Below are 57100 nucleotides of genomic sequence, written 5' to 3' on the forward strand. Positions count from 1 at the left end.
TGACGGAACGGTCGGCCATTCGCGGCCCGATGACCTGGACCGCCACGGGCAGACCGTCCGCGGATGCGCCGACCGGAACGGCGGCGGCCGGGAGGTACAGCGAACTGGCGATCCCGGTCCACACGGTGAGCGAGGAGCCGAGGCGGACGGATCCGTCCGGCGCCACGATCTCGCGTTCCCTCGATGCGCCACGCTGATCGTGCGGAAACGCCACCACGGGCGTCACAGGGCAGAGCAGCAGATCGACGGTGTCGAACCATTCGGTCCAAAGTGCGCGCTGGCGGGCGCGGGCGCGCAAGGCGCGAAGCCAGTCACGGGTGTCCACGGGCGGACCTTCCGGATGGCTCAACGCGGTTTCCGCGCGCAAGCACGTCAGGAAAGCGTCGTGAACCGGACCGAGCGCGGGATGACCTTCGACGAGCCGCGCACCGGCGCTGTCCAGCAGCCCGGCCACGCGGTCGAGAGCCGCGGCGATGTCCCGGTCCGGCGGCGCGAGCCGATCGCCGGGCCACACCGCGACCCGCAGTTCGGACAGGTTCGTCCACCGGGGTTCCGGGAGTTCGAGCCGCCAGGCCGCATCCGCCGGAGTCCCGGCCAGCACCTCCAGCACCAGCCGGAGATCGGCCGCGCTTCGCGTGATCGGGCCGAAGACGTTCATGTCGAGCTGGTACTCACCACCGCCGGCCGTGTCGAGGTAGCCGTCCGCCGGCACGATCCCGAACGTCGGCTTCAGCGCGAAAGTGCCGCAGAACGCCGACGGGATCCGCAGCGAGCCACCGATGTCGGTGGCGAGGTCGAAGGCGCTGAGGTTCGTGGCGACGGCGGCCGCGGAGCCGCCGGAGGAGCCGCCACTCGTGCGTTCGGGCGCCCACGGGTTTCGCGTGGTACCGAACAGTTCGTTGTGGGTTTCGACATCTCCGCACCACGCCGGGGTGTTCGTCTTCCCCAGCAGGATGCCACCCGCCCGCCGCAATTTCGCCACGGCGGTCGCGTCCCGCGCGGGCACGTGGTCCCGCAGCTCGGCCGCACCACTGGTCGTGCGGACATCCGCGGTGGCGATGGCGTCTTTGACCGTGAAGGGCAGGCCGTGCAACGGACCTTGCCAGTCACCGCGGAATGCGGCGTCGTCGAGTTCGGCCGCGCGGTCGCGAGCGCGTCCGGCGTCCAGCGTCACCACCGCGTTCACCGCGGATTCCCCGATCCTGGCAAGGAAATCCTCGACGAGCTCCTTCGACGACAGCTCCTTGCGCCGGATTGCCGCGGCGGCCTCGCTCGCGGTCAACTCCGCTGGGGCCGTCACGCCTGCTCCGCAACCCGCGCGGGGGCGGATCGCCCTGCCGTGACGTTCGTGCGCACGGCAGCCAGCCCGATGATCGCGAGCGCGGTGATCAAAGCGAGGGCCAGGTACAGCACGCTGTCGGCGTGGACCGCGCCGAGCAGCGAACCACCGAGATACGGGCCGAGCACCGCACCCCAGCGGCCGACCCCGATCATCATCCCCTGGCCGGTTCCGCGCGCCTGGACCGGATAGGTCTGCGCGCACACGTTGTACAGGACGTACAGACCGCCGTGCACGAACATCCCGGTGGCGCCGACCGCGACGGCGGTCAGCCACCCCGTCCCGGCAACCCCGATCCCGGCGATCGACACCGCACCGAGCGCGCACCACAGGACCATCAGGTTCCGCGCGCCCAGCCGGCGGTCCGCGATCGCCGCACCCAGCAGACCGCCCACAATGGACACTCCCTGCAATGTCGCGCCGAGCGCGAACCCCGACGAAACCGCGAAACCCCGCTCGATCAGCAAGGTGGGTGTCCACGCCGTGATCCCGTATGCCGCGAACAGCAACAGGAAAGCGGAGTACCAGAGCGCGACGGTGCGGCCGCGGAAACCCCGGCTCAGCGGGAGACGCCAGCCGCCACCGGAGGCCGGCGTCTCGACCGTCAACCGCGCCGCCCGGAAAGCCTGGGCACGACCGGGGTTCATCCTCGACAGCACGGCCGCCGCCCGGTCGTGCCTGCCATGCGCCACGAGCCATTCCGGCGACTCCGGGAGGACGAACGGCACGATCAGCGCGAGCAGGATCGTGCCGCCGCCGAGCAGAAACAGCGAATGCCAGCCGAGCGTGGGTGCGACGAAGATGCCGAAGAAGCCCGCCAGGATGCCGCCGACCGAGAACCCCGAAGCGCCCAGCACCGAAAGCCGGTTGCGGACCAGCCGGGGCAGGCATTCGTTCAGGTAGGCGACGCCGAGCGGCAGCAGGATGCCGAGCCCGAGCCCGGTGCACAACCGCAGCGCCAGGAACAGCCCGAACGAGTTCGCCGACAGCCCGGTCACCACGCTGAACACCCCGGACAGCAGCAGCCCGGCGATCAGCACCGGGCGCCGCCCGAACCTGTCGGCCACCGGCCCGTGCAGCAGCGCGCCGATCGCGAACCCGACCAGCCCGGCCGAAACGAGCAAGCCGCTATCAGCCCCTGACAGTCCCCAAGGCTGTTTCACGAAGGGGATGACGTACGACGGGACGAGCGTGTCGATCCCGTCGAAAACGATCGCGATGGCGATCACGGTCACCAGCGCCCAGTGGAAGGGGCGCACCGGTGCTTCGGCGATTTCCCGCCGGACATCAAGGACTTCGTCGGCCATGGGGGGTTCCTCGGCTCGGTGGACTCGGACCGGAGCAGCGGGCGAGGAGGCCCGGAGGGATCGCGTGGCACGCGGCGTCACTGCCGGGCTGCCACTCCCGGTCCGGGTCCTCACCGGACAGCGAAATACTACATTCAAACGTAGTTACGTCAAGTTTTCGTCGCAAGATCGTCATCGCGGGCGAGCGTGACATCGGCCTTCGTGCACCGGCCGGACCCCAGGAACAGCCAGGTCGCGACCGCCGCGTACCCGGGCGCCGTCGCCACGACCAGATGTGCTCCGGCCTCGCCCGAGTCGAGACGGTACCGGCCGTCGGAGTCACCGTGCCCGACCCGGGAGGCGCCACTGCCCAGGCGCACCGCGGTCACCGTCGCGGCGACAACGGGCGCGCCGTCCGGTCCGGCGACCCGGCCCGAGAGCACGGCCTTGGTGTGTCTCCCGGCCGTTTCCGCCAGATCGTCCAGGAGCTCCCGCACTCGCGCGACGCCACGGTCGCCAGGATCGGCCCGGCTCCATTCGTGCCAGGGGAACTCGCGGCGCTCCGACAGCGTGTGGCTCAACTGGGTCGCGCGCACTGGGTGCGGCGAATCGTGCGCGAGCACGGCGAGCCGGCGGGTGTGCGCCACGAGCGCCACGTAACCGCCTGACCGAACGGAAACCTTGCGGGTCCACAATGGACGCGCGGCGGCCGCGAGTGCGAACTGCCGCCGGTGCTCGTCGACCGCACGGGACAACGTGGGGAGACACCCGTCACCGGCCGCGGGACGGACCTCCTCCAGTAGTTCCCCGAGCGCCTGGAAAAGCCGCCGCCGGGCGAGCGATTCCGCGTCCCTGGCCCGCACCGGCAGCACCACCCAGGCCACCAGAACCGCGATCGCGGCGCCGAGCGCGGTCTCCGCGAGCCGGATGGGCAGCAGCCCCGGATGGTAGCTGTGCATCAGGTCGTAGAGCTGGAACACGCAGAGGGTGATGAAGAAGACCAGCACCGCGTAGGAAACCGGCATCAGGTAGTAGCCGAGCAGGCAGCTGAGGAGCACGGCGGGGATCACCAGCGCCGGGTTCCCGTGCAGCAGCGCGGTGACCGGGATCGCGACCAGGCAGCCGAGTACCGTGCCGGCCACCCGGTGCAGGCCACGGGACACCGTCTCGGCCACCGTCGCGGGCCCGAGCAGCACGATGAACACCGCGATCAGCGACCAGTAGTACTGCGTCGGCGACACCGGCATGCCCAGCACGATCGCCAGCGCCGCCGCGACGGTCGTCTGCACCGCCTGCCGCACGGGCAGCGCACCCCCGGCCACCGCCGCCGCGACTCCCGCCATCCCGGGCAGGGCACCGCCGGGCCCGACCGCGACCACCGGCGTGAACCCGGCAGCCGGATCGTGTCCGTCCGCTTCGTGCCAGCCACGGCCGGCCCGCACGCAGGCCAGCACGGCCACCGCCGTCTGCCAAGCCGGGTCCTCCGGGCCGGCGAGCAAGGATTCCAGCCGGTGTCGCGCCTCTTCGGCGGCTTCCTCGTCCGAGCCCCGGGCGAGCAGGCGCAGCACCGGAACCCAGTGTCCGGCCGTGCCGGGCGAACCGCCCAGCCGGCGGACCGACTCGACGATCACATCAACCGCCGCTTCGCTGCGCAGCAAACGTTCACGGACGAATGCGGCGTGACCGGTGTTCCTGGAGGACGCCGGATCGGCGAGCCAGCCCTCGACAGTCAGGGCGACACTGGACAGCCGTGCGTAGCGGCGGTCCAGCCGGGTGCGCCGGACCCGGCCCGGGCGCTCGAGCAAACCCGCGGCTGCCGCGAAAACCAGTTCGGTTCGCCTGTGCCAGCCGCGCAACGCGTGCCGCAGAGAAGCGTGCGGCCGGTGCCGGAACAACGTCAGGGACAGCACCACGATGCACAGTCCGGCGACCACCTCCGCGCACACCAGCGACGGCAGCCGTGACACCGGCGGCCGGACGATCATGGAGACGTAGCACCCGGTCCAGCCCACCAGGCCCAGCACCGCGAACGCCGGCCCGTAGCGGCGGACGAGCACCGCGCCGAAAGTGATCGCGACGAACCCGAGGAGTTCCGCGACCGTGCCCGCCTCCTCGCGCAGCAGCACCGCCACCGAGATCCCCGCGGTCGCGGCGACCGGCACGGCCAGCCCGAACCGGATCCGGGCGCTCGCGGTGCGCTGAAGCACCGCGGCGGAGCCCTGCATCGCCGCCACCCCACCGGCCAGCATCGCCGTCAGCGCGCCTTGACCGGGGAACACCAGGGACGACACCAGGAACTCGGCGAGGAGTGCCACCCCGAGGCACAGGGTCGCGGCCCAGGCGCTCCGCCACCGCGCGAGCCCCGGATCGAGCGCCGCGAACCACCCGGCGACACGTCCACTCCAGCCAGCCCGCACCGCACGACTCCCGTATGCTCGGATCACGATATAGATGTATCGTACATGTATTGCCGGAACGGCCCGGCGGAATCGAGGAACCATGCGCGCGATCCAGTACCAGGGGGTCAGCACCGTCGAACTGACCGAGGTGAAGCGGCCGGTTCCGCCGCCGGGGCACGCGCTGGTGCGCGTGCGGGCCGCGGGGATCTGCCAGACCGACGTCCACGTGCGCGCGTCGCCGGTGGAGATGATCCCGGCGGGCACGGTGCTCGGGCACGAGATCGCCGGCACCGTCGAGGAGATCAACGGCCCGGCCGCCGGGCTCGGCATCGGCGGCCAGGTGGTGATCCATCCCGTGTGGTCCTGCGGCGTCTGCCGGATGTGTGTCGCGGGCAGGGAAAACGCGTGCCGGAACACGGCGGGCCGGATGTCCCCGGCGCCGACACCCGGTGTTTCGGTCGACGGCGGCTTGGCCGAGTATGTCTCGGCGCCGGTGTCCGCGCTCGTCCCCGCGGACGGGCTTGATCCCGCGTTCGCGGCCGTGCTGCCGGACGCGGGCCTGGTGCCGTTCCATTCGATCAACGCCGCGCGGGACCTGCTTCGCCCGGGCTCGACGGCGGTCGTGATCGGGATCGGCGGGCTCGGCCAGTTCGCAGTGCAGCTGCTGCGTGAGCTCACCGGCGCCCGCGTCATCGCGATGGACGTCCGGCCCGAACCGCTGGAAGTCGTCGCCGAGCAGGTGGACCAGACGCTGTTGAGCACCGATCCCGGCGCCGCTGGCGAAGTGCTGGCCGCGACCGGGGGTTACGGCGCCGACTTCGTGCTCGACCTCGTCGGCAACAGCGCCACGCTCGCCTTGTCCGGCGCGATCGTCGCCCCCTACGGCGCGATCCGGGTGCCCGGCCTGTCCGACGGCGTGTTCGAGTTCCAGACCTCGCAGCTGCAGACCGCGCTCCCCTGGGGCGCGTCGCTCACCCGTCCCTACAGCGGCACGCACCAGGAACTGCACGACCTGGTCGCGCTCGCACAGACGGGCCGTCTCACCGCGAATCTCGTGCGGTACGGCTTCGGCGACGCGCTGCGGGCGATCGACGATCTGGAGGCGGGAAAGGTGCGCGGGCGCGCGGTCGTGGTCTTCGACAGCTGAGTCAGGGAACCGCGAGCGGGCTGAGCGGGTCCTCATAGCGGGTTTCCGGGACTGTGTAAAGGAGATCGGTGTTGTACCGCACCATCGGCAAGGCCGCGGCGACGGCACCGCGCTCCTCCTCCGGCACGGTCAGGCCCGCCATCCGCAGGAGCGAGTCCGCCGTCGGATCCGGTCGCGGCGCGCTTTCCGGTGCGGCGGCAGGAGCCGGGGCCTGCGACGGTTTCACCTCCCCCGGGCGTCGCAGATGCCATTCCGTGCGCGACTGGAACGCGTCGCCGGCGCGAAGTACTGTCGCTTCGGCGAAATGCGGCCCTACGATCTGCGCTGCAAGCGGCAGGTTTCCCTCGCCGAAGCCGATCGGCACGCTCAACGCCGGGTTTCCGAGACTGTTCCAGTACGCGGTGTGATAGGCGAAATCCTGGCCCGCGAACAAAGTCGCCGTGTAGGCCGCGGCGTCGCCGACGTAGGGCGCGGGCCGCGTCACGAGCGGGGTGACGATCAGATCCACGTCCTCGAACACGGCGCCTACGAGCTTCCGGCCCGCGGCCCGCACCCGTTGTGCCTGGACGTAATCGGCTCCCGAGACGAACGCACCGAACCCCAGCGCGGCCCGGGTGGAGGCACCGTAGTCGGACCACCGCGTGCGGATGTCGGGAGCGTGGTAGGTCAGGGCCTCGGTCACGATCGACACGACCGCGGCGGCCGTGACCTCCCGGTACCGCGGCAGTTCGACCGGGCGCACGATGGCACCCGCCTTTTCCAGTGTGGCCACGAAATCCGCGAACAACCCCGCCAGCGCGGGATCGGCGCTGGAGTAGCGGGTGAGGTCGTCGACGCCGATCTGCAGCCCGGACAGGTCCCCGTCGAGTCCGGCGGTGAAGTCCGGCACCGCGCGCTCCGCCGACCACGGGCAGGACCCGTGCCCGGCCATCACGGCGAGCAGTGCGGCACAGTCCCGTGCGCTCGGCGCGAGCGGGCCGACGCAGTCCAATGTGTACCCGAGCGGGACACAGCCCGATTTGGGCACCCGGCCGAAAGTCGGTTTCAAGCCGGTCACCCCGCACAGCGCGGCCGGCATTCGCACGCTCGCGCCGGTGTCGGTGCCCAGCGCGCCCAGGAACATCCCGGCCGCGACGCCCGCGCCGGAGCCGGAACTGGAACCACCCGACCACCGGCCGGGATCCCACGGGTTCCGCGGGAGCGGGAACGGTTTCTCCGGATCCGGGGCGCCGAGAGCGAACTCCATGGTCGTGGTCTTGCCGACCACCAGCGCTCCCGCGGCCCGGAGGCGTTGGACCACCGTCGCGTCACCGGAGCCCCAGGCACGGTCGAGCACCAGGCTCTGTCCCGTGGTCTCGCCGTCCTGGGTGGTGATGATGTCCTTGACCCCCAAGGGAATACCGAGCAGCGGCCGGTCACTGACGCCCCCGGCGCGCGCCTTGTCCGCCTCTTGGGCGGCGGCGAGCGCGCTGTCGGGGAACCGCGACACGAACACGCCCAACGCGGCGTCCAGGCGATCGGCGGCCTCGAGTGCCTGTTCAGTCAGTTCGACGCTGGTCACCCGGCCGGATTCCAGTCCAGCCAGTGCGCCGGTGATGGTGAGGTATTCGATCATCGGTGGTCTCCGTTCAGGTCCGGTCGGTTCAACGCTTGACCGCGGCGACGCGGATCTCCGTGCTGAACTCGTATCCGGCGAACGCGGCGCGCAGCGCACGCGGAACGTCGTCGTCCGGGTCGTCCAGCGTGAGAACCGCTACCGGTCGCAAGCCGGAATGGTCGACGGTGATGTGGAACCGTGAAGAATCCCCAAGCACCTCGGCGGCGACCCGGCCCGCCACACGCTCGATGACGTCCCGGCGCAGCGCGGGCTTCGAGATCTTCCCGACGGGCGTCAGCGGCAGCTGATCGAGCACGATGATCTCGACCGGCACCGAGGCTCGTTCCTGGATGCGGGATCGGCAGAAATCGAGGAGCTCGGCCGGATCGGCGGTCTTCCCTTCGAGGAGTTGCACGTACGCGATCGGCAGCTCGCCCTTGAGCGGGTCGGGGCGGCCGATCGCCGCGGCCAGGTGTACCGCGGGATGAGCGGCGATGGCCTCCTCGACCGGCGCCGGGTCGATGTTGTGCCCGCCGCGGATGATCAGGTCCTTGGCGCGCCCGAAAATCCAGACGTACCCGTCTTCGTCGACGGTGCCGAGATCCCCGGTGCTCGCCCAGCGCCTGCCCTCGTCGAGCCCCTGCACGAACAACTCGTTCTGCGGGGCCGGATCGAGGTAGCCGGGCGTGACGGTGTCGGTGCCGAACACCAGGAGCCCCCGCTCCCCTGGCACGCATTCCCTGACGACCACGTTGTTCTCGTCGACTTCGACGGCCTTGACCCGGATGTGGGGCAACGGCAGTCCGGCGGAGCCGACCCGCGGTTCGCGGTCGTGTCCGGGATGGCCGGTCATCGTCCCGTGTACCTCGGTCATCCCCCAGTTCTCGCGCAGCCAGATGCCGAACCGGTCGTGGAACGCGCGCACCAGGGCGAGCGGCACCGTGCTGCCGCCGCAGTGGAAGTCGGTGATGCTGTGCCCTTCCGACGACGTACCGGGAACGGCGAGGAGCGCGGCCGCGGTCGTGGGCGTGGCCAGCAGCGAGGTCATCCGGTAGCGCCGGGCGATGTCCCAGAAGTTCGCCACGACGCCCTTGTCCCGGAACCCGTCCGGGGTCAGCGTCAGCAGCGTCTGTCCATAAAGGAATGTCCGAAGTCCGAGCGAAAGCGTTCCGCCGCAATGGAAGTTCGGCATTCCGTGCCCGACCACGCCGTCCTGCCGGGCGCCCATCAGCGCCCCGACGTTCCAGGCGACGGTCAGCTGGCCGCGATGGGTCATCCGCACCAGCTTCGGCGCACCGGTGGTGCCGCCGGTGGGCATCCGCATGACTTCGGCGTCCGGATCGGCGGACGGCGTGAACGTCAACCTGCCCGCCGGATGCGCCGCGAGCGCGGCGGCGAAGTCGTCGGGCGAGTCCGCGGCGTCCACGAGCAGGATCCGCCGCAGCGTCGGCACCGCCGCCCGGACCCCGGCCAGCTGTGCGTCGTCGAACTGCCCCGGCGTGGTGACGAGCGCGGTCGCGCCGGTGGCGTTGAGAATGGCGGCCACCGCGTCCGCTTCCAGGTAGGGGTTGACCGGGATCGCGATGCCCGCAGTGACGGATCCCCAGGTGGCGATCATTCCTTCCGGCACCATCGGCAGCAGGACACCGACCGCGCCCGGGGCTCCGGCCGCCGTCTCGTGGAACAGGTTCGCCGCGCGTTCGATCGCCTCGGCCAGCTCCCGGTAGGTGACCGTCCGGGGCGGATCGTCCACGCGGTGCGAACGCAGCTGGATGATCGCGGCCTTGTCCGGATGCTCGGCCGCCGCCGCCCGGATGGCCTCGTACACGGTGGCGCCTTCGCGCAGCGCCTCCGGCGGATGCTCTTCGACGCGCCGGATGTCGGCCGGTGACCGCAGCCGCGCCCTGGCTATCCGCCCCTCCCCCGGCGCCGCTCCCGGCAGCCAGAGCGGGTCACCGGAATCCGCCCGATCCTGCGAGCCCGGCGGGGATTCTGGTCGTGCCATGGGGATTCGCGCCTCCTCGATCACCTGCGCTGGCGTCGGATATACGACAGGATCATGCCCCAAGTGTTCATCTTCGTACAGCCTCAGCCTGCCCAAGCACGCCAGCCGGGCACAAGATGCCCACGCGCTTCATCTCAATAGTGGACAGATCTCGTGTCTGAGTATTGTGTGACGTAATATTTCCTCGTAGGATGCGGGGAACCGACCAGGAGGGACGCGCACCATGACCAGCTCCATTCCCCGCGCCGACGAGGGATTCGACTTCTCCGGCAGCGGGGTGCTGATCGCGGGTGGCACGTCGGGGGTCGGCCTCGCCACCGCGGTGGCCTTCGCACAGGCAGGGTGCCGCCGGCTGATGATGCTGGGCCGCGACGAAGAACGCGGCAAGCGCGCGCTCGACCACGTGCTGTCGGCCGTCCCGGGAGCACACGCGGAGTTCCTGTCCGCGGACGCGAACGACCCCGCGTCGGCGGCCGAGGCCGCCACGGAAGCACACCGCCGGCTGGGCGGGATCGACGTCCTGGTCAACTCCGTGGTCGCGCCCTACCAGCCGACGCCCCTGCACGAGATACCGCTGGACGAGGTGCGCGACATCCTTACGCGGCAAGCGTTGGGGCCGCTGGTGATGAGCCGCGCCGTGCTGCCTTTCCTGCGCGAGCAGGGATCGGGCTCGATCGTCAACATCGCCTCCGACGCCGCGAAAGTGCCCACCCCGGGCGAAACCGTACTGGGCGCGGCGATGTCGGCCATCGTCACGTTCTCGCGCACGCTGGCACTGGAAGCGAAGCGCTACGGCGTGCGGGTCAACGCGATCACACCGTCGCTGATCGCCAACACCGGCTCCTACGACCGCGCGATGTCCCAGCCCTTCAGCAAGAAGATCTTCGAGAAGATCACGAGCCAGGCACACCTCGGCCTCACCGAACCCGAGGACCTCGCCAACCTGACCCTGTTCTTCGCCTCACCGCTGTCCCGGCTCATCACCGGGCAGGTCATCAGCGTCAACGGCGGGATCTCCGTCGCCTGATCGCGTTGGGGTTCCGTTGGGGCGGCTGGTTGCGTTGGGGCAGCAACGGACGCGCGTAGCGCGCGCTGTGTGACACCCCACCACCGCCCCGATCTGTGAGTGTTCGCGATCGCAAGAGCAGGCTGGGGATCGGGGCGGTGGAGGGGTGTGGTCGGTGGGACGACTCGCTTCGCGTTGCCGGGTGGCGGTTGGTGCCGTAGTCGGTGGGGTGGGACGGGCCGTCGGGTGGCGATGTTTGTCCCGTCGGGTCGTCGGCCACACCTAGGTCATGCTGTTACCACTCCCTTAAGGGGTGTTCCGCTCCCCCTTTGGAGAGCAATCCCGCGCAGCGGTGTATCCCCGGCGCCACCGCGCGGTGACAATCGGCCGGACAGGGCAGTGCCGCTCTGGGGTCGAACGAGGAGACGGTTGTGGACAGTGCTGCCGAACCGGCGGGTGAACTGATCCGGCGTGCCCGTGAAGTGCTCCGCGAGATCGCCCCGCTCGCGGGCTTCGATATCTCCCCTGCCGTCGTCCGCGACCTCCGCTCTGCCGACAACTCCCTGCGGGCCCTGGAAAACGTCCTCCTGCGCGAACTGTCCACATTCGACGGACAGGGCACCGCCGGCGCCCGGGTCGCCGCGGCACTGGCCCGCGTGAGCGCCTTGCGCACGGCGATCCGGGACAGCAGCCTCGTCACCCGCACGGCCGCGATGTCCGATCTGCATCGCTGTCTGTCCCGCCTTCGCTCGGCGTCGTCACTGCGGGACCTCGCCGAGCGCGTCCCGGCGGAGGTCAACCGGCTCGGGTACCGGCGGGCGCTGTTCTCCAACCTGTCCGGGCCGGCGTGGAGCGCGCGGTCGGCGTACGCCTACGCCGATCCCGAGCTGAGCTCCGAACTCGTGCGGGTGGGCACGGCGGTCCCCGGCAGGCTCGGCCGGGAACTGCCGGAGACCGAGGTGGTGCGCCATCGCGCGCCGGTGCTCGTCGACGACGCGCAGCACAACCCGCGCGTGCACCACCGCCTCATCAATCTGGCGCGCACCAAGGACTACGTGGTCGCGCCCCTGATCGGGCACGGCCGGGTGATCGGCCTGCTGCACGCCGACCAGCACGTGGAGCACGACCGCGTGGACGAGTTCGACCAGCAGCTGCTCGGGCTGTTCGCCGAGGGGCTGGGCTGCGTGTTCGAGCGGGTCGTCTTCCACGAGCGGCTCAGCGCGATGCGCCATCGGCTGCGCGAGCAGGCCGACGCCGTCGAGGACGTCCTGGGCGGGGCCGGAATCGTCGAAGAGGCCCCGCGCCCGCCGGACCCGCTGGAACGCCTCGACGGCCCGCTCGCCGAGCTGACCCGGCGGGAGCTCGATGTGCTGCGGTACCTCGTGCGCGGCGAGAGCAACAGCCGGATCGCCGAGGAGTTGTACGTCTCCCCCGGCACCGTGAAAACGCACGTCAAGAACGTGCTGCGCAAGCTCGGCGCCACCAACCGCGCCGAGGCGGCGGCCCGCTACCACGCGCTCGCCCGCGGGATCTAGGGAGAAATGCAGGGGGAGAAATCTCTTCCTCCGGGGTGATGCACGACACGTCAGGTTGGCCCAAAGATTGGACCACAACGTGCACCGACGCCGTCATCCTGGAGGACCTTCATGACCACCACGCCCGAGCTGACCACCCGCCCGATCCCCGAGGAGATCGCGAAGCAGGTCGTGCTGCCGGAGGGCCACCGCGAAGACGGGCCGCTGTTCGAGGCCTACCGGTGGCTGCGCGAAAACCACCCGCTGGGCCAGGTCCACGTCGAGGGCTACGACCCCGTCTGGCTGGTGACCAAGCACGCCGACATCATGGAGATCGAGCGGCAGCCGCACGTTTTCACCAGCGGCGGCGGCGACGAACCCGGCTCGCACAACCCGATCCTGCAGAACCAGGCCGGCGACGAGTTCACCAGGCAGCTCACCGGAGGCAGCCTGCGCATCCTGGAGACCCTGACCTACCTCGACCCGCCGGAGCACACCGAGATCAAGGACATCGTCAACGACTGGTTCCGCCCCGCGAACCTCAAGAAGTGGGAGGACCGGATCCGCGCGCTGGCGAAAGAAGCGATCGCCAAGTACCTGCGCAGTGGCACCAACGAACTCGACTTCGTGCAGGAGTTCGCGCTGTACTACCCGCTGCACGTGATCATGAGCCTGTTCGGCGTCCCGGAAGAGGACGAGCCGCGCATGATGACGCTGACGCAGGAGTTCTTCGGCACCGCGGACCCGGACGCCCAGCGCGAGGACGTCGAGCCGCTCACTCCGGAAGCCGCCGCGCAGCAGTGGTCCGCCGCGATCAACGACTTCTACGCCTACTTCGACAAACTCGTCGAAGACCGGCGCGCGAACCCGCGCGACGACGTTGCCACCACCATCGCCAACGCGCGCGGCGCCGACGGTGAGTACCGGCCGAAGGAGGTCGCCTACGGCTGGTTCATCGCGATCGCCACGGCAGGGCACGACACGACGTCGAGCACGATGGCCGGCGCGATCGAAGCGCTCGCGCTGTTCCCCGATCAGCTGGCCAAGGTGCAGCACCGGCCGGAGCTGATCCCGGACCTGGTCAACGAAGCCCTGCGGTGGGTTTCGCCGGTCAAGCAGTTCACCCGGCGCGCGCAGGAGGACTACGTGCTGCGTGGGCAGCAGATCCGCAAGGGCGACCGGTTCATGCTGCTCTACCAGTCGGCCAACCGGGACGCCGACGTGTTCGACGAGCCGGACACCTTCCGCCTGGATCGCAAGCCCAACAAGCACATCGCCTTCGGTTACGGCCCGCACATGTGCATCGGCCAGCACCTGGCGAAGCTGGAACTTCGGATCATGTTCGAGGAGCTGCTGCCGCTGATCCAGAACGTGGAGGTGGCGGGCGAGCGCAAGCCGGTGATGACCAACTTCGTCGGCGGGCTGCGCAGGCTCCCGGTGCGCCTGGACCTGGCGTGACCGAGCGGGTGCTCGTCGTCGGCGCGGGTCACGCCGGCGCGGGAGTGGCCGGTCTGCTGCGGCAGGCCGGGCACACCGGCCCGGTGGAGCTGTTCGGCGACGAGCTCGATCTGCCCTACCACCGGCCGCCGCTGTCGAAGAAGTTCGCCGAGGGCGAGCTGGAGCAGTGGCTGCGGCCGGCGGAGTTCTACCGCGAGCAGGACATCACCGTCCGGCTCGGCGAGCACGTGACGGCGGTCGAGCCCGCGAAACGGCTGGTGCGCACCGATTCCGGCGCGGTCCACGGCTACGACCACCTCGTGCTCGCCACCGGCGCCCGGCCACGCCCGTTGCCGGTCCCCGGCGCGGAACTGGCCGGAGTGATGTCGCTCCGGACCCTGGCCGACGCCCGGATCCTGCGCAAATGCGTCGAGGAACGACGGCGGCTGGTCATCATCGGCGGCGGCTACATCGGGCTCGAAGTGGCCGCGGTCGCGCGGGCGAACGACATCGAGGTGACCGTGGTCGAGCGCGAGGAGCGGGTGCTGGCCCGCGTCGCGAGCGCCCGGTTGTCGGCGATTCTCGCCGGATACCACCGGAATCGCGGCACCCGGATCCTCACCGGCGCCGGGGTCGGACGACTCGCCGGGGAGGACGGCCAGGTTCGCGCGGTCGTGCTCGACGACGGCTCCGCGCTTCCGTGTGAGGCGGTACTCGTCGGGGTCGGGGCGATTCCCCGGGACGAACTGGCGGCCGCGGCGGGCCTCCGGTGCGCGCAGGGCGTCGTCGTCGATTCGCACGCCCGCACGAGCGACCCGCGCATCCTGGCTATCGGCGACGTGACCCGCCGTCCGCTGCGCACGGGTTCCCTGGCACGGCTGGAAAGCATCCCGAGCGCGACCGAACAGGCCAGGCAGGCCGTGGCCACGATCCTCGGCACCGCACCGGTTCCGGCCGAGGTGCCGTGGTTCTGGTCGGACCAGTTCGGGCTGAAGCTCAAGATCGCCGGGCTCGTGCCGCCCGATCCGGGCACGGTCGTCCGCGGCGATCCCGCGACCGGCCGGTTCGCCCTGTTCCACCACCTCGGCGGCGCCGTGACCGCCGTCGAATCGGCCAACTCCCCCGCCGAGTTCATGGCGGGCAGGAAGTTCATCGCGGCCGGCACGCGGATCGACCCGGTCCGGCTGGCCGACCCGTCGGTCCCGCTGCGCGACGCGACCCTCTGAAAACGGAGTACCCCCATGCCGAAAGTCACCTACGAACTGCCCGACGGATCCGTGCACGACGTCGAAGTCCCTTGTGGACAGAGCGTGATGGACGGTTCGGTCCGCAACAACCTGCCGGGCATCGTGGCCGAATGCGGCGGCAGCTGTTCGTGCGCGACCTGCCACGTGTTCCTCGACGAGGGCGAGTTCGACGAGCCCACCGACGAGGAGCGCGAGCTGCTCGAGTTCGCCGAGGGCGCGCGGCCGGAGTCCCGGCTGTCCTGCCAGCTGATCCTCGACGACTCCTGCGCGGGCGTGCGCGTGACGGTCCCCGGCACCAACGGCTAGCACAAAGGAGTTCGCATGGACATCACCGCTGCGGTGGCCACCGAGATCGGTGGCACCTTCGAGTTGCGGCGGCTCACGCTCGCCGATCCGGCACCCGGCGAGGTGCTGGTGAAGATCGCCGGGGTCGGGCTGTGCCACACCGACCTCGCGGCCAAGGACGGTCACCTGCCGTTCCCGCTGCCCGGCGTGTTCGGCCACGAAGGAAGTGGCGTCGTCGAGGCTGTGGGCGCGGACGTCACGAAGGTCGCCCCTGGCGACAAGGTGGCGCTCAGCTTCGACAGCTGCGGGGACTGCACGCAGTGCCGCGGCGGGGAACCGTCGTACTGCCGGGACTTCATGGCCTACAACTTCGGCGGCGCCAGGCAGGACGGCACCAGCCCACTGACGGACGGGGAAAACCCCGTGGGATCGGCGTTTTTCGGGCAGTCCTCCTTCGCCACCCACGCACTGGCCCGCGAACGCAACGTGGTCAAAGTCCCCGGCGACGCGCCGCTGGCCGTGCTCGGGCCGCTCGGCTGCGGAGTGCAGACCGGTGCGGGCGCGGTGCTGAACTCGCTGGACTGCCAACCGGGCGGGACGCTGCTCGTGCTGGGCGGGGGTTCGGTCGGGCTGTCGGCCGTGCTGGCCGGAGTCGTGCGGGAACTGAGCCGTATCATCGTCGTGGAGCCGCATGCGGCGCGGCGCGATCTCGCCCTGTCGCTGGGCGCCACCAACGTGATCGACCCCGCGGCGGGCCCACTGGCCGAGCAGGTGCGCGCGATCGAGCCCGATGGCGCGGGCTATGCCATCGACACCACGGGGATCGCCGCGGTTCTGCAGGACGCGATGCAGGCGCTCGCGCACCGCGCCAAGGTCGGCATCATCGGGGTGCCGGCGGACCCGGAGGCGTCGCTCGCGCTCAACCTCATCCAGGCCCAGGTGCTGGGGGTGCGGGTGATGGGCATCGTCGAGGGCGACAGCGATCCGGACACGTTCATCCCGGAGCTGCTCGAACTGCACCGCACCGGCCGGTTCCCGTTCGACAAGCTCGTCACCACCATGCCGTTCACCCAGATCAACGAGGCCGTCGCCGCGCAGCACCGCGGGGACGCCGTGAAAATCGTGCTCGTGCACGGGGAGCTGTGATGACCCTCGACTACGACCGGCTCTACCTGGCGGGCGGCTGGGCCGAACCCGCTGCCACGCAACGGATCCCGGTGCATTCGGCCACCACCGAGGAAAATCTCGGCAGCGTGCCGGAAGCCGCGGAGGCGGACGTCGACCTCGCTGTCACGGCGGCGCGGCGGGCTTTCGACGATCCCTCCGGCTGGTCCCGGAATCCGCGGCTGCGGGCCGAAGCACTGGAACGGTTCGCGGTGGCGCTGGAAAACCGTGCCGCCGAAACCTCGCGCCGCGTGACCGTCCAGAACGGGATGCCGATCAGCCTCGCCCAGCAGTTCGAAGGCGGGTTCCCGCCCGTACTCCTGCGGTACTTCTCCGAGCTGGCAACAGGTTCGCCGCAGGAGGAGATCCGGCCCGGCATGCTGGGCGGCAGCTCGCGGGTGCTCCGCGAGCCGGTCGGCGTCGTCGCCGCGATCGTGCCGTGGAACGTGCCGCAGGCGATCACCTTCCTCAAGCTCGCGCCCGCGCTCGCCGCAGGCTGCACGGTGGTGCTGAAGCCGGCGCCGGAAACGGTGCTCGACGCGATGCTGATGTGCGAGGCCGCCGCCGAAGCGGGACTGCCCGAAGGCGTGCTGAACGTGGTGCCGGGCGGCCGGGAGCTGGGCGCCTACCTGATCGCGCATCCGGGCGTGGACAAGGTTTCCTTCACCGGCTCCACGGCCGCGGGCCGGTCGATCGCCGAGACCTGCGGGCGGCTGCTGCGGCCGGTCACGCTGGAGCTGGGCGGGAAATCGGCGGCGATCGTGCTCGACGACGCCGACCTCGCGTCCACCATCGAAAGCTTCTTCGCCGCGACGTTGCTCAACAACGGGCAGATCTGCTGGCTGGGCACCCGGGTGCTGGCTCCCCGGTCCCGCTACGGCGAGGTCGTGGACACCGTCACGGATCTCGCCCGCTCGCTGGCGGTCGGCGACCCGCTGGAGCAGACGACCCAGCTCGGGCCGCTGGTCTCCGCGCGGCAACGCGATCGCGTGGAGTCCTACATCGCCAAGGGCCTCGGCGAGGGCGCGCGGCTGACCACGGGCGGCGGCAGGCCCGCCGCGCTGGACCAGGGCTGGTTCGTGGAGCCCACCGTGTTCGCCGACGTGGACAACAACCACACCATCGCCCAGGAGGAGATCTTCGGTCCGGTGCTGTCGGTGATCCCCTACGCCGACGAGAGCGAGGCGGTGGCCATCGCGAACGCCAGCGAGTACGGGCTCGGTGGCAGTGTGTGGACGAGCGACCCGGACCGGGGCGAGGCGGTGGCCCGCCGGGTGGCCTCGGGAACGATCGGTATCAACGGCTACAGCAACGATCCGACAGCCCCTTTCGGCGGGATCAAGTCCAGCGGCCTCGGCCGCGAGCTGGGCCCAGAGGGTCTGCATTCCTATCAGGTGTTCAAGACGATTTACCGGGACCCCAGCAAGGGGTAGGCAGCCTCTCCCCAAAGGGGTAAATCCGCGTTCCCCCGCGCTTCACCGGCGGCGGCACTCTTGATAACGCTCGTTCACAGACCTAGATTCGGTCTGACACGGCGAGCGCCAGAGCGCCGCCGCTGGCCTGTTCTTCCAACGCCGAAAGGAACGCGGATTCCATGGACGAGTTCACCGACATCAGCTACAAGGTCGAGGACGGCCTGGCCTGGATCACCATCAACCGGCCGGAGCGGTACAACTCGTTCCGCGCCCGCACCGTCGACGAGCTGGTGAAGGCGTTCAAGAAGGCGTGGGGCAGCGGCGAGGTCGGCGTGATCTGCCTGACCGGCGCCGGGGACAAGGCCTTCTGCACCGGCGGCGACCAGAAGCAGCGCGCCGAGACCGGCGACTACGGCCCGTCGGACTCCGGGCTGTTCGAGATCGACGCGCTGCACCACGTCATCCGCGACGTGCCCAAGCCGGTGATCGCCGCGGTCAACGGCTTCGCCATCGGCGGCGGCCACGTCCTGCACGTGCTGTGCGACCTCACGATCGCCGCCGACACCGCGAAGTTCGGCCAGAACGGGCCGCGCGTCGGCTCCTTCGACGCCGGGTTCGGCACCGGCTACCTCGCCCGCATCCTCGGCGAGAAGCGCGCCCGCGAAGTGTGGTTCCTCTGCCGCCGCTACACCGCCGCCCAGATGGAGAACTGGGGCCTGGTCAACAGCGTCGTGCCGCAGGAGGACCTGTACAAGGAGGTGCGCGCCTGGGCCGACGAGATCCTCTCCCTGTCCCCCACGGCGCTCAAGGTGCTCAAGCAGTCGTTCAACACCGACACCGAGCAGTTCGCGAGCACCGGGCAGCTGGCGTACTCCTACCTGCACTCGTTCGGCGAATCCGCGGAGGCCGCCGAGGGTATCAACGCGTTCAACGAAAAGCGCAAGCCCGACTTCTCGCCGTTCCGCGGCCACTGAGCGGGAACGAGCGTTATCAGGATGCGGTTCACGAAGGAACAGGAAGGCTTCGCCGCCGCGGTGCGCGCGTTCTGCGCGGCCGAATGCGGGACACTCGCCCAGCGGGACGAGCTCACCGACGGCGGGAAGCTGTCGAACAGCCCGGAGATCCTGCGCAAGCTCGCCGCGCAGGGCTGGCTCGGCGTCTCGATTCCCGAGGCGTACGGCGGCGGTGGGGCCGGCATGGTCGACGAGTGCCTCTTCCTCGAAGAGACCTCGCGCGGGCTGGCCCCGATCACCGCTTACTCGACCGGGCTGACCGCGGCGCAGACGTATCTGCGGTACGGCACCGAGGATCAGAAGAAGGACATCCTCGGCGGGATCTGCGCGGGCGAGCTGGAGGCGATCGCGCTCTCGGAGCCGGGAGCGGGATCGGACCTCGGCTCGGTGCGGATCAAGGCCACGCTCGACGGCGACCACTACGTCATCGACGGGCAGAAGACGTGGACTTCGGCGGCGCACGTGGCCAAGCACCTCCTGCTGCTGGCCCGCACGGACTCGAGCGGCCCGAAGCACCAGGGCCTGACGCTGCTGATCGTGCCGACCGACGTGCCGGGGCTGGAGATCCGGCCCATCGAGACGATGGAAGCGCATACGGTCAACGACCTGTTCTTCACCGGCGTGCGGATCCCCGTCGCGAACGTCGTCGGCGAGGCCGGTCAGGCGTGGAAGCACCTGATGCGCGGGCTGAGCGTGGAACGGCTGATCATCGCCGCGATGTCGCTGGGCGCCGCCGAACGGTCGCTCGACGACGTGCTGGGCTACGTCAAGCAGCGGGAGCAGTTCGGCCGCGCCATCGGCAGTTTCCAGGCGGTGCGGCACCGGATCGCCGAGCTGGCCACCGAAATCGCCTACGCCAAGGCGTTCGTCTACGACGTGGCGGCCCGCATCGACGCGGGCGAGGAGGACCAGCTGACGCGCGAGGGCTCGATGGCCAAGCTCAAGTGCACCGAGATCGCCAAGCACACCGCGCTGGAAGCCATGCAGCTGATGGGCGGCTACGGCTATGCCCGCGAATACGGCATGGAGGGCCAGGTCCGCAAGGCGCTGGCGCCGCCGATCTACGGCGGGACCAACGAAATCCAGCGCGAGATCATCAGCAAGAGCCTCGGGCTCTGACCACGGAGGACCACCGCATGACGAAGTCCGTATTCGCCCCCGATCTGCTGGCGGGCCACCGCGTCCTGATCACCGGTGGCGGCACCGGGCTCGGCCGGGGTGTCGCCCAGTACCTCACCGCGCACGGCGCGCAGGTGCACCTCTGGGGCCGCCGCGAGGCGGTGCTGGCCGAGGCCGCGGCGGAAGCGGGCGCCGCGCACTTCCAGACGGTCGACGTGCGGCGGGCCGACCTCGTCGACGCCGCGATGGACGAGATCTGGTCCGCGCACGGGCCGCTGACCGGGGTGGTCAACAACGCCGCCGCGAACTTCATCTCGCCCACGAAGTCCTTGAGCGCACGGGGTTTCGAGGCGGTCAGCTCCACGGTGATGAACGGTTCGTTCAACACCACGCACGCGGCCGGGCGCCGGTGGATCGAGCAGGGGCTGCCCGGGGTGGTGCTGTCCACGCTGACGACGTGGGTGTGGAGCGGTTCGGCGTTCGTGGTGCCCTCGGCGATGGCCAAGGCGGCCGTGCACGCCATGACGATGTCGCTCGCGGTGGAGTGGGCGAAGTACGGGATCCGGCTCAACGCGCTGGCGCCCGGGCCGATCCCGACCGACTACGCGTGGGAGATGCTGAACCCGACCGACAAGAGCGCGGTCGGGGCGACGCAGGCCGACCAGGTCCCGATGGGGCGGATGGGGACCGTCGAGGAACTGGCGAACCTGACGATGTTCCTGCTCTCGGATGCCTGCCCGTACCTGACCGGCGACACGATCGCCATGGACGGCGGCCAGCGCCTCGCCGGCCCGGGCACGTTCGCGGGCCTGACCTCACTGTCCGATGAGGACTGGGCGGAGATCAGGGAACAGAGCCAAAAAGCCAGCGCCGCGGCGAAAGCACAGCGCAGCGTCTGAAGGTACTGGGGGCCACCGCAAGGCGGCCCCCAGCCAGGCGGCTCCGCCAGCGCGGCCGACGATCCTGGAGACTGCCTCGTGCTCGACGCGGCATCGGACGCGAGAGGTGGGACAGCGAGAGTGACCCGCCGAACGCAGCGGCTGAAACAGCTGGGAGCCACGGCGACGGCGGCTCCCTTTCAGCGGCTCCGCCAGCGCGACCAACACCTCGGCGGTCGCCTTCGTCCTCGGCGCGCTGGGAGGCGACCGGCATCGGCGACGCCGGAACCGGGAGCGGGCGGGGCAGCGAGAGGGACCCGCCGCACCGCCGCGCCAAGCTGGGCACGTTCGCGGGGCCCGCCATCACTGTCCGATGGGGACTGAACGACTGGCAGCCACCGCACCGGTCGCCCCGGTCAACGCCCGCAGTCGAAACCTCCGCTGGGAGCGGCATACCGTGCCTCACCGACGTCGGCCAGCGACTCACCCAACTCCGCCAGCGCGGCCGAGATCCCGGCGATCACCGCGTCCTCCGCGCCTTCGGGCACCCGCATCGGAGCGCCGCGCCCAGGAGCGGGCGGGATCTCCAGGTGGAACCCGCTGCGCTGCTGCACCGCGTCCCCGGCTCGCAGCACCAGCGCCTCCTCGAATCGGCGACCGGCCAAGGACAACGCCAGTGGCAACCCATCCGAGGCCAGGCCCATCGGCACGACGAGCACCGGGTTCCCCAAGGGATTCCAGTAAGCCGTGTGCAGCGAGGTCATCACGCCCGTCGGGTCGAGGCCGGTGATCTCCGCGAGCGACGGGGCGCCGAGGTGCCCCATCGGGGTGGCGACCACGTCCACGGTCCCCAGCAGCGCATCCATCCGCGCCTGCCCGACCCGCCGCACGCGCATCGCCTGCAGATAGTGCGTCGCGGTGATCGCCCGCGCGCTGCTCAACAGCACGCGGGTCGCCTGCCCGTAGTCACTGCCCCGGGAACGCAGATCCCCCGCGTGATAACTGAGCGCCTCGGCGAGCATCACGAGGGAATCGATCGCCTGCAACTCCGGGTACATCGGCAACTCGACCGGAACCAGCTCGGCGCCCGCGTCTTCGAGAAGCGCCAGCATCGCGGCGAAGCGGCGGGAGGCGTCCGGATCGGCAAGAGCCGCGAAGCGGTCGAGATCATCGAACCCGACCCGCACGCCGCGAAGGTCGCCGGTGAGCCCACCCGGATAATCCCCCGGCTCCACGAAAGACGCGTACGGATCAGCCGGATCATGACCGGCCAGCACCGACAACAGCAGCGCGCAGTCCTCCGCGCTCCGGGCGAGCGGGCCCGCGTGGTCGAGCGTGTAGCTCAACGGCACCATGCCCGCCTTCGGCACCCGGCCGAACGTCGGCTTCAGTCCCGTGACGCCGTTGAACCCGGCCGGCATCCGGATGCTGCCCGCGGTGTCGGAACCCAGCGCCCCCAGCACCATCCCGGAAGCCACCCCGCTCCCACAGCCCGAGCTGGAACCCCCGGCGTAATGGTCGGCGTTCCAGGCGTTGCGCGGCACCGGGAACGGCTTCCCGGGATCGGGCACCCCCAGCGCGAACTCCATCGTCGACAGTTTCCCCAGCACGATCCCACCCGCCGCCCGCAACCGCGCGACGGCCGGCGCGTCCCCGATGCCCTCGGCCCACGCACTGTCCAGTACCAGGCTCTGCGCGGTCGTGGGACCGCCTTCGCAGGCGAAGATGTCCTTGACACCCAAGGGAATCCCGTCGAGCGGGCCCACGGGCTCACCACGCGCGAACCGTTCGTCGGCCGCCTGAGCGGCCTGGCGGGCGGCGTCATCGTCGCGGTGCAGGAACACCCCCAGCACGGCGTCGTCGGCCTCAGCCCGCGCGATCGCCTCCTCCACCAGCTCTGCCGCGGTGACCCTCCCGGCTCGCAGGTCCGCCGCGGCGCCGGTGATCGTCCTGGTCATGACGCGACCGCCTCCGCCGCGGCCAGGAAGGACTTCACGAGCCCGGCGTCGGCGTAGTACTCGTCGCCGATGCCCTGCACCGCGCGACGCCGGCCGTATTCGTAGAGCACGGCCAGTTTCCACAACGCCAGCGCGGTGTACCAGTCCAGAGTGGACAGATCGCGCCCGGTGCTCGCGGCATACCGCGCGGCGAGCTCGTCCCGGGTGGGATACCCCTCCTCCAGCGCCGCCGTGCCCAGCTCCTCGGTCGGCGTCCTGGGCTGCCCGGCCGCTGGCCACGACGCCAGGAAGTAGCCGACGTCGAACAGCGGGTCACCGAGGGTGGCCAGTTCCCAGTCGAGCACGGCCAGGACCCGGCCCGGCGAATCCGGTGCCACGATCACGTTTCCCAGCCGGTAGTCGTTGTGCACGATGGTGGCGCCGGACTCGGGCGGGACGTGCGCGGCGAGCCAGGCGTCGATCCCGGCGAACTCCGCCGGCGGTTTGCCGTCGGAATCGGCGATCAGCCTGCCCATGCGGCGGAAGTGCCGGGCGTTGAACCCCTCCGGACGCCCGAGACCCGCCAGCCCGCGCCCCGCCCAGTCCACCGAATGCAGCGCGACCAGAGTGTCCACAAGGGACTCCCCGATCCGCCGCCGGTCCTCCGGGGCGCTCAGCGCGTCCGGAGTGCGCTCGGTGATCACGGGGCCCTCGACGTAACTCATGACGTAGAACGGGACATCGAGGACCTCGCCCGCCTGCGCCACCGCCAGCACGTCGGCGACCGGCACGTCGGTCCCGGCCAGCGCGTCGATCAGCTTCGCCTCGCGGAGCATGTCGTGGGCTCCCGGCGGGATCGGCGGGGGCGGGGGCCGCCGCACGACCGCCCGATGTTTGCCGTCGCCGACCAGGAACGTCAGGTTGGAGTGCCCGTCCCCGATCCGCGACGTCGTGACCGGGCCGCTGCAGATCCCCTTCCTGGCGAGGAAATCCGCCAGCAGGTTGCGCTGCTCGTCGCTCCAGTCCCAGCTCATCGACCGCTCTCGATCAGGTGCCGCAGGTACTGGCCGGGCCAGTGCGTCTCGAACTGCCCGGCGCCCGCTTCCCCGTCGATGGTGACGTCGCAGGCGGCCTCGGTGATCACCGTGCCCATCGGGTCGCGGGTGGGGAGCTTGATGGTCCCGTAGGAGTCCATCACCAGCCGGGTGGTCTCGCCGGTGATGTCCACGACGTCGGCTTCGAGCCGCTTCTGCGTCATGTCGTCGTGGTATTCGGCGTGGTGCTTGATGTGCGACACCGGCACGGTCACGCCGTCCTTGACGACGTAGCCGGCGAAACCCCATTCGCCGCGCGCGATCCAGATCCAGCCGTTCACCACGCGGCCGGATTCGGTGTAGGCGATGAACCACTTCCAGTGGTGCGGCACGCCCCAGTTCCGGGTCCCCCAGGAATGGTCGCGATGTCCCTTGCGGTCCCAGGTGATCCGCCGGTCGCCGACCTCCAGGAAGCCGGTCACGTGGCCGGTCTGTTCCAGCCGGTTCGCGGCGAACCACGACGGCAGCCCGTCGGGGTTGCTCCGGTAGCTGAAAGCGTCGTGCAGCGCGGTGAAGTCGAACTGCAGCCTGACCTCGTCGCTGGTGTAGCCGACCTGCGCGGTGCGGCGCAGCTCCGGCTGCTTCACCGTGAGGCCACGGAACTCGAAGTTGTCCAGGTCCATGTCGTCGCCGACGGTGCCCTGCTCGAGCTTCAGCGCGAGCGGTTCGGCGTCCGGGCCCCAGACCGACACGTTGTAGCCGGTCTTGCCGCGGTCGGTCAGGTACAGATACACCTGCATGCCGAGCCGCTCGTCCGGCATGATCAGCTCCCAGAACAGGGAGTCCCGCATCCGGCCGCCCGGTTCCGGCCGGTGCCGCAGATCGTCGTCCGGCCCGAAGCCGGGGTCGATGTCGCCCAGTGTCACCATGGTTCGCCCCTTACTTGCCTGTGAACTGCGGCGCGCGCTTGTCCTTGAACGCCGCCAGTGCCTCGGTCATGTCCTCGCAGCGGGTCAGCAGCGCCTGCCCGCGGTTCTCCAGCTCCAGTGCCCCGGCGTACGTCGCGACCTCCTGGTTGCGCTGCAACGCCCGCTTGGACATCCGGACGCCGCCGGGCGAGTTTCCGGAGATCTGCCGCGCGGTCGCCAGTGCCTCGCCGAAAAGATCCTCGCTCGGCACCACCCGGTTGACGAGGCCGATCCGCTCGGCCTCCTCGGCGCCCACGATCCTTGCCGTGTAAGCGATTTCGGCCGCCCGCCCCGGGCCGACGAGCCGGGTCAGCTGCCACGAGGTGCCCAGCTCCCCCGCCGAAAGCCCGACCTTCACGAACGCGGCGTTGAACTTCGCCGTCGGCGCGGCGAGCCGGATGTCGGCCGCCAGCGCGAGCGAAAGGCCGCCACCCGCCGCGGCGCCGTGCACCGCGGCGATCACCGGGAACGGCAGTTCGCGGAGCGCGGCGAGGCCGCCGGTGGCGGTTTCCTGGAAGTGCAGGAACTCCCGCACGCCCATGCGCGTGATCACGTCGATCTCGTCGAGGTCGAAGCCCGCGCAGAAAGCGCGTTCGCCGGTGCCGGTCAGGATCAGCGCGCGGGCCTTGCTGTCCCGCATCGCCCTGGCCGCGCGGAGGAACTCGCCGAACATGCCGACGGTCATGGAGTTCATCCGGTCCGGCCGGTCGATCCGCAGCACCAGGATGCCCTCTTCGGGTTCCTCGATCCGCAGCGTCTCCAGCTCCGGGATTTCGAAGTCGAGCACGTCGCCCTCCTCAGCGTCCGGTGAACTTCGGCGCGCGCTTCTCCTTGAAGGCGGCGAGCGCTTCGGGCATGTCCTCGCCACGGGTGAGCAGCGCCTGCCCGCGGTTCTCCAGCTCCAGCGCCGCCGCGTAGGAGGTGATCTCCAGGTTGGCCTGCAGCGCGCGTTTGGACAGCTGCACGCCGCCCGGGGAGTTGGCCCGGATCTGGCGCGCCATCGCGACCGACTCGTCCAGCAGGGAGTCGCCGGGCACGACGCGGTTGACGAGCCCGATGCGCTCGGCTTCCTCGGCGAAGACGAACCGGCCGGTGTACGCGATCTCCGAAGCCCTTGCCGGGCCGATGATCCGGGGCAGCAGCCACGACGTGCCCAGGTCTCCGGCCGACAGGCCGATGCGCACGAACGCGGCGTTGAACTTCGCCTTCTCCGACGCCAGCCGGATGTCCGCCATCAACGCGAGCGCGAGGCCACCGCCGGCCGCGGCGCCGTTGACCGCGGCGATCACCGGAATCCGCAACGACCTGATCGCCGTCAGGGCGCGCGCGGCGTGTTCCTGGCGCTCCAGCATGCCCAGCGCGGTCAGGCCGGCGAGCTCGTCGGCGTCGTCGAGGTCGTAGCCCGCGCAGAACGCCTTGCCGGCGCCGGTGATGATCAGGACCCGCACGTCATCGTCGTCGCCCAGCGCGAACGCCAGCTCCTCGAGTTCGGCGAACATCCCGACGGTCATCGAGTTGAGCGAGTCCGGCCGGTCGAGCGTCGCGACGAGGACACCGTCCTCGGGCCGGGACAACTCGAGTGTTTCCGGCTTCAGATCGGCCATCAGCGCATTCCCTCCAAAATGGACACAGTCGCTTCCTCGGCCTCGTCGGGTTTGAGCCCCCAGGGCACGCTCACGAGGTTGAGGTGGTCGTAGTCGCGGGCGTGCACCGCGACCCGGTCTTTCAGTTCGCCGGGGCGGCAGGCCACGCCCACCGCGTCGATGGCTTCGTCCGGCACGGCGGCGGCCATCGCCCCGGGATCGCGGTTCTTCGCCGCTTCCCGGATGCGGCCCTGCGCGTCCGTCCAGCCGTGCAACGCGAAAAGCCGGTCGTAGACGCGGGACGCGGCGTACTGCGCGACGGCGTAGGCGAGGCGACGGCGGGCCGCTTCTTCGTCAGCGTCCACGGCGCACATCAGGATGCCCATCAGCTTCACGTCACCGGCCGCGCGGCCGGAGTCCGCGAGCCCTGCCGCAAGGCCAGGGCGCACGAACTCGTCGACATAGGCGGAGGTGAACATCGGGTGGCCGACGAGCCCGTCGGAGACCCGGCCCGCGACGCGCAGCATCAGCGGGTTGACCCCGGCGGTCCAGATCGGCAGGTGTTCCCGCACCGGCGGCGGGGTGTCGGAGGTGGGCTTGAGCCGCACCCGGTAGAACCGGCCCTCGTGCTCGACCGGGCCCTCGTGCAGGCGCCACAGCTTGCGCAGCACGGTGACCAGCTCCTGCATCCGCGCCGCCGGGGCCTCCCCGCTGACGCCGTGCCAGTCCTCCATCATCCGCGGGGTTCCGTTGCCCAGCCCCAGAATCAGCCTGCCGCCGGACAGCTCGTCGAGATCCCGCGCCTCGGCGGCCCACACCAGCGGGGTGCGGCCGACCCCGTAGGCGATGTTGGTGCCCAGCCGGACGCGGCTGGTGGCACCGGCCAGCACGGCCAGCGGCACGGTCACCGACCGGTCGTACAGCTCGTTGGTCCAGACCGCGTCGAACCCGGCCTCCTCGGCTCTGGCCGCGAGGTCGGCGAGGCGCTGGTACCGCTCGGGCCCGGTGCCCGAGCTGAAGGCCGTCAGTCCGTACATTCTCAGTCCTTTTCCTCGGCGACGGCGATCGCGCCCGACCGCCGCCAGTCGTCCACCCGCTGCCCGCTCACGCCCCAGTCGCGCAGGGCCTGCTCGGTGTGCTCCCCCGGCGCGGGTGGCGGGTGGCCGAGCGCGGCCGGGGTCCGGCTGAACTTCGGGGCAGGCGCGGGCTGGGTGAGCCCTCCCTTGTCCACAAAGGACTTCCTGGCCACGTTGTGCGGATGCTCCGGCGCCTCGTCCACGTCGAGCATCGGCGCCACGCACGGCGTGCGGCCCTCGGCCAGCGCCGCCCACTCGTCCCGGGTGCGGGTGCGCACGGCGTCGGCGAACAGCTTCCGCAGCCGGGGCCACCCCGAGCGGTCGTCGCGATCCGGCAGATCGGCGGGGAGGCCGAGCAGGTCGACGAGATCGTCGTAGAACCGCTTCTCCAGTGCCGCCACCGAAAGCCAGCGCCCGTCCGCGGTTTCGTAGACGTCGTAATAAGGGGCGCCGCTGTCGACGAGGTTCGTCCCGCGTTCGGGGTTCCACGCGCCGGTCTGCGCGAAGCCGAAGAACGCCGTGCCCAGCAACGCCGCGCCCTCGACCATCGAAGCGTCGACGACCTGCCCCTTCCCGGACCGGTGGCGCTCCAGCAAGGCCGCGAGCATTCCCAGCGCCAGCAGGTAACCGCCCCCGCCGAAATCGCCGACGAGGCTCAGCGGCGGGGTCGGCGGCTGCCCTTGCCTGCCGATCAGCGACAGCACCCCGGACAGCGCCACGTAGTTGAGGTCGTGGCCGACCGCCTGCGCCATCGGCCCGTCCTGGCCGAAACCCGTCATCCGCCCGTAGACGAGCGCGGGATTGCGGGCGAGGCAGTCGCCGGGCCCGATGCCCAGCCGTTCGGCCACCCCGGGCCGGAACCCTTCCAGCAACGCGTCCGCGCGTTCGACGAGATCGAGCACGACCCCGGCGCCGTCGGGGTGCTTGAGGTCGACCGCGACCGAGCGGCGCCCGCGGTGCAGCAGCTCGGTGCGGAAGTCGGCGTTCGGGCCGACGAGTCCCGCGCCCGCGGCACGGTCGATCCGGAGCACTTCCGCGCCGAGGTCGGCCAGCAGCATGGCGCAGAACGGGCCGGGGCCGATCGAGCCGATCTCGACCACCCGGATGCCGGCCAGCGGTCCCGTCACAGGGCGATCACCTCCTGTACCTCCCGTGAACCGAGCTCGGCCACCGGGCCGGACGCGGCGAGTTTTCCCTTGCGCAGCGCGAGAAACCGGTCCGCGAGCGCGCGGATCATGCCGATGTGCTGTTCCACCAGCAGCAGCGCGGTACCGCGCGCGCGGATCTCGCGCAGCGCGGCGGTGACCTCGTCGATCACGACCGGCGCCAGGCCCTCGGTCGGTTCGTCGAGCATCAGCAGCACCGGTTCGGCCAGCAGGGCGCGCGCGATCGCGAGCATCTGCTGCTCCCCGCCGGACAGCGACGTGCCCGCTCGTTTCGCGCCACGGCCGAGGTTGGGGAACAGCTCGTACACCGCGGCCAGCGTCCACTGGCCGCGGCGTCGGGAAGCGCGGCCGAGCAGGATGTTCTCCTCGACGGTGAGGTTGCCGAAGATGCGTTTCCCTTGCGGCACCAGGCTTACGCCCCGCGCGGCGGGCTCGTGGCGGCGCCGCCCCACGGGTTTGCCGCCGATGCGGATGGTGCCGCGCACCGCGGGCACGCCGTAGACCGACAGCAGTGCCGTCGTCTTGCCGGCCCCGTTGCGGCCGACCAGCCCGACGGTCTGCCCTTCCTCGATGCCGAACGACACATCGTCGAGCACCACGGCCCCGTCGTAGGAGGCGCGCACCCCGTCGAACTCCAGGATCGCAGTCATGCGGCACTCCCCAGGTAGGCGCGGACAACGGCTTCGTCGGCACGGACCTGCGCCGGGGTGCCGCGTGCCAGCACGGATCCGAGGTCCAGCACCGTGATCTCGTCGCACACCCGGAACACGCCGTCGACATCGTGTTCGACCAGGACGACGGCGACCTCCCGTTCGGTGCACAGCGCCCGCACGTGATCGAGCAGGCGCACCGACTCGTCGGCGACCAGGCCCGCGCACGGTTCGTCGAGCAGCACCACCTTCGGCCCGCCGATCAGGGCGAGCGCGAGGTCGACCCCGCGCTGGGTGCCGTAGGCGATCTCGGCGCACACCCGGTCGAGCACCGGCCCGAGTTCGAGTGCCTCGACGATCGCGGGGAGGTCGTCCGCCCCGTGCCTGCGGGCGACCAGCTCCAGCTGCGCGCGCACGGTCATCGAGCCGAACACGCTGGTGCGCTGGAAGGAACGGGCGATCCCGCGGTGCCGCCGCCAGCGCGGCGAGCGGCGGGTGATGTCCTCGCCCACGTAGCGCACGGTGCCCGACGCGAGCCGGACCCGGCCGGACAGCGCGTCCAGGAACGTGGACTTCCCCGCGCCGTTGGGCCCGATCACCCCGTGCACCACGCCGGGCGCCAGTGAAATGTCCACTGTGTCCAGTGCGCGGACGGCGCCGTAGCGCACGCCGACCCCGGTGGCTTCGAAGAGACTCATCGGCGTGCCCTCCGCTTGATCCGGACGGCGAGTTTCGCCAGCCCGCCGGTGATCCCGCCGGGCAGGAACACCAGCACGAGCACCAGCGCGATCCCGGTGTAGAGCTGGAGGTTGCCGGAGGTGTTGAACTGGGCCTGCGCCCAGATGTAGGCCAGCGCGCCGACCACCGGCCCGGCCAGCGAGCCCAGCCCGCCCACGATCGCGGCGATCAGCGAGTCGCCCGCCTTGACGAAGCTGAGCACGTCCGGGGAGACGTAGGCGGCGTTGAGCGCGAACAGCACCCCGCCCAGCGCGGCGACGGCGCCGGAGACGACGAACGCCGTCAGCCGGGGCCGGAAGGTGCCGTAGCCGGAGAAGCGCATCCGCTCTTCGTTCTCGCGGATCCCTTCCAGCACCTGGCCGAACCGGGCCCGGCCGAGCAGCCACAGCGCGAACGCGGCGACCACCAGCACGACCCACACGACCGGCCAGAACAGCGCCGCGTTCATCACCGACGCCACCGGCATCCCGAAGAACGTCTGTCCTGGCCCGAACTGGACCTGCAGCCCGTCGTAGGCGCCGGTCCACGGGCGCGCGACGGTCTGCACGCAGAACTGGTACAGCGCCTGGCCGAGCGCGAGGGTCAGCATCAGGAACCCCATGCCGGAGGCGCGGACCACGAGCAGTCCCATCAGGAGCGCGAGCGCCGTGCCCACCGCGAGCCCGAAGACGGCGGCGGGCACCGGGCCCCAGCCCCACTGCTGGTTCGCGATGGCCAGCGCGTAGGCGGCGCCGCCGAAGAACGCGGTGTGGCCGAGGCTGATCAGGCCCAGATGCCTTGCCAGGAAACCGATCCCGAGCGCGAGCATGGCCAGGATGATGCCGTCGAGGAGCAGTCCCATCGTGTACCGGTCGGGGACGACGTAAGGCACGGCGAGCCCGGCGACGGCGGCGATCACCGCGAGCGCTCCCCCGCGGGCCAGAAGTTTCCCGTGCAGTCCCGTTTTCCGCATGCCGAGCCCGAGATCGGGTTCGGCCACGGACAGCGTGGTCGCGTTCATTTCACGCCCGCCTTCCGGCCAGCCCGGCCGGCCGCCACAGCAGCACGGCGACGAGCGCGGCGTACGGGACCAGCACCGAGACACTGGGCAGCCACACCGATCCGAGTGTCTGCACGATGCCCAGCGCCATCCCGGCGATCATGGCACCGGCGATGCTGCCCGCCCCGCCGATCACGACGACGATGAGCACGTTGATCAGGATCGTCACGCCCATCCCGGGGTCCACCGAAACGTAAGGCGCGGCGAGCGCGCCGGCCAGACCGGCCAGGGCCGCGCCGAGGCAGACCACGACGAGGCCGAGCCGGTCGGCGTTGATCCCGAGGATCTGGGCGGTCTGCCCGTCCCGGCTGGTGGCCCTGATGTGCAGCCCCAGCCGCGAGGACCGCAGCCACCAGGTCAGCGCCACCGCGAGCAGGATCGCGACGCCGATGATCAGCAGCCGGTAGCTCGGGTAGTCCACGCCGAACACCGAAGTGGTGCCTTCGAGCCCGGCCGGGGCGGAGACGGAAAGCGTGCGCTCGCCCCAGAGCAGCACCACGACCCGTTGCAGCGCCATCGCCACGCCGAAGGTCACGAGGCCGACTTCGATGTGCGAACGGTGCTGCAGGCGGCGGAAGAACACCAGCTCCAGCACCGCGCCCACGACGGCGAGCACCGCCGGGGCCACGAGCAGCGCGAGCCAGAACGAGAAGTGCGCGCTGACGCTGTAGGCGAGGTAGGCACCCGCCATGTAGAGGGCGCCGTGGGAGAAGTTGGTGACCCCGCGCAGGCCGTAGATCATGGCCAGCCCGGAGGACAGGATCATCAGCAGCGAGCCGAGCACGATCCCGTTGAGCAGCTGGGCGAAGTTCACGGCGGCCACCCCGTCACAGCTTGCAGGCCGGGTCGGCCTGCGGGGTCGTCCGCGTGCCCGGCGCGCTGGCGATGATCTTGAAGGCGAGCCCGGAACCGTCCTGCACGACCTGCCCGAGGTAGGAGGGCCGGACGAGCTGGTGGTCACCGGCGCGCATCGTCACCTGTCCCGTGATGCTGTCGAAGCTCAGGTTGTTCAGCGCCGCGCGCACCTTGTCCGGTTCCGCGCTGCCCGCCTTGCGGATCCCGGCGAACAGGGTTTCGGCGGCGAGGTAGGCGTCGGCCTCGACGTAGTAGGGCTTGCTGCCGTACTTCTGCTGGAAGCCCTGGACGAACTGCTGGTTGAGCGGGTTCGCGGCGTTCACGTCGTAGCCGACGTTGTTGTAGAACCCGGTGATCTTCGAGCCCAGCGCCGGGAACAGCGGTTCGGAGACCATGTTGAAGCCCAGCACGGTGCGGAACTTCGCGGGCAGGTTGAACTGCGCGGCCTGGTTGACGAAGGAGACGCCGTCGGCGCCGTACTCGACGGCGAACAGCGCGTCGGCGTCGCTGGCCTGCAGCTTGGTGATGTAGGACCCGAACTCGGTGGTGTTGAGCGGCGCGTACTGCTCCAGCACGACCTGCTTGCCCGCGGCCTGCGCGGCCTGCCGGAAGATCTCGGCGGCGGTGTGCCCGGTGGAGTAGTCGACCGCCTGCACGGCCCATTTGTCGCCGGGCAGGTTCCGCAGCTGCCCGGCGAGGGCGTTGACGTCCATCTGGTTGGTCTGCACGGTGCGGAAGGCGTTGGCCGCGCAGTCTTTTCCGGTGAGCGCGTCGTCCTTGCCGAGGCTGTTGAACGACAGCGCGCCGAGGCTCTCCAACTGCTGGTTGAGCGCGCCGTTCTCGGTGGAGGTCATGACCCCGCCGATGAACTGGGCGCCGCGCTGGGTGACCGCTTCACGGGCGGCGCGGAGCGTGGTGGCCGACGTGGCGTCGGTGTCCATACGGACGAGCTCGACCTGTTTGCCGTTCACGCCGCCCTGGGCGTTGACGGTGTCGACCGCGTACTGCCAGCCCTTCACGGTGTCCGACCCGAACTGGGCCAGCGCCCCGGAGGACGGCGGGATGATCGCGACCTTGACGGTGCCGGTGGTGTCTCCCGAAGCGCTGCTGCCGGGGGTGCCGCACGCGGCGACGACCACTCCGGCGAGCAGTGCGGTAAGAGCTGGAACGACTTTGTTCCTCACGGTTACCTCGACAGTCCTTGGGGAGCCGGGAAGTGCTGCTGACTCCGGATGGGAAAGAACGGACGCGTCCTCCCGAAATTTTGGTCTTATCATTGGAACAAAAGCGTCCCCACAAAGGGGCCAATCCCCTCCCTCCTTGGGGAGAGGCCCGCCGCTAGGTTCTGTTTCTATCAGTGGCGGAGCCGCTTGCGGTGAGGACGGCGACCGGCACGCCGGGGGTTTGAATGGTCGGGTCGCGAAGCGTCGTTCCCCTACTCGCACCGCTACGCAGGCCACTTCACAACACTCCCTAGGCGAACTTCGGCGGTCGTTTCTCCAGGAAGGCGGTGAGCCCTTCCCTCGCCTCGCCGGACTCGAAGAGTTCCTGTTCCTGCTCGACCTCGTACCGGAAACCCTGGTCCAGGGGCAGATCGAAAGCGGCGTCGACAGTGCGGATCACCGCGCGCTGCGCGGGCAGCGAAGCCGTGACCAGTTCCGCGGCCAGCTCCAGCGCCGCCTTCTCGGCCGTCCCCGCGGGCACGAGCCGGTCGATCAAGCCCATCGCGTGCGCTTCCTCGGCGGGCACCTGACGTCCGGTGAGCATGATGTCCAGCGCGCGGCCACGGCCGACCAGGCGCGGCAACCGCTGCGTGCCACCGGCACCGGGGATCAGGCCCAGTTTCACTTCGGGCAGCCCGAATTTCGCCGACGCCGAGCCGACGCGCAGCGCGCAGGCCATGGCCAGCTCCAGCCCGCCACCCAGCGCGAGCCCGTCCACGGCGGCGATCGTGATCTTGTCCGCGGCGGCCAGCCGGTCGAGCACGCCGCGAAGCTTGTCGCCGTACTCGGTGAACGATTTCGCGTCCACAGTGGACATATGCTTGATGTCGGCGCCCGCCGCGAAGAAACCCGGGACCTCCGAAGAGATCACGACGACCTTGGCGTCCGCCGCCTCGTCGAGCGCCGCCTGCAGGCCCTCGATGATGGGCAGCCCCAGCGCGTTCGCGGGCGGGCGTTTCAGCGTGCACACGTCGATGCCCGCCGCGGCGGATCGCCGCGCGACCACATTGTCACTCATGCCTGCAACCTTTCGTCAGGGACGGCGCGGGAACCGGCCGAAGTCGGGGACACGCTTTTCCTTGTAGGCCTCGCGGCCTTCCTTGGCCTCTTCGGAGGCGTAGAACAGCAGGTTGGCGTCGTGCGCGAGCTGCTGGATCCCGGCCAGCCCGTCCTCGGCGGCGTGGAAGCTGGCCTTGAGCATCCGCAGCGCGAACGGCGAGAGCGCCAGCATTTCCCGGCACCAGCCGACGGTTTCGGCTTCCAGGTCGGCCAGCGGCACGACGGTGTTGACCAGTCCCATGTCCAGTGCCTGCCGCGCGTCGTACTGGCGGCACAGGAACCAGATCTCCTTGGCCTTGCGGGCACCCACGAGATTCGACAGCAGCCCCGCGCCGAACCCGCCGTCGAACGAGCCGACGCGCGGGCCGGACTGCCCGAACCGCGCGTTGTCCGCCACGATCGCCAGGTCGCAGACCAGCTGCAGCACGTGTCCCCCGCCGATGGCGTACCCGGCGACCATCGCGACGACCGGCTTGGGCAGCCGGCGGATCTGGACGTGCAGATCGGTCACGTGGAACCGGCCGGGCTTACCCGGCTCGGACAGGTACCCCGTGTCGCCGCGCACCCGCTGGTCGCCCCCGGAGCAGAACGCCAGATCTCCTTGCCCGGTAAGGACGATCACGCCGATCTCGGTGTCCTCGCGGGCGACGTCGAGCGCGTCGGAGATCTCCACCAGCGTCTGCGGCCGGAAGGCGTTGCGCACCTCCGGACGGCAGATGGTGATCTTGGCGATCCCGTCCCCGCTGTAGTCGAGCCGGATATCGTCGTAGGCGCCGACCTGCTGCCAGGCCACGCTCATGCCATGGTCAATCCGCCGCTGACGGACAGGGTCTGGCCGGTGATGTACTCGGCGGCGTCGGAAGCGAAGAACGCCACGGCGGCCGCGACGTCGCTCGGCTTGGCCAGGCGCTTCATCGGCACCCCGCGCACCATCCCGCCCAGCACCTTGTCCGCGTCCTGACCCGAGCTGTCGGCGAACTTGCGCAGCGCCGGGGTGTCGGTCGGGCCGGGGCAGACGGCGTTGGCGGTGATGCCCTTGGTGGCGACCTCGCGGGCGAGCGTCTTCGTGAAGGCGATGATGCCGCCCTTCGCGCCCGAGTACACCGCCTCGAGCGAGGAGCCGACTCGGCCGGCGTCGGAGCCGATGTTGATCACCCGGCCGAATCCGCGCTCGATCATGCCCGGCACGACGGCCTGGATGACCCGCAGCGCGCCCTTGAAGTTGATGTCCAGGATGCGGTTCCAGAAGTCCTCGTCGGTGTCGACGAACTTCATGAAGTCGTCCCAGCCCGCGTTGTTGACCACGACCTCGACCGGCCCGAGCTCGTCGGTCACGGTCTTGACCGCGGCCTGCACCGACGCGGTGTCGGTGATGTCGGTCCGCACGGCGAGCGCGGTGCCCCCGCCCTCGGTGATGGTCTTCGCGGTCGACTGGGCGGCTTCAAGATTGAGGTCGGCGATGGCGACCTTGAACTTGTGCTCGCCGAGGGCGAGGGCGATGCCCTGCCCGATCCCTTGCGCTCCACCGGTGACGAGCGCGACGCGGTTGCTCATGGTTGAAATACTCCTCAGTTCCAGTTGACGGGTCCGGCGACGATGGAATGGCTGGTGAGCTTGCGGCCCAAGGTGTCCTGCGCCGCGCGGGCGGCGTCGATGAGACCGGGGAGCGAAAGCCCGGTCTCCACGCCCATTTCGTGGAACATGCTCACCAGGTCCTCGGTCGCGATGTTGCCGGTGGAGCCCGGCGGCACCGGGCAGCCGCCCAGTTCGCCGAAGCTGGACTCGAAGCTGGAGCAGCCCACTTCCAGTGCGGCGAAAGCGTTTGCGAGCCCCTGGCCGCGGGTGTTGTGGAAGTGCGCGGTGACCTCCACTCCGGGCAGCCGTTCCAGCGCGGCGGCGAAGAACTCCTTGACGTAGGCCGGATTCGCCATGCCCGTGGTGTCGCCGAACCCGATCTCGGTGGCGCCCGCCTCGGCGAAGCGTTCGGCGAGGCCCAGCACGCGATCGAGGTCGACCTTGCCCTCGTACGGGCAGCCGAAGGAGGTCGCGACCACCGCGGCGCAGTCCAGCCCTTCGGCCTTGATGCGGGCGGCCATCTTGTCGTTGTCGGCCATGGTTTCGGCGACCGTGCGGTTGACGTTCTTCTTGTTGTGCGTCTCCGACGCGGACACGAAGATCGCGGCCTCGTGGAACTTGTCCCGCACCTTCAGCGAGTTGTCCAGGCCCCGGCTGTTCGGGATCAGCACCATCAGCCGCACGTCGTCCGGGACGTCGATGCCGTGCAGCACCTCGACCCCGTCGGACAGTTGCGGGATGACGTCGGGGCGCACGAAGCTGGCCACCTCGATGCGCTTCAGCCCGGCCCTGGCCAGCGCGTTGATCAGCCGGATCTTGTCCGCGGTCGGGATGCGCTCTGGTTCGTTCTGGAACCCGTCCCTTGGGCCTACTTCACGGACGTGCACGCTGCTGGGCAGCCGGGTCATGGCTGGACTCCTCTCGACAGGGCTTCCCGGTGCTCGGGCGCGGCGATGGCGATCAGCCGTCGCGCGCGCTCGTCAAGATCGCAGCCGCGCAGGCGGGCCGCGCCGTATTCGGTGACCACATAGTCCACATCGGACTTCTGCGTGGTGACCACGCCGCCGTGCAGGGCGGGGACGATCGTGGAGTGCGTGCCGGAGCGGGCCCGCAGGGTGATGATCGACCGCGCGCCGGTCGACGCGGCGGCGCGGCTGAAATCGGCCTGGCCGCCCACTCCCCCGATGTAGGCGCCGCGGCGGACCTCGCTGCCGACCTGGCCGGTGAGGTCCACTTCGATCGCGGAGTTGACCGAGACCAGCGACCGCAGACCGGCCAAAGTGGACAGTGCGTGCGTGTAGCTCGCGGGCCGGAACTCGACCGGCAGCTCCGGCAGCCGCTCGTACAGCTCGACGGTGCCCAGTGCCGCGCCGGTGACGATGATCCCGGGGTCGATTTCCTTGCGGGCGCCGGTGAGGACGCCTTTGTCGACGAGCCGCAGCACGCCGTCGGAGATCATGCCGGAGTGGAAGCCCAGGTCGGTGTGCCCGGTCAGCGCGTCCAGCACGGCCGAGGGCAGCGAGCCGACGCCCATCTGCAGCGTGTCGCCGTCCTCGACGAGTTCGGCGACGTGCCGCGCCAGGGCCAGTTCCGTGTCGTCGGCGGCCTTGGCGGGGGCTTCGGCGAGCGGCCGGTCGGTCTCCACGGTCGCGGCGAAGCGGCTCAGCGGGATCTTGGGCGTGCCGGTGGTGACCGGCATCCGCTGGTTGATCTCCGCCAGCAGCACTCGCGTGTGTCCGACGGCGTCGGCGGCGTAGTCGGCGCCGACCCCGAGCGAGCACAGCCCGTCCGCGTCGGGCGGGGAAACCTGGACCAGGCCGACGTCGCACGGCAGCTCGCGCCGGGCGAACAGGCGCGGCAGCGCGGAATAGTGGCACGGCACGACGGTCAGCCGTCCGTCCCGGCTGAGCTTGCGCAGCTCGCCGAGCGCCCCGTAGGACATCAGCTCCAGCTCGGGCGGCAGCTCGCGGGTGAGCCGCTTGTCCCAGGTGAGCCCGCAGAACGCCCGGTGCCGGCCGAGTTCGCCGATCTGGTCGAGCAGGGCGTGCACGAGCGGCATCGGCTCGGCGCTGGCCTGGCCCCACCAGATTCCGGCGCCTTCGGGGATATGGCGCGAAAGCTCGATCATCCGTCGAGCCGCTGGATCAGGGTCGCGGTGCCGAGACCACCACCGCAGCACATGGTCACGAGGCCGAGTTCGGCGTCGCGGCGTTCCAGTTCGGCCAGGATCGTGGCCATCAGCCGGGAACCGGTCGCGCCGACGGGATGCCCGAGCGCGATGGCGCCGCCGTTGACGTTCACCCGGTCCATATCCGGCTTCAGCTCGCGCTCCCAGGCCAGCACCACCGAGCTGAACGCCTCGTTGACCTCGAACAGATCGATGTCGCCGATGGTCAACCCGTTGCGCTCCAGCATCTTCCTGGTCGCCGGAATCGGGCCGGTGAGCATGATGACCGGGTCCACGCCCACGGTCGTCTGGTCGAGGATGCGTGCCCTGGCCCGCAGTCCGTGCTCGGCGGCCGCGTCCCGCGAGGCCAGCATGACCGCGGCCGCGCCGTCGGAGATCGGTGACGAGGACCCGGCGGTGATGCGCCCGTTTTCCTTGCGGAAGGCGGGTTTGAGGCCCGACAGCTTGTCCAGGTCGGTCCCCGGCCGGATGCTCTGGTCGCCGCGCAGCTCCCCGAAGGGCACGGTCTCGGCGTCGAACCGGCCGTCCGCCAGCGCTTCGGACGCCAGCCGGTGCGAGCGGACCGCGAACTCGTCCATCTCGGTGCGGCCGATACCCCACCGGTCGGCGATCAGCTCGGCGCTTTCGCCTTGGTGCACGAAGGAATACAGCTCGCGCAGCTCTTCCGGCCACGGGTCGCCGTACAGTTCGGAGATCTTCACCGGCGAGTCGATCGGCACGTGGCCCATGTGCTCGACCCCGCCCGCGATGACGAGGTCGTGGGTGCCCGAGCCGACCAGCCCCGCGCCCATCGCGATCGCCGTCTGCGCCGAACCGCAGCGGCGGTCGAGCGTCACCGCCGGGACCTCGGGCGGATAGCCCGCCTGCAGCCACGCGTTGCGGCCGATGTTGCGGGACTGCTCGCCGAACGGCGCGGTGCAGCCGATCACGAGATCCTCGACCGCGCCCGGGGTGAGTCCGGTGCGCCGGACGAGTTCGGTGTAGCAGGCGGCGAGCAGCGCGTTCGGGTGCGTGTCGCGGTACCAGCCGCGTTCGGGGTGCGACTTGCCGATCGGCGTGCGCACCGCCTCGGCGATCAGCACTTCACGTCCGTGCCGCATCACATCACCGTCCCGCCGTCGACCGGCAGCACCTGGCCGGTGATGTACCCGGCGGCGTCCGAGGCCAGGAACACGAAGCTGCCCGCGATCTCGTCGGGATAAGCCCAGCGCCCCAGCGGAATCCGCGCGAGTGTCTTGGCCGCGAGCTTTTCGTTGCTGCGGATGTTCTCCGTCATCGGCGTGGCGGCCAGCGGCGCGAGCGCGTTACAGGTGATCTGCCGGCGCGCCAGTTCCTTGGCCAGCGACTTGGTGAGCCCGATGATGCCCGCCTTGGCGGCGCCGTAGTTCGCCTGGCCGATCGTGCCTTCGAGCCCGGCGGCTGAGGTGACGTTGATGATCCGGCCGGTGCCGTCCTCGGGCAGGTGGTCCAGCACGGCCTGGCTGCACACGAAGCTGCCGATGAGATGGATGTCGATGATGCGGCGGAACGCTTCCTCGGTCATCTTCGGGAACATCGCGGGCGAGATCGCCCCGGCGTTGTTGACCAGGATGTGCAGCTTGCCGTCCGCGAGCGCCGCCGCCTGCTTCGCCGCTGCCGCCGCGCCGGCGGCGTCACGCACGTCGAGGGCGCGGTACTCGGCCTTCTCGCCGATGCTGTCCGCGGTCGCTTTCGCGGCCCGCTCGTCGACGTCGGTGACCAGCACGCGCGCCCCGGCGGCGGCGAAGGCGCGGGCGACGGCGGCGCCGATCCCGCTGCCGGCCCCGGTGACGAGCGCGGCACGGTTGTCCAGTCCGAACATCAGTAGCTCCTCGGCAGTCCGAGCACGTGCGAGCCGAGGTAGTTGAGCACCATCTCCTGGCTCAGCGGTGCGATCTTGAGCAGGCGGGCTTCGCGGAAGTACCGCGCGACGTGGTACTCCTCGGAGTAGCCCATCCCGCCGTGGGTCTGCAGCGCCCGGTCCGCGGCCTGGAAACCCCCGTCGGCGCACAGGTACTTCGCCGTGTTCGCCTCGCGGCCGCAGGGTTTCCCGTTGTCGTAGAGCCAGGTCGCCTTGCGCAGCGCCAGTTCCGCGGCGTCGAGGCGTGCCAGCGAGTCGGCGAGCGGGAACTGCAGCCCCTGGTTCATCCCGATCGGGCGGCCGAACACCTCGCGCTCGTTGCCGTAGCGGACCGCCGTGCGCAGCGCGGCCCGGCCGAGGCCGAGTGCTTCCGCGGCCACCAGCATCCGCTCGGGGTTCAGCCCGTCGAGGATGTACTTGAAGCCCTGGCCCTCCTCGCCGACGCGGTCCTCGACCGGGATCCGCAGATCATCGATGAACAGCTCGTTGGAGGTGACGGCGTTGCGCCCCATCTTCTTGATCGGGCGGATGTCCACTTTGGATCGGTCGAGATCGGTCAGAAAGAGGGTGAGCCCGTCGGTTTTCTTCTTGGCGTCCTCGAACTTAGTGGTCCGGGTCAGCAGCAGGATCTTCTCCGACTCCACCGCCTTGGAGATCCACACCTTGCGCCCGTTGACCACGTACTCGTCGCCATCGCGGCGGGCGAACGTGGTGATCTTCGTGGTGTCCAGGCCCGCGCCCGGCTCGGTGACGCCGAAGCAGACGTGCAGGTCGCCGTTGACGATGCGCGGCAGCGTGCGCCGCTTCAGCTCCTCGGAGCCGTGCACGATCACGGGGTGCATGCCGAAGATCGACAGGTGCATCGAGCTGGCGGCGTTCATCCCGCCGCCGGACGCGGAGACCTCTTCCAGCAGCAGGGCGGCCTCGGTGATGCCGAAGCCGTGCCCGCCGTACTCCTCCGGCGTGGTGATGCCGAGCCAGCCCCCTTGGGCGAAGGCGTCGTAGAACTCGGTGGGGAACTCGTGCGCGGCGTCCTTCTCGAGCCAGTACTGGTCGTCGAATCTGCCCGCCAGCTCGGCCACCGCCTTGCGGATCGTGGCCTGATCCTCACTCAGCTCAAAGTCCACAGCTGTTCTCCCAAGCATTCGTTTGGGCTAACTATAACAAAGGACTGACCAAAACGACAGGCATGCGCGTCCGCCGATCACGCCCCTGGTCAGGCGGCCGGCAGCAGCGGCAGTTCGCTCGCGAGACGCTCGTTCCAGGCCGCCGGGGTGCCGAAAAGACTCGCGTCGAGCTTGGCGCGCTTGTAGAACAGCTGCAGATCGTGTTCCCAGGTGTAGCCGATCGCGCCGTGGACGGTCAGCGCGCTGTCGGCCGCCCGCACGGCAGCGGCGCAGACCTGCGCCTTCGCGGCCGCCGCGTGCGGCACGTAGTCCTCGTGTTCCTGCTCGACCGCGGCCGCGGCGTAGTAGACGAGCGAACGCGCGGATTCGACGGTGACCAGCATGCTCGCCGCCGCGTGTTTGACCGCCTGGAACGAACCGATCGGGACGCCGAACTGCTGCCGCTGCTTGCTGTATTCCACCGCGAGTTCGAGCATCCGCTCCGCCGCGCCGAGACTGTCGGCGGCGACCAGGACCGCCGCCCGCAACGCGATCCGTGCCAGCCCGGTCTCGGCGTCCACCGCCAGCTCCGTGCCGGGCACACCGTCGAACACGACATCGGCCACCGAACGGCTGCGGTCCAGCAGCGCGCGCTCGGTTCTTGCCGCGTTCTCCACGAGGAACAGGCGGACACCATCCTCGGTACGGGCAGGCACAACGAACCTGCTCGCGCGATCCGCCGCGAGCACCAGTGGAACCCGGCCGGTCAGCACTCCGCCCTCGGCCACCACGGGCCCCGACGTGTCGATGGGTTTGCCCGCGCTCACGGCGAGCGCTACGAATTCCCCTTCACCGAAGCAGCTCTCCGCCACCTCGGCGGGCAGCACCGGGGCCGCGAGCACCGATGCCAGCCACGCCGAGGACGGCGCGGCCGCACGGCCAAGCTGCTCGGACGCGAGCGCCAGTTCGAGCAGCCCACCTCCTTGCCCGCCTTGGGATTCCCGGGTGCCGACAGAGAACCAGCCCTCCTCGACGAACCGGCGCTCGAACGGCGCGGGGTCACCGGCGTCGAGCCAGCCCCGCACCGCTTCGCCGGAGGCGAAGCGTTCGAGCCAGCCGCGGAAGGAGTCACGGAACAGGTCCTGGTCTTCGGTCAATGTCCACCGCATGCTCGCGCCTTTCGCCGGTGACGTCACGATTACTGGTTCAATACGACCTGCCCCGACTGGGGATGGTAACTTAGGTCAGACCTTTAGGCCAAAGTGTGGGGAGACTGACATGGCGGGCACACGCCCCCCGGCAACGAACTCCGGCCGTTCGGCGGTGCGCCTGGCGCCCATGGAGGTGCCGAAGGCTTCCGACGTGCTGGCCGACGAGCTGCGGGAACGCATCCTCGAAGGGGAGTTCGAGGAAGGCACCGCGCTGCCGACCGAACGCGACCTCGTCACCCAGACCCGGATGAGCCGCACCACCGTGCGCGAGGCGCTGCGCATCCTCGAAGTCCAGGGCCTCGTCCGCATCAAGGCGGGCCGCGGCGGCGGCGCGTTCGTGCAGCGCCCTGGCAAGGACTCCGTCGCCAGCTCCGTGAGCCTGCTCATCCGCGGCCAGCAGGTCCGCCTCGCGGCCCTGCTGGAAACCCGCGAGGCGATCGAGCCCTACTGCGCGAAACTCGCCGCCCGGCACCGCACCGACGCCGACCTGGCCCGGCTCGACGCGGCCAACAAGGCGATCGCCGACGAGGACGGTTCCCTCGCCGACTTCCTGCAGGCCAACGTCGACTGGCACGTGGCGGTCGCCACCGCCAGCCACAACGAGCTGCTCACGGGCCTGATGACAGCGCTGTCCACGGCGATCTACACCGCCACCGAGAACGAGGCGTTCGTCGACGACGAGGTCCGGCGCACCACGGTGCGGGCGCACAAGTCGATCACCACGGCCATCCGGGCACAGGACCCGGATGCCGCGGTGCGCCGGATGAACCGCCACGTGCACGCCTACGCCGAGGCCGTGCTCGAGGTCGACGAACGGACGGAGATCCCGGTCCCGGGCGAAGGCTGAGCTCACGGCCGGACGAGCGACCGGATCTCGGCGACCGCTTCGGGGTTCTCCGCGCCGGACAGGTCGCCGGGGTCGGTGCCCAGCACGGCCGCGCGGACGGCGCGGCGCAGGATCTTCGCCGAACGCGTCTTGGGCAGCTGTGCCACGCGGTACACCGCCGAGGGCGCGAACGGTTTGCCCAGCTCCTGGGCCACCATCTCCCGCAGCTTCGCCGAAACGTCCTCGCCGGCGCCCGGGCGCGGAACCCAGAAAGCCCAGACGGCTTCGCCCTTCTTGGCGTCCGGGACGCCGACCGCGGCCGACTCGGCGACCGCCGGGTGCGTGGCCAGCACTGCTTCGACCTCGGCCGGGGCGAGGCGTTTGCCCGCGACGTTCATGACGTCGTCGGACCGGCCCCGCAGGAACCACTGCCCGTCGGCGTCGATCAGTGCGTAGTCGCCGTGCCGCCACATCCCGGGGAACGTCGACCAGTACGCCTCCAGGTAGCGCTCGTCGTCCTTCCACACCCCGCGCGTCATCGCCGGCCACGGCTGGCGGCAGACCAGTTCACCGATCTCGCCGCGCACCGGTTTCCCGGCGTCGTCGACCACGTCCACGTCCATGCCCAGTGACGGGCCGCCGAGCGAGCAGCCGCGGATTTCCTCGACCGGATAGGGCGCGAGGAACGAGCCGCCGACCTCGGTGCCGCCGGAGAAGTTGATGATCGGCACCCGGTCGCCGAACACGTCGCGCGCCAGCCATTCGTAGGAGTCCGGGTCCCATGGCTCGCCGGTCGAGCCGAGCACGTGCACCGACGAGAGGTCGAACCCGCTCAGGTCGGTCTTTTCGCTCGTGCGCAGCGTCCGGATGAGCGTGGGCGACACGCCCAGCATCGCCACCCGGTGCCGCCGGGCGAGGTCCCACAACCGGTTCAGGTCCGGCACGTCGGGCGAACCCTCGTACAGCAACAGCGTTCCGCCGTTGGCGTGGGTGCCGACGATCGACAGCGGGCCCATGATCCAGCCCATGTCGGTGACCCAGCAGAAGACCCCGCCTTCGCCGAGGTCGAAGGAATACGCGACCTCGCTGGCGGTTTTGACCAGGAAGCCCGCGTGGGTGTGCACCGCGCCCTTGGGTTTGCCGGTGGTGCCCGAGGTGTAGGCGAGCAGCAGGGGGTCGGCGGCGGACATCGCCTCCACCGCACCGGCCTCGCCGGCGGGCAGCCGGGACCAGAGCACGTCGTTCGCGTTCGTCGTTTCCGGCTCCGCGCCGAGGTTTCCGACGAGCACCACGTGCTCCACCGTCGGGCAGGACGCCAAAGCCTCGTCCAGCAACGGTTTCATCGCCACCTCACGGCGGCGGCGCACCGTGCCGTCCGCGACGATGACGGCCTTGGCGTCGGCGTCCCGCAGCCGCGACGCGATCGCCGTGGGCGCGAAACCGGAGAACAACGGCACCAGCACCGCACCAAGACGCGCGACGGCGTACACGGCCACCACCGCTTCCGGGATCATCGGCAGGAACAAGCCCACCGCGTCGCCACGGCCGATGCCCAGCGCGCGCAGGCCCGCGGCCACACGCTCCACTTCGGACGCCAGCTCCCCGTAGGTCAGCTTCCGGACCGTGCCGTCCTCGGCCTCGTGCAGGACGGCGTCGCGCCCGGGCGCCTTCTCCGCCCAGCGCGCCAGGCACGCGTCGACGATGTTCAGCTCGCCGCCGACGAACCAGTCCGGCCACTCCGGGCCCCGCGACAGGTCCACGACCCGCTCATACGGTTTGCGGAACGGCAGGCCGAGGTCGCGCACGACGGCGTCCCAGTACCAGCCGATGTCCTCGACCGACCGCGCGCGCAGCTCGGCCAGCGACGCCGCGCCGTGCGCGCGGGCGAGCCGGGTGACGTTGGCGTTCTCGACGTAGTCGTCGGTGGGAACCCAGGTGTAGACCACGGTGTCAGCTCCTCGGCATGCCGAGCATCCGCTCGGCCAGGATGTTGCGCTGGATGAAGGTGGATCCGCCCGCGATCGCGGTGCCGCGGGCCTGGTACGCCAGCCGGAGCCAGCGAGACGACTCCGCGAGCTCGTCCTCGAGCCCGAACTGGTCGCCGAGCGGGTCGAGGGACAGCCGGAAATCGGCGAGATCCTCGACCAGCGGGCAGAAGTAGAGCTTCCCGATCGACGTGACGGGACCGGGTTGGCCGCCTTCCGCGGCGAGGGTCACGACCCGCTGCCCGATCAGCCGGTGCGTCAGCGCGCGCCCGTAGAGGTCGGCGACCCGCTGCCGGATCACCGGGTCCGCGCCCAGCGGCTCGCCGTCGTCATCGGTGCGGGCGGCGATGTCGGTGATGATGTCCTCGACCGCGCGCCGCGTGTTGACCCGGCCGGTCGCGATGGCGACCCGCTCGTAGCCGAGCGTCCCCATCGCCACCCGCCAGCCGCCGTCGACTTCCCCGACGACGAGCTCATCGGGGATGAACACGCCGTCGAGGAAAACCTCGTTGAACTCGGCCTCGCCGAGCATGTGCGCCAGCGGCCGCACGGTCACGCCGGGACTGTCCATGGGCAGCAGGAAGAACGTGATCCCCTTGTGCCGCGGGCCGCCGCCGGTGCGCGCGAGCAGGATCGCGTGCGCCGCGAGCTGCGCGCGGCTGGTCCAGATCTTCTGCCCGTCGATCCGCCAGCCACCGTCCACTTTGGTCGCTTTGGTGCGCAGCGAAGCCAGGTCGGATCCCGCGTCGGGCTCGGAGAAGAGCTGGCACCAGATCTCCTCGCCGGTCAGGATCGGGCGCAGGAACCGTTCTTTCTGCGCCTCGGTGCCGAAGTCGGCGATCGTGAGCCCCGCGAAGTCTTCGCCGATGATGTTGAGCCGCTCCGGCGCGCCCGCGCGGTCGGTCTCGTCGTTGAACACCGCGCGCAGCTTCTCGTCCACGCCCCGGCCGCCGTACTCCTTCGGCCACGACAGCCCGGCATACCCGGCGTCGAACAGCATCTGCTGCCACTGCCGCCAGAACGGCAGCTTTCCTTCCAGGTCCGGCGGCTCGGGCCACGGCAGCTTCGGCAGCGCGCCGCCCAGCCAGTCCCTGATCTCGGCCCGGAACCGGGCCTCCTCGGGCGAGTCCACGAGATCCATCTGCCAGCCTTCCGCGTCGGTTCGGGCTAATGATACTATAGGTCGGACCAAACGGGGAGGTTTCGTGGAGATCCTCGACGAGGTGACCTTCGACATCGAGCGGGGCAAGATCCGCGAGTTCGTCCTGGCCACGCACGCCGGCGACACCGTGCACACCAGCGTGGAAGCCGCTCGTGACGCGGGTTTCCCGGACGTGCCTGCCACCGCGACCCACGTCGTCGTGGCCGGGCACTACCGCGACCAGCGCGCTTTCGTAGCGAAGCTCGGGCTCGCGTACGACCGGGTCGTCGTGGGCTCGGTGAAATGGACGTACTTCCGGCCCCTGTGCGCCGGAGACTCCGTGCGGGGCGTTCGCCGCGTCGCGGCCGACACGCGCAAACGGAACCTGCGGTTCGTGACGCTGGAGACCGATTACCTCGACGCGGCAGGTGATTGCGCCGTGCGCGTGCGGGAAGTCCTGATCGAACGGGGAGCACAGTGAGGAAGCCCGTCGCCGTCGTCGCAGGCCAGGCGTTGCCCGAGGGCGAAGCCGGGCCGGTGACGCAGACCGACATCGTCCGCTTCGCCGGCGCGGGCGGGGATTTCAACCCGCTGCACCACGATCCGGAGTTCGCGGCGAACGCCGGTTTCCCCGGCGTGCTGGCGATGGGCCAGTTCCACGCGGGCCTGCTCGGCTCGTGGCTGACCGACTGGTGCGGGGTGGAACACCTGCGCGAGTACGAGGTCCGGTTCGTCGCGCCGGTCTTCCTCGGCGACCGGCTCCGGTTCTCCGGCGAGGTGACCGCTGTCGCGGACGGCGTGGCGGAGCTGACGGCGCGGGCGTCGCGCGGTGACGACGAGATCATCCGCGCGACCGCCCGTGTCGTGGTCGCCTGAGCTCAGGCAAACCGTTGCCGGAGCTTGTACTTGAGGATCTTGCCGCCCACCGTCTCCGGCATCCCGTCGACGAAGAAGATCCTTTTCGGACACTCGTAACCCGCCAGACGCTGACGACCGAACACGATCAGTTCCTCGGCCGTGACGTCGGCGACGGTGGTGACGACGGCGGCGACCACTTCGCCCCATTTCTCGTCCGGCACCCCGATCACGGCCACCCGGTCGACGGCAAGGTGTTCGGCGAGCACCGACTCGACGCGGAGGCTGGAGACGTTCTCCCCGCCGGTCTTCACGATGTCCTTGAACCGGTCGACCATGATCTGCTGGCCGTCCTCGTCGAACGTGCAGCTGTCGCCGGAGTGGAACCAGCCGCCGCGGAACGCGTCGGCGGTCGCGGCCTCGTCGCGGTAGTAGCCGGCCGTGATGACCGGTGAGCGGTACACGGCCTCCCCGGGCTCCCCCGGTTTGCCGCGCAGGCTTTCCCCGGACTCGTTCACGATGTCCGCGGCCAGGATCGGGGTCGGCGCCCCGACGTGGTTCACCCCGGCCAGCGCCTGGGCCCGCTTCTCCGGGTACCGGTCCGGCCAGAACCGGTAGGACGACATCGACTCCGTCTGCCCGAACACCTCCACCAGCGCGAGATCGTCCCCGGCCACCTCGCGCAACCGGTCGAAGAGGCCGGGCTTCATGGCGCCCCACGAGAACATCGCGACGGTGAGACTGCGCAGGTCCACCTCGTCCGGGCGCGCGAGCGCTTCGTCGGCAAGTTTCTGCAGCCACATCGGCGATCCCGCCCAGAGCGCGGTCGCACGTTCACGGGTGATCGTCTCCGCGAGCACAGGCGCGTCGGGACGGCGGCCGAGCACCATGGTGCCGCCGGTGAAGAAGGCCGGGAACACGCAGGAGTTGTGCCCGCAGTGGTAGATGACCGGCAGGAACGTGCACAGCCGGAGGTCTTCCTCGTAACGCAGGCCCCGGGTCAGCGAAAGGGCGTAGGTGTAGGCGGCGAGGTAGGAGTAGGTGTGCGTGGCCATCGAAGCCTTCGGCATCGCGGTGGTGCCGGAGGTGAACACGAGGCTCCACACGTCGTCGCCGTGGATCTCCACGTCCACCTCGTGCTTCGGCCTGCCGGAAATCCAGTCGGCGAACCCGCCACCGATGACCGCCGGTTCGGGCAGCCCGGTCAGCGCGGGCTTGGCCCGGTCGAGGTATTCGGCGTCGACGACCGCGAAGGCCGCTTCGGTGTGGTCGAGCACCCAGGTCAGGACCTCGGGCGCCAGCAACGGGTTCACCGGCACCGCGACCAGCCCCGCCTTCGCGATGCCGAACATCGTGACGAGCGCTTCGACGGAGTTGTCGCAGTAGAGCAGCACCCGGTCGCCGCGGCGAAGTCCTTGCGCCAGCAGGGCATGCGCGACACGATTCGCCGCTTCGTCGGCCTGCCGGTAGGTCAGCCCGGCGAACTCGGGGGTGGCGAAAGCGCCTGGGGCGCCGATGATCGCGGTCTGGTCCGGGCGGCTCCAGGTGACCCGTTCGAGCACGTCGCCGACGGCCATCCGGTTCCAGCGGCGGTCGGCGCGGCGCCCGTGCAGAGTCGTGACGTCGAAGTCCATCACGGCCTCACACCCTGGTCTCGGCGGCCTTCACCTTCTCCGCGATATCCGCTCGCAGCCGGTGTTTCTGGATCTTGCCGGTGGCCGTCATCGGCAGTTCGGGCACGACCTCCAGCCGCTCCGGCATCTTCTGGATCGCGAGCCCCTGCCCCAGCAGGTAGTCCTTGATCTCGTCGAGGGTCACGTCCTCGTGCCCTGGCCTGGGCACCAGGTACAGGCAGATCCGTTCGCCGAGCCGCCGGTCGGGCATCCCGACCACGGCCGCGGCGGCGACCGCGGGATGGCCGGTCAGCAGATCCTCGACCTGGCGGACGCTGATGTTCATCCCGCCGCGGATCACGATGTCCTTGAGCCTGCCGGTGACCCGGAGGTAGCCGTCCTCGTCCATCACGCCGAGGTCACCCGAGCGCGAATAGCCCTCCGGCGTGAACAAAGCCTCGGTCTCCGCGGGATTGCCGATGTATTCGAGCATGTGCATCGGGCCGCGGTAAGCGATGTCGCCCTCCTGGCCGCGCGGCACCTCTTCGCCGAACGGGTCCACGATCTTGATCGAACTGCCGGGCAGCACCCGGCCGTCCGAGGTGAGCGAGCGCGCCGGGTCGTCTTCGACGGTGCACATACTGGTGGTGACGTTTTCGGTGCGCCCGTAGAGACTCAGGACGCGGCAGCGGGGCAGCAGCCCGGCGGCCTGCTCGACGAACGCGGCCGGAATCGGCGCGCCCGCGGCGACCCACAGCCGCAGGCTGCTCGCGTCGTGCCGTCGCGGGTCGTACACGTCCATCAGCATCTGCAGGAAAGTGGTCGCGGTGACGGCGAGCGTGCACCCGAAGCGTTTGATGTGCTCCAGGCCCGCTTTCGGTTCCCACACCTCCATGATGTGCGACGCGGCGCCGTGCATGAGCGGCAGCAGGATGCTGGTGACGAGCCCGGTGGTGTGCGTGATCGGCGACGGTCCGAATTGGACGTCGGTGTCGCTGTAGCCGAACCCCTTGGCGAGCAAACGGGATCCGCACGCCATCGTGTTGAACGTGTGCAGGCAGCCCTTCGGGCGCGAGGTGGTGCCGGAGCTGTAGACGATGACGAAGTGGTCGTCGGGGCCCGGGCCGGGGCCGAGGTCCACCGGGTCCCCGTCTTCGAGGGACTCCAGCGTGGTGGTTCCCTCGGCTTCGCCGCGCGCGAGCACGATCTGCCGCAGGGCCGGCACGTCCTGCCGGATCGTGCGGTACATGGCGGCGTAGTCGAACTTCTTGAAGGTGTGGCAGGTGATCGCCATCTTCGCGCCGGAGTTGCGGACGATGTAGCCGACCTCGTCGAGCCGGTAGATCGGCATGATCGGCACCATGATCGCGCCGATCCTGGCGAGCGCGACCGCGATCCGGCCGAACTCGATCCAGTTCGGGATCTGGACGCAGACGCGGTCGCCCTGGGAAATCCCCGCGCGGCGCAGGCCGGCCGCCAGCCGCAGCGCGCCGTCCCGCAGCTCCCCGAACGTGACCGAACTGGTGTCGTCGGTCAGGAAAACCTTGTCCGGGCGCAGTTCCGCCTGCCGGTCGAGCAGCCCGGGAAGCGTGTCCCGGCGCCAGGCGCCGGTGGCGTAGAACTGCTCGATCTCCTCGGCCGAGTAACGATCAGTGACCCGCGCGAACGTCATGGGCGATCTTCCTTGATCTGGAGAAGGAAACGGTGCACGAAGCGGCTGTCCGGTCCAACGCTAATATGGTTGGACCAAAAACGCAACGCCGCTCCGGCACCGATCGGAAAACCCGGTCCGCGCCCGGGGATCAGCGCCGTTGCCAGACAGGGGCGCGTTTCTCGCGGAACGCGGCCACTCCCTCACCGAGGTCCTCGGTGGTGAACGCGAGCGCGAGCTGTGCCTGCAGCACGTCGAGCGCCTCGGAAAGGCCGAGGTCCCGCGTGGAGTTGATCGCGTCCTTGCCGAGTTTCATCAGCAGGGGCGACTTCTCCGCCACGCGGTGCGCCCAGGACCGCACCATGCCGTCGAATTCGGCGTCCGGGACCACCTTGTTCACGATGCCCAGTTCGTGCGCTTCGGCCGCGGTGATCTTGTCGCCGAGCATCATCAGCTCGTTGGCCTTCATCCGGCCGACGTTCCGGTAGATCAGCGCGGAGATCATGAACGGGAACGCGCCGACGTTGATCTCCGGGCAGCCGAAGCGCGCGGATTCCTTGGCCAGCACGAGATCGCAGGCCAGCGCCAGGCCGAACGCGCCGGCGAGCACGTCGCCACCGGCCGCGCAGAGCACCGGCTTGCCGAGCGCGCCGAGGAGTTTGAACAGCCGGGGAAACCGGTCCAGCCCGGCGTATTTGACGACGGGCGGCCGCTCGTCGGCGAAGGCTTTCAGGTTGCCGCCCGAGGAAAAGATCCGTTCGTGCGAGGAGCCGAGCACGACCACCCGCACTTCGTCGTCGTCCCGGGCCTTTTCCAGCGCGCGCAGCAGATCGTCGAGAAGCTCGTCGCTGAGCGCGTTGCGGGTGGCGGGATCGTCGAGCGTGACGAACGCGGCCCCGGCCTCGTCGACCTCGTACCGCACCAGCTCGTCAGTCATGCCGGAGAACCACCTTTCCGAAGCCAGAACCCTGTTCCAGATAACGATGCGCGGCCGCGGCGTCGTCGAGCGGGAAGACGCGGTCGATCACCGGCGGCGCGATCGAGCGGGTGTCCAGCAGGCGAAGGAGGCCGGTGAAGTCGCGCGGGCCGCCCATCGTCGTGCCGAGGAGGCTGTACTGTCCGAAGTAGAATCCGCGGACGTCGATCGGCGCCTGTTCGGCAGCTGAAGCCCCGAGTACCACCAGCCGCCCACCCGGCCGCAGCGCACGCAACGCGTCCTGCCAGGTGCCGACCGAATCCAGGACCACGTCGAAACCCAGGCCGCCGGGAGAAAGCGCTTTCACTCGAGCGGCCCAGTCCGGGTCGGTGTAACACACCCCGCCGGACGCGCCCAGCTCACGAGCCCGGTCGATCTTGTCCTCCGACGAGGACGTGACGAAGGCGCAAGCCCCCATGCCTGCGGCGAAAGCGACCGCGGTCGTCGCGATTCCCCCGCCCGCGCCCAGCACGAGCAGCGACTCCCCCTCGCGCAATCCGGCGCGGGTGAACAACGCCCGATAAGTCGTCAACCCGACCAAAGGCAGCGCGGCCGCTTGCTCCCAGCTGTAGCCCGGGGGCCGCGGCGCCACGCATTCGACGGGCACGCGCACCAGTTCGGCGCAGGTGCCCGGCCGGTGGTCGCCCAGGATCTCCCAGCCCGGCGCGGGCGAAGACTCGTCCTCGCCCCACCACAGCGAGGGCACGATGACCACTTCCTCACCGGTGTCGGCGCGGATGCCCGCGCCGTCGGCACCGGGCACATGCGGCAGCGGCGAACTGTAGTGCCCGCGCCGCACGAGGACGTCGTGCCAGTTGAGCGCGCTCGCCTTCAGCCGCACGGTGACCCAGCCCGGCGTCCGCTCCGGCTCGGGAACCTCTTCCGGCCGCAGCACCTCCGGCGCTCCGAACTCACGCAGCACGACCGCCCGCACCCGCCCACCTCCATACGGTTTAACTATTGGACCATAATTCTTGGGCGGCTCGCGGACAAGAGCCCGCGAGGGTTTTCAGAAGCCGCCGTCGGCCATGGTCAGCCGGAGGTACTGCGAGATCGCCTCGGCCCGGTTCTCCACGCACAGCTTGCGAAGGATGCGTTTGACGTGCGATTTCACCGTGCCGTCCGCGATCACCAGCTCGTCGGCGATCCTGCTGTTGGTCGCGCCGGTGGCCATCAGCGTGAGCACCTCCAGCTCGCGGGCGGTGAGCAGCGATTCGAGCGTGGCCGAGGACCTGGCGGGCGCGCGGGTGGGACGCAGCGACGTCAGCGGACGGCTCGCCAGCTCGATCTCCGCGGACGCGAGATCCTCCAGCACCGTCTCGACCGTCCGCATCGCTTCGCGCACCTGCTCACGCTGCTCCCGCAACCTCCGCAGGAGCACCGCGCGCTCGAAGATGTGGCCGAACGCGTCCGCGAACGCGCCGAGGATGTCGCGATCGAGGGCGGTGACAGCCCGGTTTTCGCAGTCCGCGTGGAGGAACCCGATGACGCGGCCGGTCGGCATGAGCGGGGCGGCGACATACGAGTCGAGCCCGGACGCCTGCAAGAGCGGCCGGTAGACCCGCGGATCCTCGCGGGGATCGGTGACCAGCGCGGGCTCCCGGCGCCGGACCATCTCGGTCTCCAGCACCAGGTTGTCGAGCTGGATCTCCGGGACGGTGCGGATCCATTCCCGGAACGCTCGTTCAGGATCCCGGTTCGTCACGGCGAAGCTCTTCCACGGCCGCCACAGCGAGCCCTCGACCTTCGACAGCATCACCCTGTCGAACCCGCACGAGTCGACGACGGCCTCGCATGCCCGGTCGAGCAGAGCGTCCGGATCGGACACCTTCCGCAGGCGCGCGAGCCCCGCGTCGAGCGCGTCGAGCCGGCGCAGCCGCTGCCCGCCCAGCCATTCGCGGATCTCGTAGCGCAATGCCTGGGCCTCGGCCAGAATCACCGCCAGGTTCGCCGGGTCGGACGACTCCGGCAGCTGCTCGCGCAGTGTCCCGGCGAGCACAGCGAGGGGCCCGTCGAATCCCGCCAGGTCGTCACCCGCGGGCAGGGCTGTGCCGGCCGGCTCCGCCGCCCGCCGCAGTAACGCGCGGCCCCGCCCGGCCAGTTCGGATTCCGTGCGCACGTCGCTGTGCCCTCCCGCTCGCAGTTGGGGGCGAGTCTACGACGGAATAACGATCGTTCACAGCTGTGCTAGATTCGCCCCCGTGGACAGGGAGCGCAAGATCCTGGACACGGCCGCCGTGGTCTTCTACGAAAAGGGTTTCCACGGGGTCGGTGTCGACGAGCTGGGCAAACGCGCCGGGCTGTCCGGGCCCGCCCTGTACCGGCATTTCTCCGGCAAGGACGACATCCTCGCCGCGCTGTTCAACGAGGCGCTCGACGAGCTGCTCAGCGCCACCGCCCCGGTGCACGAGGATCCGGACAAGGATCTGGACCGGCTGATCCGGCACCACGTCGGCTTCGCGATCGAGCACCGGCACCTGGTCAGCATCTACCAGCGCGAGGACCGGTCGCTGGTGGACCCGTGGAAACGCCAGTTCGACCGGCGTCGGCGCAAGTACGTCGACCGCTGGGAGTCGGCCGTAGCGCGCTGCTTCCCCGGGGCCGCCCCCGACGACATCGCCGCCGGCACGCAGGCGTGCCTCGGCGTCATCTTCTGCATCGCGTACTGGCCCGCCCACCTCGCCCAGACCCCGGCGCTGGCGGATCTCCTCGCCGCCTTCGCCGCGAACGGGCTGGCGGCGCTTCGCCGGGGTTAGCGTCTCGTGATCTTGTGGGCCTTACGCGCGGGTGTGTGTTTGCCCGCCAGGGCGCCGAGTTGGCCCGAGGCGCCCCCGAGTTGGCCCCTGGCGTCGCCGGGTTGGCCGACCGCTGCCGCCGTGGGCAAACTCAGCGACCGGACCGGCAAACTCGGTGACGCGGCGGGCAAACTCACCGACCGCACGGGCAAACACGACAACGTAAACCGGACGGCATCACGAGACACTAGCCCTTCCGGAAACCGAACATCGATCCCGCGATCCGGCGCAGTTGCAGTTCGTCGGAGCCTTCGGTGATGCGGTAGCGGCGGTGGTGGCGGTAGATGTGCTCGAAGGGCTTGTGCCGGGTGTAGCCGACGCCGCCGTGGATCTGCATCGCGCGGTCGGCGGCGCGGCAGGCGAGCTGGTTGCCGCGGAGGTTGACCATCGACACCTTGTCCGTCACCCCGGTGCGGCCGTGGGTGTCCATCAGCCACGCCGTCTTGTACAGGGTGTTGCGCAGGAACTCGGCGTCGGTCTGCAGCTCGACCAGTTGCCATTGGATGCCCTGGTGCTCGTGCAGGGGTTTGCCGAAGATCACCCGCTCACCGGCGAAACGCACGCTCTCGTCGATGCAGAACTGGGCGGCGCCGAGCGAGGACGCGGCCTGGCGGATGCGGTTCTCGTGCACGAACAGCTGGGCGCAGTCCAGCCCGCGCCCGACCTCGCCCAGCACCGCCGACGACGGCACGTGCACCTCGTTCAGCCGCACCTCCGCGTGATCGCTGGGCATATTGAAAGTCCAGTGGTAGTAAGGAATTTCGAAGCCGGGCGCGTTCGTGGGGACCAGGAACGCGGTGATACCGGCGGCCTTGCCCGCCTCGCCGGAGGTGCGGGCGAACACGAGGTCCACCTCCGCCACGTCCACCACACTGTTGAACCGCTTCGCGCCCTCGATCACCCAGTCGCCGCCGTCCCGGCGGGCCGTGGTTTCGAGGTACGTGGCGTCGCTGCCGTGCCCCGGTTCGGTGAGCCCGAAAGCCATCTCCATCTCCCCCGAAACCAGCCGCTCCAGGTAGGCCTCGCGCTGTTCGGGGGTGCCGTACTCGTGCAGCACCAGCGCCAGCGGCAGGTTCGCGACGACGGACGCCTCGTGACTCAGCTCGGCGTGCAGGCCGGGGCCGAGACCGGCGAGGTGCTCACGGATCACGGCCATCGCGAGGTTCGTGCCATCGCGGCCCCCGAGCGCGGCCGGGAGCGGATACCGGTAGAAACCCGCGGCGTCGGCGCGGCGCCGCGCTTCCCCCATCAGTTCGCGCCAGCGCTTCGTGGGGATGCCGTCACGGTCGAGATCGGTGCGGGTGAACTCGCGCCGGTGGTCGAACAAATCCGGGTTCGCCGCCTCCAGCGGCCGGATTTCCTTGTCGATGAAGGAATCCAGCTCCTTCACGAACTCTTCGACGTCACTCGGTACGGACCAGTCCATGACAGCGCCTCTCGTGTCCGGGAGAATTCGCTGTCACGGTAGGAAAACCCCGCTCGCCGCCTCGGACACCGGCGCGAGGGCACTGTGGATTCCTCCAGTGGAGGCGCTCGGCACGACGACCTCCCGCCACCGGACCTGGTTGCCTCGGCGGCATGCGGACCTTGCACAGCATCGCGGAACTGCGCGCGCTGACCGGCAGCGAACTGGGCGTGAGCGCCTGGCACGAAGTTACCCAGCAACGGGTGGACGCCTTCGCCGCGGCGACCGACGATTTCGAGGACATCCACGTGGACCCGGCCCGCGGCGCCGCGGCGGGGTTCGGCGGCACCATCGCGCACGGGCTCTACACGCTGTCCCTCGGCCCGAAGTTCCTCTACGAGATCTACACCCTGAACGGGCATTCCCTGGGCCTGAACTACGGTTTCGACCGCGTCCGGTTCCTCACCCCGGTCCGCACCGGCGCGCGGGTCCGGATGAAAGCGGAACTCGCCGAGGCCAGGGAGATCACCGGCGGAACCCGCTTCACCCTGCGGCAGACCTTCGAGATCGAGAACGAGGACAAACCGGCCTGTGTGGCCGAATCCGTCCTCGCCTACTTCGACTGAGCCAGGATCCGCCTGCCCCGCTCGACCGCGTCCGGCAGGCTCTCCGCGGCCGTCTCCAGATGGGGCTCGGGCTCGGCGAGACGCCGGTTCCGTTTGATCAGGACAGCGAGCGTCGAGACGGTCTTGTAGTGGCTGTAGGCCAGAAACCACGGCAGGTCGGCCACGGCGCCGGGCCGGATCCCCTGGTATGCCTCCAGCAACTCCGCGCGGGACGGCATCCCGCTGCCCGCCTTGACGTCGGCCTCCGCGCGGGGGGCGTGGAACCGGTGCGGCGGATCGGTGTGCATCAGCAGCCAGGCCAGGTCCACGCGCGGATCGCCGACCGACCAGATCTCCCAGTCGATGACCGCGGTCAGGCGCTCGCCGGTGAACAACATGTTGGCCAGCCGGAAGTCACCGTGCGAGAGGCAGGGTGCCACGGGAGCGGGCGCACGGCCGGAGAGCTCGCGGTAGAGCTTTTCGTGCCGGGGCGCGATCTTCGGGTCTACCGTGTCGAGCAATCGTGCCCACCGGTCCAGTTCCTCGCGCACCGGGACAGCTCTCTCGCCCGACCGCCCGGCCGGGACGTTCTGCAGCCTCGCGAGCGCCCGCGCCGCCGCGAGAGCCCGCGCCGTGACAACCCCCGGCGACGGCGGTTGCGCCGCGGCGTCCAGTAGCGGTTCGTACGACTCACCCGGCACCAGCGTCATGACGAACAGCGGCGGGCTCCCGTCGTCCTCCGCGAGCACCTTCGGGACGGGCACGGAGCCGTCTTCGTCGAGCAGTCGCAGAATCCTGGCCTGGCGCAGCACATCCCGGTTGCGCACGGGCGCCAGTCCCGGTGGCGCGACCTTCACCACGACAGGCGTGTCGGGCCTGTCCGGACGCCGCAGCACCGAGGAGAACGTGAGGCTGGAAACGCCACCGGGCAAGCGATGCAAGCCACTGAGCGTGGCGCCGGGCCAGCATCGCGCCACCCGCTGGAGTACTTGGTCGTGATCGAGTTCCGGCACCGGTTCACTGTGCGAAGCGGCCCTGCCCGCGCGCAACAGATCCGCCGCCCCGCGCTGGAGATCTCCACACCGGCCGGCTTGCGGCCGCTCGGCACTG

Annotated in this window: 51 protein-coding genes (1 of these 51 cut by a window edge); 16 read left to right on the top strand and 35 right to left on the bottom strand. The window is 70.2% G+C overall.

Annotation, left to right across the window (positions count from 1 at the left end; genetic code table 11):
* From FPZ12_RS07665 to FPZ12_RS07675, 3 genes are all read right to left on the bottom strand, one after another.
* Window positions 1-1300: the 5' portion of an amidase family protein gene (locus FPZ12_RS07665; protein WP_166462628.1), read on the bottom strand. It extends 47 nt beyond the left edge of the window; the window shows 1300 of its 1347 coding nt (coding positions 1-1300); it begins with the start codon at window positions 1298-1300; the stop codon falls past the left edge of the window.
* Window positions 1297-2646, bottom strand: a complete 1350-nt coding sequence (locus tag FPZ12_RS07670; RefSeq protein WP_144752945.1) for an MFS transporter — start codon at window positions 2644-2646, stop codon at window positions 1297-1299. The genes FPZ12_RS07665 and FPZ12_RS07670 overlap by 4 nt, the downstream gene beginning before the upstream one ends.
* A 149-nt stretch (window positions 2647-2795) precedes the next feature.
* Window positions 2796-5042: an FUSC family protein gene (locus FPZ12_RS07675; protein WP_166462629.1), complete on the bottom strand. Its 2247-nt coding sequence runs from the start codon at window positions 5040-5042 to the stop codon at window positions 2796-2798.
* 82 nt (window positions 5043-5124) lie between these two features.
* Between FPZ12_RS07675 and FPZ12_RS07680 the strand changes: the two genes are divergently transcribed.
* Complete coding sequence (locus FPZ12_RS07680; RefSeq protein ID WP_144752939.1) at window positions 5125-6171, top strand: alcohol dehydrogenase catalytic domain-containing protein; 1047 nt, start codon at window positions 5125-5127, stop codon at window positions 6169-6171.
* A 1-nt stretch (window position 6172) separates the two neighbouring features.
* On the opposite strand, the gene FPZ12_RS07685 is transcribed toward FPZ12_RS07680, so the two are convergent.
* Both FPZ12_RS07685 and FPZ12_RS07690 read right to left on the bottom strand, forming a co-directional pair.
* Window positions 6173-7786, bottom strand: a complete 1614-nt coding sequence (locus tag FPZ12_RS07685; RefSeq protein WP_144752936.1) for an amidase — start codon at window positions 7784-7786, stop codon at window positions 6173-6175.
* A gap of 28 nt (window positions 7787-7814) precedes the next feature.
* Complete coding sequence (locus tag FPZ12_RS07690; protein WP_144752933.1) at window positions 7815-9773, bottom strand: AMP-binding protein; 1959 nt, start codon at window positions 9771-9773, stop codon at window positions 7815-7817.
* A 223-nt stretch (window positions 9774-9996) separates the two neighbouring features.
* Here FPZ12_RS07690 and FPZ12_RS07695 point away from each other — a divergent pair, with 223 nt between their 5' ends.
* The 10 genes from FPZ12_RS07695 to FPZ12_RS07740 all read left to right on the top strand — a co-directional run bounded on the left by FPZ12_RS07695 (window position 9997) and on the right by FPZ12_RS07740 (window position 20872).
* Complete coding sequence (locus FPZ12_RS07695) at window positions 9997-10800, top strand: SDR family NAD(P)-dependent oxidoreductase (protein ID WP_144752930.1); 804 nt, start codon at window positions 9997-9999, stop codon at window positions 10798-10800.
* A 410-nt stretch (window positions 10801-11210) separates the two neighbouring features.
* Entirely contained in the window at window positions 11211-12314 is a 1104-nt protein-coding gene (locus FPZ12_RS07700; RefSeq protein ID WP_144757197.1) for a helix-turn-helix transcriptional regulator, read from the top strand.
* 111 nt (window positions 12315-12425) lie between these two features.
* On the top strand, window positions 12426-13751 hold the full coding sequence (locus FPZ12_RS07705) for a cytochrome P450 (protein WP_144757195.1): 1326 nt from the start codon (window positions 12426-12428) through the stop codon (window positions 13749-13751).
* Window positions 13748-14956 carry an NAD(P)/FAD-dependent oxidoreductase gene (locus tag FPZ12_RS07710; protein ID WP_243769723.1) on the top strand — a complete coding sequence of 403 codons (1209 nt, stop codon included), beginning with the start codon at window positions 13748-13750 and terminating at the stop codon, window positions 14954-14956. The genes FPZ12_RS07705 and FPZ12_RS07710 overlap by 4 nt, the downstream gene beginning before the upstream one ends.
* Before the next feature lie 15 nt (window positions 14957-14971).
* Window positions 14972-15283 (top strand): 2Fe-2S iron-sulfur cluster-binding protein, encoded by a 312-nt coding sequence (locus tag FPZ12_RS07715; RefSeq protein ID WP_144757193.1) that lies wholly within the window; start codon window positions 14972-14974, stop codon window positions 15281-15283.
* Window positions 15284-15298: 15 nt separating this feature from the next.
* Window positions 15299-16408 (top strand): NAD(P)-dependent alcohol dehydrogenase, encoded by a 1110-nt coding sequence (locus tag FPZ12_RS07720; RefSeq protein WP_144757191.1) that lies wholly within the window; start codon window positions 15299-15301, stop codon window positions 16406-16408.
* Window positions 16408-17859 (top strand): aldehyde dehydrogenase, encoded by a 1452-nt coding sequence (locus FPZ12_RS07725; protein WP_144757189.1) that lies wholly within the window; start codon window positions 16408-16410, stop codon window positions 17857-17859. The genes FPZ12_RS07720 and FPZ12_RS07725 overlap by 1 nt, the downstream gene beginning before the upstream one ends.
* Window positions 17860-18020: 161 nt before the next feature.
* Window positions 18021-18815, top strand: a complete 795-nt coding sequence (locus tag FPZ12_RS07730) for an enoyl-CoA hydratase-related protein (RefSeq protein WP_144757187.1) — start codon at window positions 18021-18023, stop codon at window positions 18813-18815.
* Window positions 18816-18836: 21 nt separating this feature from the next.
* Window positions 18837-19973 carry an acyl-CoA dehydrogenase family protein gene (locus FPZ12_RS07735; RefSeq protein ID WP_144757185.1) on the top strand — a complete coding sequence of 379 codons (1137 nt, stop codon included), beginning with the start codon at window positions 18837-18839 and terminating at the stop codon, window positions 19971-19973.
* A 17-nt stretch (window positions 19974-19990) separates the two neighbouring features.
* Window positions 19991-20872, top strand: coding sequence for an SDR family oxidoreductase (locus FPZ12_RS07740; protein WP_144757183.1), 882 nt, complete (start codon window positions 19991-19993; stop codon window positions 20870-20872).
* 395 nt (window positions 20873-21267) lie between these two features.
* Here the strand turns inward: FPZ12_RS07740 and FPZ12_RS07745 are convergent, their stop codons facing one another.
* From FPZ12_RS07745 to FPZ12_RS07845, 21 genes are all read right to left on the bottom strand, one after another.
* Window positions 21268-22809, bottom strand: a complete 1542-nt coding sequence (locus FPZ12_RS07745; protein WP_144757181.1) for an amidase — start codon at window positions 22807-22809, stop codon at window positions 21268-21270.
* A complete protein-coding gene (locus FPZ12_RS07750; protein ID WP_144757179.1) occupies window positions 22806-23822 on the bottom strand; it encodes a phosphotransferase family protein in 1017 nt (338 codons plus the stop codon). Before FPZ12_RS07750 ends, FPZ12_RS07745 begins: the two co-directional genes overlap by 4 nt.
* Window positions 23819-24751 carry a DUF7064 domain-containing protein gene (locus FPZ12_RS07755; RefSeq protein ID WP_144757177.1) on the bottom strand — a complete coding sequence of 311 codons (933 nt, stop codon included), beginning with the start codon at window positions 24749-24751 and terminating at the stop codon, window positions 23819-23821. The genes FPZ12_RS07750 and FPZ12_RS07755 overlap by 4 nt, the downstream gene beginning before the upstream one ends.
* A 10-nt stretch (window positions 24752-24761) precedes the next feature.
* Window positions 24762-25577, bottom strand: a complete 816-nt coding sequence (locus FPZ12_RS07760; protein WP_144757175.1) for an enoyl-CoA hydratase/isomerase family protein — start codon at window positions 25575-25577, stop codon at window positions 24762-24764.
* Window positions 25578-25587: 10 nt separating this feature from the next.
* A complete protein-coding gene (locus tag FPZ12_RS07765) occupies window positions 25588-26394 on the bottom strand; it encodes an enoyl-CoA hydratase/isomerase family protein (RefSeq protein ID WP_144757173.1) in 807 nt (268 codons plus the stop codon).
* On the bottom strand, window positions 26394-27410 hold the full coding sequence (locus FPZ12_RS07770; RefSeq protein WP_208025781.1) for an LLM class flavin-dependent oxidoreductase: 1017 nt from the start codon (window positions 27408-27410) through the stop codon (window positions 26394-26396). Before FPZ12_RS07770 ends, FPZ12_RS07765 begins: the two co-directional genes overlap by 1 nt.
* Before the next feature lie 2 nt (window positions 27411-27412).
* Complete coding sequence (locus FPZ12_RS07775; protein WP_144757172.1) at window positions 27413-28576, bottom strand: CaiB/BaiF CoA transferase family protein; 1164 nt, start codon at window positions 28574-28576, stop codon at window positions 27413-27415.
* The gene (locus FPZ12_RS07780) at window positions 28573-29265 is read right to left on the bottom strand and encodes an ABC transporter ATP-binding protein (protein ID WP_144757170.1); all 693 of its coding nucleotides are present in this window, start codon (window positions 29263-29265) and stop codon (window positions 28573-28575) included. The genes FPZ12_RS07775 and FPZ12_RS07780 overlap by 4 nt, the downstream gene beginning before the upstream one ends.
* On the bottom strand, window positions 29262-29963 hold the full coding sequence (locus FPZ12_RS07785; RefSeq protein ID WP_144757168.1) for an ABC transporter ATP-binding protein: 702 nt from the start codon (window positions 29961-29963) through the stop codon (window positions 29262-29264). The genes FPZ12_RS07780 and FPZ12_RS07785 overlap by 4 nt, the downstream gene beginning before the upstream one ends.
* Window positions 29960-31003, bottom strand: coding sequence for a branched-chain amino acid ABC transporter permease (locus tag FPZ12_RS07790; protein ID WP_144757166.1), 1044 nt, complete (start codon window positions 31001-31003; stop codon window positions 29960-29962). The genes FPZ12_RS07785 and FPZ12_RS07790 overlap by 4 nt, the downstream gene beginning before the upstream one ends.
* A gap of 1 nt (window position 31004) precedes the next feature.
* On the bottom strand, window positions 31005-31856 hold the full coding sequence (locus FPZ12_RS07795) for a branched-chain amino acid ABC transporter permease (RefSeq protein WP_144757164.1): 852 nt from the start codon (window positions 31854-31856) through the stop codon (window positions 31005-31007).
* Window positions 31857-31869: 13 nt separating this feature from the next.
* Window positions 31870-33081, bottom strand: a complete 1212-nt coding sequence (locus tag FPZ12_RS07800; RefSeq protein WP_166462630.1) for an ABC transporter substrate-binding protein — start codon at window positions 33079-33081, stop codon at window positions 31870-31872.
* 289 nt (window positions 33082-33370) lie between these two features.
* The gene (locus tag FPZ12_RS07805; protein WP_144757160.1) at window positions 33371-34138 is read right to left on the bottom strand and encodes an enoyl-CoA hydratase-related protein; all 768 of its coding nucleotides are present in this window, start codon (window positions 34136-34138) and stop codon (window positions 33371-33373) included.
* A 15-nt stretch (window positions 34139-34153) separates the two neighbouring features.
* The gene (gene menB / locus FPZ12_RS07810; RefSeq protein WP_144757158.1) at window positions 34154-34978 is read right to left on the bottom strand and encodes a 1,4-dihydroxy-2-naphthoyl-CoA synthase; all 825 of its coding nucleotides are present in this window, start codon (window positions 34976-34978) and stop codon (window positions 34154-34156) included.
* Entirely contained in the window at window positions 34975-35733 is a 759-nt protein-coding gene (locus FPZ12_RS07815) for an SDR family NAD(P)-dependent oxidoreductase (protein ID WP_150980217.1), read from the bottom strand. Before FPZ12_RS07815 ends, menB begins: the two co-directional genes overlap by 4 nt.
* A 14-nt stretch (window positions 35734-35747) precedes the next feature.
* The gene (locus FPZ12_RS07820) at window positions 35748-36662 is read right to left on the bottom strand and encodes a hydroxymethylglutaryl-CoA lyase (RefSeq protein WP_144757531.1); all 915 of its coding nucleotides are present in this window, start codon (window positions 36660-36662) and stop codon (window positions 35748-35750) included.
* Window positions 36659-37882 carry an acetyl-CoA hydrolase/transferase family protein gene (locus FPZ12_RS07825; RefSeq protein ID WP_144757530.1) on the bottom strand — a complete coding sequence of 408 codons (1224 nt, stop codon included), beginning with the start codon at window positions 37880-37882 and terminating at the stop codon, window positions 36659-36661. The genes FPZ12_RS07820 and FPZ12_RS07825 overlap by 4 nt, the downstream gene beginning before the upstream one ends.
* Window positions 37879-39042 (bottom strand): thiolase family protein, encoded by a 1164-nt coding sequence (locus FPZ12_RS07830; protein WP_144757529.1) that lies wholly within the window; start codon window positions 39040-39042, stop codon window positions 37879-37881. The genes FPZ12_RS07825 and FPZ12_RS07830 overlap by 4 nt, the downstream gene beginning before the upstream one ends.
* On the bottom strand, window positions 39042-39782 hold the full coding sequence (locus FPZ12_RS07835; protein ID WP_144757528.1) for an SDR family NAD(P)-dependent oxidoreductase: 741 nt from the start codon (window positions 39780-39782) through the stop codon (window positions 39042-39044). The genes FPZ12_RS07830 and FPZ12_RS07835 overlap by 1 nt, the downstream gene beginning before the upstream one ends.
* Entirely contained in the window at window positions 39782-40948 is a 1167-nt protein-coding gene (locus FPZ12_RS07840) for an acyl-CoA dehydrogenase family protein (protein WP_144757527.1), read from the bottom strand. The genes FPZ12_RS07835 and FPZ12_RS07840 overlap by 1 nt, the downstream gene beginning before the upstream one ends.
* A gap of 89 nt (window positions 40949-41037) precedes the next feature.
* Window positions 41038-42096, bottom strand: coding sequence for an acyl-CoA dehydrogenase family protein (locus tag FPZ12_RS07845; protein WP_144757526.1), 1059 nt, complete (start codon window positions 42094-42096; stop codon window positions 41038-41040).
* Between the two features lie 109 nt (window positions 42097-42205).
* Here FPZ12_RS07845 and FPZ12_RS07850 point away from each other — a divergent pair, with 109 nt between their 5' ends.
* On the top strand, window positions 42206-42985 hold the full coding sequence (locus FPZ12_RS07850; RefSeq protein WP_208025782.1) for a FadR/GntR family transcriptional regulator: 780 nt from the start codon (window positions 42206-42208) through the stop codon (window positions 42983-42985).
* A 2-nt stretch (window positions 42986-42987) separates the two neighbouring features.
* Here the strand turns inward: FPZ12_RS07850 and FPZ12_RS07855 are convergent, their stop codons facing one another.
* Window positions 42988-44910 (bottom strand): AMP-binding protein, encoded by a 1923-nt coding sequence (locus tag FPZ12_RS07855; protein ID WP_144757525.1) that lies wholly within the window; start codon window positions 44908-44910, stop codon window positions 42988-42990.
* A gap of 4 nt (window positions 44911-44914) precedes the next feature.
* The gene (locus FPZ12_RS07860) at window positions 44915-46090 is read right to left on the bottom strand and encodes an acyl-CoA dehydrogenase family protein (RefSeq protein ID WP_144757524.1); all 1176 of its coding nucleotides are present in this window, start codon (window positions 46088-46090) and stop codon (window positions 44915-44917) included.
* 64 nt (window positions 46091-46154) lie between these two features.
* Between FPZ12_RS07860 and FPZ12_RS07865 the strand changes: the two genes are divergently transcribed.
* Together FPZ12_RS07865 and FPZ12_RS07870 are read left to right on the top strand one after the other, a co-directional pair.
* The gene (locus FPZ12_RS07865) at window positions 46155-46571 is read left to right on the top strand and encodes an FAS1-like dehydratase domain-containing protein (protein ID WP_208025783.1); all 417 of its coding nucleotides are present in this window, start codon (window positions 46155-46157) and stop codon (window positions 46569-46571) included.
* Complete coding sequence (locus tag FPZ12_RS07870) at window positions 46568-46966, top strand: MaoC family dehydratase (RefSeq protein ID WP_144757523.1); 399 nt, start codon at window positions 46568-46570, stop codon at window positions 46964-46966. The genes FPZ12_RS07865 and FPZ12_RS07870 overlap by 4 nt, the downstream gene beginning before the upstream one ends.
* A gap of 2 nt (window positions 46967-46968) precedes the next feature.
* On the opposite strand, the gene FPZ12_RS07875 is transcribed toward FPZ12_RS07870, so the two are convergent.
* The 5 genes from FPZ12_RS07875 to FPZ12_RS07895 all read right to left on the bottom strand — a co-directional run bounded on the left by FPZ12_RS07875 (window position 46969) and on the right by FPZ12_RS07895 (window position 53304).
* A complete protein-coding gene (locus tag FPZ12_RS07875; protein WP_144757522.1) occupies window positions 46969-48579 on the bottom strand; it encodes an AMP-binding protein in 1611 nt (536 codons plus the stop codon).
* A 7-nt stretch (window positions 48580-48586) separates the two neighbouring features.
* Window positions 48587-50230: an AMP-binding protein gene (locus FPZ12_RS07880; protein WP_144757521.1), complete on the bottom strand. Its 1644-nt coding sequence runs from the start codon at window positions 50228-50230 to the stop codon at window positions 48587-48589.
* Window positions 50231-50360: 130 nt separating this feature from the next.
* The gene (locus FPZ12_RS07885) at window positions 50361-51146 is read right to left on the bottom strand and encodes an enoyl-CoA hydratase/isomerase family protein (RefSeq protein WP_144757520.1); all 786 of its coding nucleotides are present in this window, start codon (window positions 51144-51146) and stop codon (window positions 50361-50363) included.
* Window positions 51139-52119 (bottom strand): zinc-binding dehydrogenase, encoded by a 981-nt coding sequence (locus FPZ12_RS07890; RefSeq protein WP_144757519.1) that lies wholly within the window; start codon window positions 52117-52119, stop codon window positions 51139-51141. Before FPZ12_RS07890 ends, FPZ12_RS07885 begins: the two co-directional genes overlap by 8 nt.
* A 75-nt stretch (window positions 52120-52194) precedes the next feature.
* Entirely contained in the window at window positions 52195-53304 is a 1110-nt protein-coding gene (locus FPZ12_RS07895) for a LuxR C-terminal-related transcriptional regulator (protein ID WP_144757518.1), read from the bottom strand.
* Window positions 53305-53386: 82 nt separating this feature from the next.
* On the opposite strand from FPZ12_RS07895, the gene FPZ12_RS07900 reads away from it, so the two are divergent.
* Window positions 53387-53941 carry a TetR/AcrR family transcriptional regulator gene (locus tag FPZ12_RS07900; RefSeq protein WP_144757517.1) on the top strand — a complete coding sequence of 185 codons (555 nt, stop codon included), beginning with the start codon at window positions 53387-53389 and terminating at the stop codon, window positions 53939-53941.
* A 226-nt stretch (window positions 53942-54167) separates the two neighbouring features.
* Here the strand turns inward: FPZ12_RS07900 and FPZ12_RS07905 are convergent, their stop codons facing one another.
* On the bottom strand, window positions 54168-55406 hold the full coding sequence (locus FPZ12_RS07905) for an acyl-CoA dehydrogenase family protein (protein ID WP_144757516.1): 1239 nt from the start codon (window positions 55404-55406) through the stop codon (window positions 54168-54170).
* A gap of 152 nt (window positions 55407-55558) precedes the next feature.
* Between FPZ12_RS07905 and FPZ12_RS07910 the strand changes: the two genes are divergently transcribed.
* Window positions 55559-56011, top strand: a complete 453-nt coding sequence (locus tag FPZ12_RS07910) for a MaoC family dehydratase (protein ID WP_144757515.1) — start codon at window positions 55559-55561, stop codon at window positions 56009-56011.
* Here the strand turns inward: FPZ12_RS07910 and FPZ12_RS07915 are convergent.
* Entirely contained in the window at window positions 55999-57003 is a 1005-nt protein-coding gene (locus tag FPZ12_RS07915; RefSeq protein WP_208025784.1) for a phosphotransferase family protein, read from the bottom strand. The two genes, FPZ12_RS07910 and FPZ12_RS07915, sit on opposite strands and share 13 nt — an antisense overlap.
* Window positions 57004-57100 lie beyond the last annotated feature (97 nt).

Origin of the sequence: Amycolatopsis acidicola, from assembly GCF_007713735.2 — a bacterium.
GTDB lineage: Bacteria > Actinomycetota > Actinomycetes > Mycobacteriales > Pseudonocardiaceae > Amycolatopsis_E > Amycolatopsis_E acidicola.

Excerpts from the sequence above, each read along its gene's own strand:
- FPZ12_RS07670 (WP_144752945.1), bottom strand. The coding sequence starts at position 2,646 with ATGGCCGACGAAGTCCTTGATGTCCGGCGGGAAATCGCCGAAGCACCG.
- FPZ12_RS07680 (WP_144752939.1), top strand. The coding sequence starts at position 5,125 with ATGCGCGCGATCCAGTACCAGGGGGTCAGCACCGTCGAACTGACCGAG.
- FPZ12_RS07685 (WP_144752936.1), bottom strand. The coding sequence starts at position 7,786 with ATGATCGAATACCTCACCATCACCGGCGCACTGGCTGGACTGGAATCC.
- FPZ12_RS07690 (WP_144752933.1), bottom strand. The coding sequence starts at position 9,773 with ATGGCACGACCAGAATCCCCGCCGGGCTCGCAGGATCGGGCGGATTCC.
- FPZ12_RS07695 (WP_144752930.1), top strand. The coding sequence starts at position 9,997 with ATGACCAGCTCCATTCCCCGCGCCGACGAGGGATTCGACTTCTCCGGC.
- FPZ12_RS07705 (WP_144757195.1), top strand. The coding sequence starts at position 12,426 with ATGACCACCACGCCCGAGCTGACCACCCGCCCGATCCCCGAGGAGATC.
- FPZ12_RS07715 (WP_144757193.1), top strand. The coding sequence starts at position 14,972 with ATGCCGAAAGTCACCTACGAACTGCCCGACGGATCCGTGCACGACGTC.
- FPZ12_RS07720 (WP_144757191.1), top strand. The coding sequence starts at position 15,299 with ATGGACATCACCGCTGCGGTGGCCACCGAGATCGGTGGCACCTTCGAG.
- FPZ12_RS07725 (WP_144757189.1), top strand. The coding sequence starts at position 16,408 with ATGACCCTCGACTACGACCGGCTCTACCTGGCGGGCGGCTGGGCCGAA.
- FPZ12_RS07730 (WP_144757187.1), top strand. The coding sequence starts at position 18,021 with ATGGACGAGTTCACCGACATCAGCTACAAGGTCGAGGACGGCCTGGCC.
- FPZ12_RS07735 (WP_144757185.1), top strand. The coding sequence starts at position 18,837 with ATGCGGTTCACGAAGGAACAGGAAGGCTTCGCCGCCGCGGTGCGCGCG.
- FPZ12_RS07740 (WP_144757183.1), top strand. The coding sequence starts at position 19,991 with ATGACGAAGTCCGTATTCGCCCCCGATCTGCTGGCGGGCCACCGCGTC.
- FPZ12_RS07745 (WP_144757181.1), bottom strand. The coding sequence starts at position 22,809 with ATGACCAGGACGATCACCGGCGCCGCGGCGGACCTGCGAGCCGGGAGG.
- FPZ12_RS07750 (WP_144757179.1), bottom strand. The coding sequence starts at position 23,822 with ATGAGCTGGGACTGGAGCGACGAGCAGCGCAACCTGCTGGCGGATTTC.
- FPZ12_RS07755 (WP_144757177.1), bottom strand. The coding sequence starts at position 24,751 with ATGGTGACACTGGGCGACATCGACCCCGGCTTCGGGCCGGACGACGAT.
- FPZ12_RS07765 (WP_144757173.1), bottom strand. The coding sequence starts at position 26,394 with ATGGCCGATCTGAAGCCGGAAACACTCGAGTTGTCCCGGCCCGAGGAC.
- FPZ12_RS07770 (WP_208025781.1), bottom strand. The coding sequence starts at position 27,410 with ATGTACGGACTGACGGCCTTCAGCTCGGGCACCGGGCCCGAGCGGTAC.
- FPZ12_RS07780 (WP_144757170.1), bottom strand. The coding sequence starts at position 29,265 with ATGACTGCGATCCTGGAGTTCGACGGGGTGCGCGCCTCCTACGACGGG.
- FPZ12_RS07785 (WP_144757168.1), bottom strand. The coding sequence starts at position 29,963 with ATGAGTCTCTTCGAAGCCACCGGGGTCGGCGTGCGCTACGGCGCCGTC.
- FPZ12_RS07790 (WP_144757166.1), bottom strand. The coding sequence starts at position 31,003 with ATGAACGCGACCACGCTGTCCGTGGCCGAACCCGATCTCGGGCTCGGC.
- FPZ12_RS07805 (WP_144757160.1), bottom strand. The coding sequence starts at position 34,138 with ATGAGTGACAATGTGGTCGCGCGGCGATCCGCCGCGGCGGGCATCGAC.
- menB (WP_144757158.1), bottom strand. The coding sequence starts at position 34,978 with ATGAGCGTGGCCTGGCAGCAGGTCGGCGCCTACGACGATATCCGGCTC.
- FPZ12_RS07815 (WP_150980217.1), bottom strand. The coding sequence starts at position 35,733 with ATGAGCAACCGCGTCGCGCTCGTCACCGGTGGAGCGCAAGGGATCGGG.
- FPZ12_RS07820 (WP_144757531.1), bottom strand. The coding sequence starts at position 36,662 with ATGACCCGGCTGCCCAGCAGCGTGCACGTCCGTGAAGTAGGCCCAAGG.
- FPZ12_RS07825 (WP_144757530.1), bottom strand. The coding sequence starts at position 37,882 with ATGATCGAGCTTTCGCGCCATATCCCCGAAGGCGCCGGAATCTGGTGG.
- FPZ12_RS07830 (WP_144757529.1), bottom strand. The coding sequence starts at position 39,042 with ATGCGGCACGGACGTGAAGTGCTGATCGCCGAGGCGGTGCGCACGCCG.
- FPZ12_RS07835 (WP_144757528.1), bottom strand. The coding sequence starts at position 39,782 with ATGTTCGGACTGGACAACCGTGCCGCGCTCGTCACCGGGGCCGGCAGC.
- FPZ12_RS07845 (WP_144757526.1), bottom strand. The coding sequence starts at position 42,096 with ATGCGGTGGACATTGACCGAAGACCAGGACCTGTTCCGTGACTCCTTC.
- FPZ12_RS07850 (WP_208025782.1), top strand. The coding sequence starts at position 42,206 with ATGGCGGGCACACGCCCCCCGGCAACGAACTCCGGCCGTTCGGCGGTG.
- FPZ12_RS07860 (WP_144757524.1), bottom strand. The coding sequence starts at position 46,090 with ATGGATCTCGTGGACTCGCCCGAGGAGGCCCGGTTCCGGGCCGAGATC.
- FPZ12_RS07875 (WP_144757522.1), bottom strand. The coding sequence starts at position 48,579 with ATGGACTTCGACGTCACGACTCTGCACGGGCGCCGCGCCGACCGCCGC.
- FPZ12_RS07880 (WP_144757521.1), bottom strand. The coding sequence starts at position 50,230 with ATGACGTTCGCGCGGGTCACTGATCGTTACTCGGCCGAGGAGATCGAG.
- FPZ12_RS07885 (WP_144757520.1), bottom strand. The coding sequence starts at position 51,146 with ATGACTGACGAGCTGGTGCGGTACGAGGTCGACGAGGCCGGGGCCGCG.
- FPZ12_RS07905 (WP_144757516.1), bottom strand. The coding sequence starts at position 55,406 with ATGGACTGGTCCGTACCGAGTGACGTCGAAGAGTTCGTGAAGGAGCTG.
- FPZ12_RS07910 (WP_144757515.1), top strand. The coding sequence starts at position 55,559 with ATGCGGACCTTGCACAGCATCGCGGAACTGCGCGCGCTGACCGGCAGC.